Origin of the sequence: Sulfitobacter sp. THAF37 (assembly GCF_009363555.1) — a bacterium.
Taxonomy (GTDB): Bacteria; Pseudomonadota; Alphaproteobacteria; order Rhodobacterales; family Rhodobacteraceae; genus Sulfitobacter.
In genome coordinates, this window is sequence record NZ_CP045372.1 from 2,793,443 (window position 1) to 2,849,897 (window position 56,455).

The 56,455-nt window shown below is 64.6% G+C and carries 51 protein-coding genes and 2 tRNA genes (2 of these 53 cut by a window edge); 33 read left to right on the top strand and 20 right to left on the bottom strand.

What is annotated here, in order from left to right; genetic code table 11:
- Nucleotides 1-694, bottom strand: partial view of a sodium:proton antiporter gene (locus FIU94_RS13670; protein ID WP_152466312.1) — the 5' portion only. The gene continues 560 nt to the left of window position 1, outside the view; only the first 694 of its 1,254 coding nucleotides appear in the window; the start codon lies at nucleotides 692-694; its stop codon lies off the left edge, out of view.
- Nucleotides 691-1,137, bottom strand: coding sequence for a GNAT family N-acetyltransferase (locus FIU94_RS13675; RefSeq protein ID WP_152466313.1), 447 nt, complete (start codon nucleotides 1,135-1,137; stop codon nucleotides 691-693). The genes FIU94_RS13670 and FIU94_RS13675 overlap by 4 nt, the downstream gene beginning before the upstream one ends.
- A gap of 137 nt (nucleotides 1,138-1,274) precedes the next feature.
- On the opposite strand from FIU94_RS13675, the gene FIU94_RS13680 reads away from it, so the two are divergent.
- Nucleotides 1,275-2,894, top strand: coding sequence for a long-chain-fatty-acid--CoA ligase (locus FIU94_RS13680; RefSeq protein WP_152466314.1), 1,620 nt, complete (start codon nucleotides 1,275-1,277; stop codon nucleotides 2,892-2,894).
- A gap of 100 nt (nucleotides 2,895-2,994) precedes the next feature.
- The gene (locus tag FIU94_RS13685) at nucleotides 2,995-3,228 is read left to right on the top strand and encodes a hypothetical protein (protein WP_152466315.1); all 234 of its coding nucleotides are present in this window, start codon (nucleotides 2,995-2,997) and stop codon (nucleotides 3,226-3,228) included.
- Here the strand turns inward: FIU94_RS13685 and FIU94_RS13690 are convergent.
- Nucleotides 3,195-3,268: transfer RNA gene (locus FIU94_RS13690), tRNA-Gly, on the bottom strand. The genes FIU94_RS13685 and FIU94_RS13690 overlap by 34 nt on opposite strands.
- 70 nt (nucleotides 3,269-3,338) lie before the next feature.
- Here FIU94_RS13690 and FIU94_RS13695 point away from each other — a divergent pair.
- Nucleotides 3,339-3,713 carry a glyoxalase/bleomycin resistance/extradiol dioxygenase family protein gene (locus tag FIU94_RS13695; RefSeq protein ID WP_152466316.1) on the top strand — a complete coding sequence of 125 codons (375 nt, stop codon included), beginning with the start codon at nucleotides 3,339-3,341 and terminating at the stop codon, nucleotides 3,711-3,713.
- A 246-nt stretch (nucleotides 3,714-3,959) separates the two neighbouring features.
- Here the strand turns inward: FIU94_RS13695 and FIU94_RS13700 are convergent, their stop codons facing one another.
- Nucleotides 3,960-4,802 (bottom strand): methyltransferase domain-containing protein, encoded by an 843-nt coding sequence (locus FIU94_RS13700; protein WP_152466317.1) that lies wholly within the window; start codon nucleotides 4,800-4,802, stop codon nucleotides 3,960-3,962.
- Nucleotides 4,799-6,844, bottom strand: a complete 2,046-nt coding sequence (locus FIU94_RS13705) for an ASKHA domain-containing protein (RefSeq protein WP_152466318.1) — start codon at nucleotides 6,842-6,844, stop codon at nucleotides 4,799-4,801. The genes FIU94_RS13700 and FIU94_RS13705 overlap by 4 nt, the downstream gene beginning before the upstream one ends.
- Before the next feature lie 263 nt (nucleotides 6,845-7,107).
- On the opposite strand from FIU94_RS13705, the gene guaB reads away from it, so the two are divergent.
- The 3 genes from guaB (at nucleotide 7,108) to FIU94_RS13720 (ending at nucleotide 12,239) form a co-directional block, all read left to right on the top strand.
- Nucleotides 7,108-8,556, top strand: a complete 1,449-nt coding sequence (gene guaB / locus FIU94_RS13710; RefSeq protein ID WP_152466319.1) for an IMP dehydrogenase — start codon at nucleotides 7,108-7,110, stop codon at nucleotides 8,554-8,556.
- A 62-nt stretch (nucleotides 8,557-8,618) separates the two neighbouring features.
- Nucleotides 8,619-9,779, top strand: coding sequence for an RsmB/NOP family class I SAM-dependent RNA methyltransferase (locus FIU94_RS13715; RefSeq protein WP_152466320.1), 1,161 nt, complete (start codon nucleotides 8,619-8,621; stop codon nucleotides 9,777-9,779).
- Between the two features lie 270 nt (nucleotides 9,780-10,049).
- Nucleotides 10,050-12,239, top strand: a complete 2,190-nt coding sequence (locus FIU94_RS13720) for an ATP-binding protein (RefSeq protein ID WP_152467062.1) — start codon at nucleotides 10,050-10,052, stop codon at nucleotides 12,237-12,239.
- A 320-nt stretch (nucleotides 12,240-12,559) separates the two neighbouring features.
- Here the strand turns inward: FIU94_RS13720 and FIU94_RS13725 are convergent, their stop codons facing one another.
- A complete protein-coding gene (locus tag FIU94_RS13725) occupies nucleotides 12,560-13,153 on the bottom strand; it encodes a gamma-glutamyl kinase (RefSeq protein WP_152466321.1) in 594 nt (197 codons plus the stop codon).
- A gap of 200 nt (nucleotides 13,154-13,353) precedes the next feature.
- Between FIU94_RS13725 and recA the strand changes: the two genes are divergently transcribed.
- The 3 genes from recA to FIU94_RS13740 all read left to right on the top strand — a co-directional run bounded on the left by recA (nucleotide 13,354) and on the right by FIU94_RS13740 (nucleotide 17,515).
- A complete protein-coding gene (recA, locus tag FIU94_RS13730; RefSeq protein ID WP_152466322.1) occupies nucleotides 13,354-14,424 on the top strand; it encodes a recombinase RecA in 1,071 nt (356 codons plus the stop codon).
- Between the two features lie 141 nt (nucleotides 14,425-14,565).
- Nucleotides 14,566-17,223 (top strand): alanine--tRNA ligase, encoded by a 2,658-nt coding sequence (gene alaS / locus FIU94_RS13735; RefSeq protein ID WP_152466323.1) that lies wholly within the window; start codon nucleotides 14,566-14,568, stop codon nucleotides 17,221-17,223.
- A 4-nt stretch (nucleotides 17,224-17,227) separates the two neighbouring features.
- Nucleotides 17,228-17,515, top strand: coding sequence for a DUF1330 domain-containing protein (locus tag FIU94_RS13740; RefSeq protein ID WP_152466324.1), 288 nt, complete (start codon nucleotides 17,228-17,230; stop codon nucleotides 17,513-17,515).
- 79 nt (nucleotides 17,516-17,594) lie between these two features.
- Here FIU94_RS13740 and typA read toward each other — a convergent pair whose 3' ends face one another.
- The 3 genes from typA to FIU94_RS13755 all read right to left on the bottom strand — a co-directional run bounded on the left by typA (nucleotide 17,595) and on the right by FIU94_RS13755 (nucleotide 20,315).
- Nucleotides 17,595-19,412, bottom strand: coding sequence for a translational GTPase TypA (gene typA / locus FIU94_RS13745; RefSeq protein WP_152466325.1), 1,818 nt, complete (start codon nucleotides 19,410-19,412; stop codon nucleotides 17,595-17,597).
- A 61-nt stretch (nucleotides 19,413-19,473) separates the two neighbouring features.
- Complete coding sequence (locus tag FIU94_RS13750; RefSeq protein WP_152466326.1) at nucleotides 19,474-19,848, bottom strand: multidrug efflux SMR transporter; 375 nt, start codon at nucleotides 19,846-19,848, stop codon at nucleotides 19,474-19,476.
- An 8-nt stretch (nucleotides 19,849-19,856) separates the two neighbouring features.
- On the bottom strand, nucleotides 19,857-20,315 hold the full coding sequence (locus FIU94_RS13755) for an Lrp/AsnC family transcriptional regulator (RefSeq protein WP_152466327.1): 459 nt from the start codon (nucleotides 20,313-20,315) through the stop codon (nucleotides 19,857-19,859).
- Between the two features lie 113 nt (nucleotides 20,316-20,428).
- Between FIU94_RS13755 and FIU94_RS13760 the strand changes: the two genes are divergently transcribed.
- Both FIU94_RS13760 and FIU94_RS13765 read left to right on the top strand, forming a co-directional pair.
- Entirely contained in the window at nucleotides 20,429-20,635 is a 207-nt protein-coding gene (locus FIU94_RS13760) for a DUF6356 family protein (protein ID WP_152466328.1), read from the top strand.
- A 3-nt stretch (nucleotides 20,636-20,638) separates the two neighbouring features.
- Nucleotides 20,639-21,433 (top strand): class II glutamine amidotransferase, encoded by a 795-nt coding sequence (locus FIU94_RS13765; protein ID WP_152466329.1) that lies wholly within the window; start codon nucleotides 20,639-20,641, stop codon nucleotides 21,431-21,433.
- A gap of 88 nt (nucleotides 21,434-21,521) precedes the next feature.
- Here the strand turns inward: FIU94_RS13765 and FIU94_RS13770 are convergent, their stop codons facing one another.
- The 4 genes from FIU94_RS13770 to FIU94_RS13785 form a co-directional block, all read right to left on the bottom strand.
- Entirely contained in the window at nucleotides 21,522-22,736 is a 1,215-nt protein-coding gene (locus FIU94_RS13770) for an NADP-dependent isocitrate dehydrogenase (RefSeq protein ID WP_152466330.1), read from the bottom strand.
- 142 nt (nucleotides 22,737-22,878) lie between these two features.
- Nucleotides 22,879-23,472: an HD family hydrolase gene (locus FIU94_RS13775; protein ID WP_152466331.1), complete on the bottom strand. Its 594-nt coding sequence runs from the start codon at nucleotides 23,470-23,472 to the stop codon at nucleotides 22,879-22,881.
- The gene (locus FIU94_RS13780; protein WP_152466332.1) at nucleotides 23,469-23,708 is read right to left on the bottom strand and encodes a hypothetical protein; all 240 of its coding nucleotides are present in this window, start codon (nucleotides 23,706-23,708) and stop codon (nucleotides 23,469-23,471) included. The genes FIU94_RS13775 and FIU94_RS13780 overlap by 4 nt, the downstream gene beginning before the upstream one ends.
- A 13-nt stretch (nucleotides 23,709-23,721) precedes the next feature.
- A complete protein-coding gene (locus FIU94_RS13785) occupies nucleotides 23,722-24,375 on the bottom strand; it encodes an alpha/beta hydrolase (protein ID WP_152466333.1) in 654 nt (217 codons plus the stop codon).
- A gap of 186 nt (nucleotides 24,376-24,561) precedes the next feature.
- Here FIU94_RS13785 and FIU94_RS13790 point away from each other — a divergent pair, with 186 nt between their 5' ends.
- The 8 genes from FIU94_RS13790 to FIU94_RS13825 all read left to right on the top strand — a co-directional run bounded on the left by FIU94_RS13790 (nucleotide 24,562) and on the right by FIU94_RS13825 (nucleotide 32,189).
- Complete coding sequence (locus FIU94_RS13790) at nucleotides 24,562-25,020, top strand: Rrf2 family transcriptional regulator (protein WP_152466334.1); 459 nt, start codon at nucleotides 24,562-24,564, stop codon at nucleotides 25,018-25,020.
- 103 nt (nucleotides 25,021-25,123) lie between these two features.
- Nucleotides 25,124-26,221 carry a cysteine desulfurase family protein gene (locus FIU94_RS13795; RefSeq protein WP_152466335.1) on the top strand — a complete coding sequence of 366 codons (1,098 nt, stop codon included), beginning with the start codon at nucleotides 25,124-25,126 and terminating at the stop codon, nucleotides 26,219-26,221.
- A 15-nt stretch (nucleotides 26,222-26,236) separates the two neighbouring features.
- Nucleotides 26,237-27,772 carry a Fe-S cluster assembly protein SufB gene (gene sufB / locus FIU94_RS13800; RefSeq protein WP_152466336.1) on the top strand — a complete coding sequence of 512 codons (1,536 nt, stop codon included), beginning with the start codon at nucleotides 26,237-26,239 and terminating at the stop codon, nucleotides 27,770-27,772.
- A 95-nt stretch (nucleotides 27,773-27,867) separates the two neighbouring features.
- Nucleotides 27,868-28,623, top strand: coding sequence for a Fe-S cluster assembly ATPase SufC (gene sufC, locus FIU94_RS13805; protein ID WP_152466337.1), 756 nt, complete (start codon nucleotides 27,868-27,870; stop codon nucleotides 28,621-28,623).
- Complete coding sequence (gene sufD / locus FIU94_RS13810) at nucleotides 28,623-29,903, top strand: Fe-S cluster assembly protein SufD (RefSeq protein WP_152466338.1); 1,281 nt, start codon at nucleotides 28,623-28,625, stop codon at nucleotides 29,901-29,903. The genes sufC and sufD overlap by 1 nt, the downstream gene beginning before the upstream one ends.
- Nucleotides 29,903-30,394 (top strand): YIP1 family protein, encoded by a 492-nt coding sequence (locus FIU94_RS13815; RefSeq protein ID WP_152466339.1) that lies wholly within the window; start codon nucleotides 29,903-29,905, stop codon nucleotides 30,392-30,394. The genes sufD and FIU94_RS13815 overlap by 1 nt, the downstream gene beginning before the upstream one ends.
- Nucleotides 30,391-30,969 (top strand): YIP1 family protein, encoded by a 579-nt coding sequence (locus FIU94_RS13820; protein ID WP_152466340.1) that lies wholly within the window; start codon nucleotides 30,391-30,393, stop codon nucleotides 30,967-30,969. The genes FIU94_RS13815 and FIU94_RS13820 overlap by 4 nt, the downstream gene beginning before the upstream one ends.
- Nucleotides 30,969-32,189 carry a cysteine desulfurase gene (locus FIU94_RS13825; RefSeq protein WP_152466341.1) on the top strand — a complete coding sequence of 407 codons (1,221 nt, stop codon included), beginning with the start codon at nucleotides 30,969-30,971 and terminating at the stop codon, nucleotides 32,187-32,189. The genes FIU94_RS13820 and FIU94_RS13825 overlap by 1 nt, the downstream gene beginning before the upstream one ends.
- Before the next feature lie 36 nt (nucleotides 32,190-32,225).
- On the opposite strand, the gene FIU94_RS13830 is transcribed toward FIU94_RS13825, so the two are convergent.
- Entirely contained in the window at nucleotides 32,226-33,752 is a 1,527-nt protein-coding gene (locus FIU94_RS13830) for a peroxidase family protein (RefSeq protein ID WP_152466342.1), read from the bottom strand.
- Nucleotides 33,753-33,914: 162 nt separating this feature from the next.
- Between FIU94_RS13830 and FIU94_RS13835 the strand changes: the two genes are divergently transcribed.
- Nucleotides 33,915-33,991, top strand: a tRNA-Arg gene (locus tag FIU94_RS13835).
- Between the two features lie 281 nt (nucleotides 33,992-34,272).
- Here the strand turns inward: FIU94_RS13835 and FIU94_RS13840 are convergent.
- Together FIU94_RS13840 and FIU94_RS13845 are read right to left on the bottom strand one after the other, a co-directional pair.
- Nucleotides 34,273-36,312 carry a DUF6851 domain-containing protein gene (locus FIU94_RS13840; RefSeq protein ID WP_254702542.1) on the bottom strand — a complete coding sequence of 680 codons (2,040 nt, stop codon included), beginning with the start codon at nucleotides 36,310-36,312 and terminating at the stop codon, nucleotides 34,273-34,275.
- A 284-nt stretch (nucleotides 36,313-36,596) separates the two neighbouring features.
- Entirely contained in the window at nucleotides 36,597-37,082 is a 486-nt protein-coding gene (locus FIU94_RS13845) for a flavodoxin family protein (protein ID WP_152466344.1), read from the bottom strand.
- A gap of 229 nt (nucleotides 37,083-37,311) precedes the next feature.
- Here FIU94_RS13845 and FIU94_RS13850 point away from each other — a divergent pair, with 229 nt between their 5' ends.
- The 4 genes from FIU94_RS13850 to FIU94_RS13865 are packed head-to-tail and all read left to right on the top strand — an operon-like array spanning nucleotide 37,312 to nucleotide 41,214.
- Nucleotides 37,312-38,706 (top strand): circularly permuted type 2 ATP-grasp protein, encoded by a 1,395-nt coding sequence (locus tag FIU94_RS13850; protein ID WP_254702543.1) that lies wholly within the window; start codon nucleotides 37,312-37,314, stop codon nucleotides 38,704-38,706.
- A 1-nt stretch (nucleotide 38,707) separates the two neighbouring features.
- Entirely contained in the window at nucleotides 38,708-39,649 is a 942-nt protein-coding gene (locus tag FIU94_RS13855) for an alpha-E domain-containing protein (RefSeq protein WP_152466346.1), read from the top strand.
- The gene (locus tag FIU94_RS13860) at nucleotides 39,650-40,450 is read left to right on the top strand and encodes a transglutaminase family protein (protein WP_152466347.1); all 801 of its coding nucleotides are present in this window, start codon (nucleotides 39,650-39,652) and stop codon (nucleotides 40,448-40,450) included. It abuts the gene before it with no gap.
- A gap of 32 nt (nucleotides 40,451-40,482) precedes the next feature.
- The gene (locus FIU94_RS13865; RefSeq protein ID WP_152466348.1) at nucleotides 40,483-41,214 is read left to right on the top strand and encodes a peptidase; all 732 of its coding nucleotides are present in this window, start codon (nucleotides 40,483-40,485) and stop codon (nucleotides 41,212-41,214) included.
- A 269-nt stretch (nucleotides 41,215-41,483) separates the two neighbouring features.
- Here the strand turns inward: FIU94_RS13865 and FIU94_RS13870 are convergent, their stop codons facing one another.
- From FIU94_RS13870 to FIU94_RS13880, 3 genes are read right to left on the bottom strand one after another with little or no spacing between them, the layout of a single operon-like run.
- Nucleotides 41,484-43,133 (bottom strand): hydantoinase B/oxoprolinase family protein, encoded by a 1,650-nt coding sequence (locus FIU94_RS13870; RefSeq protein WP_152466349.1) that lies wholly within the window; start codon nucleotides 43,131-43,133, stop codon nucleotides 41,484-41,486.
- Nucleotides 43,130-45,187, bottom strand: a complete 2,058-nt coding sequence (locus FIU94_RS13875; protein WP_302848706.1) for a hydantoinase/oxoprolinase family protein — start codon at nucleotides 45,185-45,187, stop codon at nucleotides 43,130-43,132. The genes FIU94_RS13870 and FIU94_RS13875 overlap by 4 nt, the downstream gene beginning before the upstream one ends.
- A 56-nt stretch (nucleotides 45,188-45,243) precedes the next feature.
- Nucleotides 45,244-46,014, bottom strand: a complete 771-nt coding sequence (locus FIU94_RS13880; protein WP_152466350.1) for a copper chaperone PCu(A)C — start codon at nucleotides 46,012-46,014, stop codon at nucleotides 45,244-45,246.
- A gap of 29 nt (nucleotides 46,015-46,043) precedes the next feature.
- Here FIU94_RS13880 and FIU94_RS13885 point away from each other — a divergent pair, with 29 nt between their 5' ends.
- From FIU94_RS13885 to FIU94_RS13915, 7 genes are all read left to right on the top strand, one after another.
- Nucleotides 46,044-47,420 (top strand): hypothetical protein, encoded by a 1,377-nt coding sequence (locus FIU94_RS13885; protein WP_152466351.1) that lies wholly within the window; start codon nucleotides 46,044-46,046, stop codon nucleotides 47,418-47,420.
- A 117-nt stretch (nucleotides 47,421-47,537) separates the two neighbouring features.
- Complete coding sequence (locus FIU94_RS13890) at nucleotides 47,538-48,818, top strand: ABC transporter substrate-binding protein (RefSeq protein WP_152466352.1); 1,281 nt, start codon at nucleotides 47,538-47,540, stop codon at nucleotides 48,816-48,818.
- Nucleotides 48,819-48,865: 47 nt separating this feature from the next.
- A complete protein-coding gene (locus FIU94_RS13895; RefSeq protein ID WP_152466353.1) occupies nucleotides 48,866-49,792 on the top strand; it encodes a branched-chain amino acid ABC transporter permease in 927 nt (308 codons plus the stop codon).
- Complete coding sequence (locus FIU94_RS13900; protein WP_152466354.1) at nucleotides 49,789-50,733, top strand: branched-chain amino acid ABC transporter permease; 945 nt, start codon at nucleotides 49,789-49,791, stop codon at nucleotides 50,731-50,733. Before FIU94_RS13895 ends, FIU94_RS13900 begins: the two co-directional genes overlap by 4 nt.
- Nucleotides 50,730-51,422, top strand: coding sequence for an ABC transporter ATP-binding protein (locus FIU94_RS13905; RefSeq protein ID WP_152466355.1), 693 nt, complete (start codon nucleotides 50,730-50,732; stop codon nucleotides 51,420-51,422). The genes FIU94_RS13900 and FIU94_RS13905 overlap by 4 nt, the downstream gene beginning before the upstream one ends.
- Nucleotides 51,422-52,117 carry an ABC transporter ATP-binding protein gene (locus FIU94_RS13910; protein ID WP_152467064.1) on the top strand — a complete coding sequence of 232 codons (696 nt, stop codon included), beginning with the start codon at nucleotides 51,422-51,424 and terminating at the stop codon, nucleotides 52,115-52,117. Before FIU94_RS13905 ends, FIU94_RS13910 begins: the two co-directional genes overlap by 1 nt.
- A 33-nt stretch (nucleotides 52,118-52,150) precedes the next feature.
- Complete coding sequence (locus FIU94_RS13915) at nucleotides 52,151-52,570, top strand: VOC family protein (protein ID WP_152466356.1); 420 nt, start codon at nucleotides 52,151-52,153, stop codon at nucleotides 52,568-52,570.
- 9 nt (nucleotides 52,571-52,579) lie between these two features.
- Here FIU94_RS13915 and FIU94_RS13920 read toward each other — a convergent pair whose 3' ends face one another.
- Entirely contained in the window at nucleotides 52,580-53,011 is a 432-nt protein-coding gene (locus tag FIU94_RS13920; RefSeq protein WP_152466357.1) for a MarR family winged helix-turn-helix transcriptional regulator, read from the bottom strand.
- A gap of 68 nt (nucleotides 53,012-53,079) precedes the next feature.
- On the opposite strand from FIU94_RS13920, the gene FIU94_RS13925 reads away from it, so the two are divergent.
- Together FIU94_RS13925 and FIU94_RS13930 are read left to right on the top strand one after the other, a co-directional pair.
- A complete protein-coding gene (locus FIU94_RS13925; RefSeq protein WP_152466358.1) occupies nucleotides 53,080-53,931 on the top strand; it encodes a xanthine dehydrogenase family protein subunit M in 852 nt (283 codons plus the stop codon).
- Nucleotides 53,928-56,455, top strand: the 5' portion of a protein-coding gene (locus FIU94_RS13930) for a molybdopterin cofactor-binding domain-containing protein (protein ID WP_152466359.1). It continues 220 nt past the right edge of the window; only the first 2,528 of its 2,748 coding nucleotides appear in the window; its start codon is at nucleotides 53,928-53,930; its stop codon lies off the right edge, out of view. Before FIU94_RS13925 ends, FIU94_RS13930 begins: the two co-directional genes overlap by 4 nt.

Genomic DNA, 56,455 nt, shown 5'->3' on the forward strand with positions numbered 1-56,455 from the left:
CGTCGATCCGGCGCATCACCCGGAACGTCAGCCAGCCCAGGATCAGCCCCAGGACCGCGCCGCCGAATGCCTCCTGCACGAACAGCAGTGCCGCATCGCCAAAGGGGCTGCCGCCCGACCCGTGCTCTGCAGCGGGAAAGGCAAGCCCCAGCAGCACCAGGAACACCACGTATCCGACCCCGTCGTTGAACAGGCTCTCGCCCGCGATCTTGGTCTCCAGTGCCTTGGGCAGGCTGGCCTCCCGCAGCACCCCCAGAACCGCCACCGGATCCGTGGGCGAGATCAGCGCGCCAAAGACCAGTGCCACCATCAGCGGCATGCCGGTCAGCCAGGAAAACCCGACGCCCACCACCAGGGTCGACAGCGCGATGCCCAGCGTCGCCATCAGGAACACGGTCAGCCATTCGCTGCGCAGGTCGCTCAGCTTCACATGCAGCGCCCCGGCAAAGAGCAGCAGACCCAGCATCCCCTCCAGCAGCGCCTCGGAAAAGTCGATGCCGTTGACCAGTTGCCGCACCGTGTCCGCGATGCCCAGGGCGGGCAGGACAAGGTCCAGCCCCAGCAGCCCGAAAGACGCCAGCAACGACACCACCAGAATACCGATGGCCGACGGCAGCTTCAGAAACAGGTAGTTGATCGCGCCGAACACCCCCGCCATGACGATCAGCAAGGAGGTGATCTGCAAAAAGTTCATGTCTTCAGATCGTAGGTGATCCACATGGTCCGGCTGGCCATCCGGTCATAGACACTGCGCCCGCGGTAGTTGTCGTCCGCCGTGATCCAGCGCACCGTCGCCCACCCGCGCGCCCGCGCGTGATCGGCCACCGCATCTATCAGCGCCTGCGCCGCACCCGATCCGCGCGCCGCCGGATCGACGAAGAGATCGTCGAGAAAACAATTGGTCGCGGCCCGCAGGGGGCTGGCGAAGGGCCTGAAGTGGGTGAGGCCGATCAACTGGCCATCCGGCCCCTCGGCGACAAACCCCTTGCATTCATGCGCCTCGTCCATCAGCCAGCCAAAGACCGTATCGCGCATCTGGGCCGTCTGGTCCACGCGGTAGAATTCGGCGTATCCCTGGTAAAGCAGATCCCAGCCGTCGCGGTCCTCGGGTCTGGTCGGGCGAATGGTCACGGTCATCTGGACACCTTCGGTTGAGGACCCGGCAAGGGCCGACAAAACAATAGCTTGTATGACGTTTAGGCAGGTTATCGCAGGCTTGCAAGTGGTCGGCGCCTGCTCCACTCTGGGTTCAAGAACGGATGAGGAGGATCCCGATGCTTGGTCAGATGATGTCGCAACCGCTGTTGATTTCCAGCTTGATAACCCATGCCGAACAATACCACTCCGGGGGGGGTATCTACTCGGTCAACACCGGCGGCGGGGTGGAGGAAACCACCTGGGGCGAGGTTGCGGCCAATGCGCGGCGGCTGGCGTCGGCGCTGACGGGCCTCGGGCTGGACCCGCAGGCGCGCTGCGGCACCATCGCCTGGAACAACCGGCGGCACCTTGAGATTTACTTTGGCGTGTCGGGCGGGGGCTTCGTGTGTCACACGATCAACCCACGGCTGTTCCCCGAGCAGCTGGTCTATATCCTCAACCATGCCGAGGACAAGGTGCTGTTCATCGACGCCACCTTTGTCCCGCTGGTGGCCGCGATCCGCGACAAGCTGGAGCATCTGGAGCATATCGTCCTGATGGAGGCCGAGGTGGGCGATGCTGCCGAGAAACTGCCGGGCATCATCGCCTACGACGACCTGCTGGCCCAGGGCGATGCCGGGTACGACTGGCCGGACATGGATGAAAACACGGCGTCAAGCCTTTGTTATACCTCGGGAACCACCGGGAACCCGAAGGGTGTGCTCTACAGCCACCGCTCGACCGTGCTGCACAGCTTCGGCATCAATCTCGCCGACAGCGTGGCGATTTCCGCAGCCGACGTCGTCCTGCCGGTGGTGCCGATGTTCCACGTCAACGCCTGGGGCGCACCCTATGCCTGTGCCATGGTCGGGGCCCGCATGGTGATGCCGGGGCCGGGGCTGGACGGCCCCTCGCTGGTCAAGCTGATCGACAACTACCGCGTGTCGCTGGCGCTGGGGGTGCCGACGATCTGGCTGGGCCTGCTGGGCGAAGCCAAGAAGGGCGGCAGCAAGCTGGAAAGCCTCAAGCGTACCGTGGTGGGCGGCTCGGCCTGTCCACCGTCGATGATCAAGAGCTTCCGCGAAGAATTCGGCGTCGATACGATCCACGCCTGGGGCATGACCGAGATGTCGCCGGTCGGCACGGTGAACCGCCCGCTGGCCAAACACGCGGACCTGCCCGAACAAGAACAGCATCGCCTGCGCGAGAATCAGGGGCGGCCGGTCTTTGGGGTAGAGCTGGAAATCCTCGACGAGAACGGCAAACCGCTGCCGCATGACGGCAAGGAACAGGGCGATCTGGTGACACGGGGGCATTGGATCCTCGATGCCTATTTCAAGAAGACCACCGATGAGACGCTGACCAACGGCTGGTTCGACACCGGCGATGTCGCCACGATGGACCCTGATGGCTATGTCACAATCAAGGACCGGTCGAAGGACATCATCAAATCGGGCGGCGAGTGGATCAGCTCGGTCGAGTTGGAAAACATCGCCATTTCCCATCCCAAACTTGCCGATGCCGCCGTCATCGGGGCCCGGCACGAGAAATGGGATGAACGCCCGGTGCTGGTCGCGGTCAAGGCCGAGGGAGAGGACCCGTCAGAGGAAGCGATCCTGGAGATCTTCGACGGCAAGATCGCCAAGTGGCAGATCCCCGACAAGGTCGTCTTTACCGACGAGTTGCCCCGCAACGCGACGGGCAAGGTGCTCAAGCGGAACCTGCGGGACGAATTCGGCGACGTGCTGATGGGGTAGGGACCGGTTGGTGCACTCGCCCGGTGTCCTGTACGGCCCGGGCGGCACCGCGGCCCGGCCTCAAGCCCCTTTCCACCGCTCCAGCCGCGGGATGCCGCGGGTGAAAAGCGACGCCATCACCCTGGGCATGCCCGAGCGCATCCAGGCCGGGAAGGTGGAGCACATGCAGCCCGTCCTGCCCCCCAAGATCGCCGAGGTTTCCGACCCCCTTGCCGCAAGCCGACGTTTCCTCGACCTGCCGGAACAGAGGAAACAGACGCTTGCGCGCGCGCCGCAGGATGGATTGAATGAAGTGGAAGATGGAGCGGGTAACGAGAATCGAACTCGTAACTAAAGCTTGGGAAGCTGCCGTGATACCTTTTCACCATACCCGCGCGCCGGTGGAATGGATATGCCCGGGGCGCTTCGCCGTCAAGAGGCGGCGGTGACAAAACGGAGGACGCGATGAGTTTCAAACCTGACGGATACAACAGCGCGTCGCCCTATCTGATGGTCCGCGATGCCACTGCGACCCTGGACTTTCTGCAGGCCGCTTTTGGCGCGACCCGCCTGCGGGTCATCCGGGGCGAGGGCGGCAAGGGGATCATGCATGCAGAGGCGCGGGTGGATGATACGGTGATCATGATGGGCGAGATGCCCGAAGGCCCCGAGGCCCATGTGCATGTCTACGTGGCCGAGGCGGAAGCGACCTTTGCCCGGGCGCTGGCGGCGGGCGGGACGGAGGTGCAACCGCTGACGGACAAGGGCGACGGCGACCTGCGCGGCGGCGTGCGGGATGCCAATGGCGTCACCTGGTGGATTGCCCGGCAGCTGGATTGATGGGACCGGGCTTGGTGGAGACGAAAACGCATCATTTCCCCTTGCCGCCGGATCGCCTGCGATCCGGTTCGCACCCGACCTCGCCCCCCAGGGCGGGTGCGAAACTGCGACCGCGCAAAATGCTGCGAAGTATGGAAAAATGGAAACGCCTCGACAAATGGAGGGCCGCCATCGGGATCGGGTGCGAACCTGCCGTCGACAGCTGTCTCAATGAACCGAACTTTGCCGCCGGGAAGCTGAGCGCGGTCAGCCTGCGGTTCGGGCGGTGAAGATGTTGATCAGCGCGGGAATGCGGATGCCGTCGGGCGTTGCATAGGGGGCCAACCCTTCGGCCAGGGCGTTGCACAGGCGGGCGCGCTCCTGCGGTCCTGCCTCGAAATGGGTGAGGGCGCGATGCGCGGGGCCGATGTCGCACATCAGTTCCGCGACCTTTTGCGCATCGCCCGGCGGCGTGAGCGGGAGCGTGACCTCGCTGGCGGCAATGTCGCGCAGCCCTGCCCCCCCAAGCTGGGCCACAACCTTGCGGGTGTCGCGCATCGCAAAGGGGCCGGGCGCTTCGGGGTCGGTCTTGGGCGGGGCGCCGATCACCTGCTTTGCGATCCCGGCAGGCATGGTGAAATAGGGGTTTTCGGCAATCTCTCCCCAGGTGGCGAAGGTCAGGCGCGCACCGGGGCGCAGGCCGCCCGCGATGTTGGCGAAGGCCGCTGTCGTGTCGGCAAAGAACATCACGCCGAAGCGCGAGATCATCGCGTCGAAGCGGTCCGGCCCGAAATCGTGGGTCTGCGCGTCGCCCAGCACGAAGGACACGTTTTTGTGGTCTGCCGCCAGACCGCGGGCGTGATCCAGCAGGCTGCGCGAGATATCGAGCCCGCAGGCGCCGCCCGCGTCTCCGACCTGCCGCGCCGCCGCGACCGTGCTGGTGCCCGCGCCACAGCCGATGTCCAGCACCCGGTCGCCCGCCTGCAGTTCCGCATCGGCCAGCACCCGGTCCAGGACCGGGGCAAGGGTGCGGTCCATCGTCTGCATCCGGGCGACCCAGGTGGGTCCAGCCTCGTCGGTCCAGAAGTCCTGTTGTTCGGTGTTGCTCATGCGCGGCGTCTCCTGCGGCGGCCACCGCCCTCGGTGCCCTTGTCCGCGCCGGTGTTGAAGGTGACGTCGGGCAGCGACACGATGGAGTTGAGGATCGGGAAGGGCTCAACCGCGTTGGGGATGGCGGAGGCGTTCACGAAGTGCTCCTGAAAGCGCGGCTCGATCGCTGTTTCGACCTTGTGGATCTCGCGCACCGTCTGTTCGATCCCGGCCCGGGCATCGACGTTCAGCAGGGCGATGCGCGCGCCGGTGCCCGCGGCGTTCCCGGCAGACGTCACCTTGTCCAGCGGCGCATCGGGGATCATGCCCAGCACCATCGCATGTTTGGTGCTGATATGCGCGCCGAAGGCACCGGCCAGCACGATGCGGTCCACCTTGTCCACGCCGAACTTGTCCATCAACAGACGCGCGCCGGAATAGAGCGCGGCCTTGGCCATCTGGATCTCGCGGATGTCGCGGTTTGTTACGGTGATGCGGGGGCCGCCATGCGCGGTGCCGTCATAGACGAGGTAGGAATTGGTGCGCCCGTCCGCAAACACCGCCGAAGAGCCGGTCTGCTCCGCCGTGCCGATCAGGCCGGGGGCGTCGACGATACCGTGGATGCGCATCTCGGCCACCATTTCGATGATGCCCGACCCGCAGATACCGGTCACGCCCGTGGTGGCGATCTCGGCCTCGAAACCCGGATCGTCGGACCACAGGTCCGATCCGATCACCTTGAACCGCGCCAGCTTGGTGCCCGGGTCGATTTCCACCCGTTCGATGGCGCCGGGCGCGGCCCGCTGGCCCGAGGAGATCTGCGCACCTTCGAAGGCGGGACCGGTGGGCGAGGAGCAGGCCAGCACCTTTTCGCGGTTGCCCAGCAGGATTTCCGCGTTGGTGCCCACGTCCACCACCAGCATCAGGTCGTCGGATTTCTCCGGCGCCTCGCTCAGCGCGACGGCGGCGGCATCCGCGCCCACGTGCCCCGCGATGCAGGGCAGAATGTAGGCCCGTGCGGCGGGGTGGATGGTCAGCCCCAGGTCCTTGGCCCTGAGCCGCATGGCGTTGGATGTGGTCAGGGCAAAGGGCGCCTGGCCCAGCTCGAACGGGTCGATCCCCAGGAACAGGTGGTGCATCACCGGATTGCAGACAAAGACCGCATCCACGATCAGCCCCGCGTCGATGCCCGCCTCCGCCGCGATCTGGTCGAACAGGGTGGCCATCCCCTCGCGCACCGCGCGGGTCATTTCTTCGGCGCCGGAGGGGTTCATCATCGAATAGCTGACCCGGCTCATCAGGTCCTCGCCAAACCGGATCTGGGGGTTCATCACACCGGAGGACGCGAGGACCTCTCCGGTCTGGAGGTCGCACAGATGCGCCGCGATGGTGGTGGAGCCGAGGTCGACGGCAAGACCGTAGAGCGTCCCGTCGTAATACCCCGGCCAGATGTGCAGGATGCGCGGCATGTGCTTTGCATCGCCCAGATTGATCGCGACAGTAACCTTCCAGTCGCCTTTGCGCAGGATCGGCTGCATCGTCTGCATGATGTGAAGGTCCGCTTCGACATTCTCGATCTTCCATTGCGTGCGCAGCGCATCGCACAGCCGTTCCAGATCGCCCGACGGGTCATGCATGTCCGGTTCCGCGACATCCACGTAGAACAGCCGGGTCGAGGGGTTCAGCACGATGTCCCGCGCCTCCGCCCGTTTGCGCACCACCTGCTTGTGCACCTGGCTTTCGGGGGGCACGTCGATCACCACGTCGCCCTGAACGGTGGCCTGGCAGCCCAGCCGCCGACCGTCCTTGAGGCCGCGCTTTTCCTTGTAACGCTGTTCGACCTTGTTCCAGTCGGACAGGGCGTCCGGCTTTACCTCCACATTGTGCTTGGAGAAGCTGCCGTAGCTGGGCGTGATCTGGCATTTCGAACAGATGCCGCGCCCGCCGCAGACCGAATCCAGGTCCACCCCCAGCTGCCGCGCCGCCGTCAGGATCGGCGTGCCGACCGGGAACCGCCCCCGTTTGCCGGAGGGCGTGAAAATAACCAGCGGATCAACGTTCATCGGGGCACTCCATGAATTCTGCCGCCAACATAGCGGTCCGCGTGCCGGGTGAAAGGCAAGAGGCGGCAAAATGTCGTTGGCCTGCGCCATTATCGGCACAGCCCCGCGGAACGGCCCGGATTTTTCGCGCCGCGTCGCGCCTGGGCGCGTGGTCCGGGCCGCGCATGGCCAGCGGATCCAGCATCGGCCCTTTCCAATCCCGTCCATCCGTGAAATAGCAAACCGCCAAATGAACCCCGATGAACGCAAAGCGGAGAGCGACGATGGAGATTCGTGAGGCACTGACCTTTGATGATGTACTGCTGGTGCCGGGAGCGTCTTCGGTCCTGCCATCCACGGCCGATACCCGGACATTCGTCACCCGGCGCATCGCGATGAACATCCCCCTGCTGAGCTCGGCCATGGACACCGTTACCGAAAGCCGGATGGCCATCACCATGGCGCAGGCCGGAGGTATCGGGGTCATCCACAAGAACCTCAGCGTCGAGGATCAGGCGCGCGAGGTCCGGCGGGTCAAACGGTTTGAAAGCGGGATCGTCTACAACCCCGTGACCCTGCGCCCCGACCAGACACTGGCCGATGCCAAGGCGCTGACCGAACGCTACCGCTTTACCGGCTTTCCGGTGGTCGACGAAAACGGGCACCTGCTGGGGATCGTTACGAACCGCGACATGCGCTTTGCCCAGCATGACGACACGCCGGTCCACGCGATGATGACCGCCGAAAACCTTGCCATTCTGCGTGAACCCGCGGACCGCGACGAGGCGATCAGCCTGATGAAGGCGCGGCGCATCGAGAAGCTGCTCGTCACCAATTCGCAAGGCAAGCTGACCGGGTTGCTCACGCTCAAGGACACCGAGAAGTCCGTGCTGAACCCGACCGCCTGCAAGGACGATCTGGGCCGCCTGCGCGTCGCCGCCGCCACCGGCGTCGGAGAGGCCGGTTTCGAGCGGACCGAGGCGCTGATCGACGCCCAGGTCGATATCGTGGTGATCGACACGGCGCACGGGCATTCCGCGGGCGTGCTTCAGGCGGTGGAGCGGGTGAAACGGCTGTCGAACGACGTTCAGGTGATTGCAGGCAACGTCGCCACGCCCGAAGCGACCCGCGCCCTGATCGACGCCGGTGCCGATGCGGTCAAGGTCGGGATCGGTCCCGGCTCCATCTGCACCACGCGCATGGTGGCAGGCGTGGGGGTGCCGCAGCTGACCGCGATCATGGATTGCGCGGCCGAGGCGGGCGATGTGCCTGTCATCGCGGACGGCGGTATCAAGTTTTCGGGCGATTTCGCCAAGGCGATCGCGGCGGGGGCGTCCTGTGCCATGGTCGGTTCGATGATCGCGGGGACGGATGAATCCCCCGGCGAGGTCATTCTGTACCAGGGTCGCAGCTTCAAATCCTATCGCGGGATGGGCTCTCTCGGGGCGATGGCCAGCGGGTCGGCGGACCGGTATTTCCAGAAGGACGCCGCCAGCGACAAGCTCGTCCCCGAGGGGATCGAGGGGCAGGTCGCCTACAAGGGCAGCGCGGGCGCGGTGGTGCACCAGATGGTCGGCGGTCTGCGCGCCGCCATGGGCTATACCGGCTGCGCGACGGTGGCGGAGATGCGCAAGGACTGCAAATTCGTGCGGATCACCGGCGCGGGGCTGAAGGAAAGCCACGTCCACGATGTTCAGATCACCCGCGAGTCGCCCAATTATCGCGGTGGCTGAAATATGGTTTTGTATATCCTTTTCAATACCATGTCGGATGATCTTCATGCAGGCCTCGGGTCGTGACACCCGGTGCCCGTGTCGCGGCGGCGATCGAGATACTTGAGGACATCCGCGCCGGACAGGCGGCGGAGCAGGCGCTGACCCGCTGGGCGCGGCGCAGCCGCTTTGCCGGGTCAAAGGACCGTGCCGCGATCCGGGACCATGTGTTCGACGTGCTGCGCTGCCGACCGCTGGCGGCCCATTACGGGCGCGGTGAGACGGGCCGTGCGCTGATGCTGGGCCTGCTGCACCTGCAGGACGGGCAGATCGACGCGCTCTTTTCCGGTGAGGGACATGCGCCCGCACCCCCTGAGGGTACCGAACTGGACTTTCCCGCACCGCCCGACGACCGCGCGACCCGCTGGTGCCTGCCGGAGTGGCTGGTGCCGCTGTTCGCCACGGCTTTGGGCGACGGCGCGGGCGACACCGCCCGGGCACTGCAGTCCCGCGCACCGGTTTCGTTGCGGGTCAACCTCGCCCGGATCGACCGGGGGGCGGCGCAGGCTCTGCTGGCGGAACAAGGGGTCGAGACGGCTCTGAACCCAGCGACCGACGCGGCGCTGACCGTCACCAAGGGGGAGCGGCGTATCCGCAATGCGCCCGCCTATGCCGACGGTCTGGTCGAGCTGCAGGATGCCGCGAGCCAGGCGGTGGTCGCGGCCCTGCCGGGCGGCGGTCGCGTGCTGGACTATTGCGCCGGTGGCGGCGGCAAGGCGCTGGCGCTGGCGATGGACCCCGCGCGGGTCGTGCTGGCCCATGACATCGACCCCCGGCGGATGTCCGACCTGCCCGCGCGGGCGGCCCGGGCCGGTGCGTCGATCCGGCAGGTGGGGACGGAGGATCTGGCGCAGGCGGGCCCCTATGACGTGGTGCTGTGCGACGCGCCCTGTTCCGGTTCGGGCGCCTGGCGGCGCGCGGCCGAAGGGAAATGGACGCTGACGCCGGACCGCCTGGCCGATCTGACAGCGATCCAGGACGGCATTCTCGACGCGGCCTGCGGGCTGGTGGCACCGGGTGGCACGCTCGCCTTTGCCACCTGTTCGGTGCTGCGCGAAGAGAACGAGGACCGCAGCGCCGCCTTCCTCGCGCGGCACCCGGAATGGGCCTGCGGATTCGAGCGGCGATTCCCCGTCGATGCGGCGGGTGACGGGTTTTACACTGCGCATTTCAAGCGTGTCTGACCGCCTTCCTTTCCCCTCCAGATAGCATCCTTGCGACGGTTAAGCTTCGGTTAACCCTGAGGCCGCCTAATAGCCGACGATTCGAGCAGAATTGGAGGAGAGGACGTGTCTGATCGCCTGGGGCTGGACGCAACGGATGCAAGCCCGGTTTCGCGGTCGCCAGTATCGTCAGCGGGCACGGCGCGGCCCGCGGTCGGGCGCGGCGCGCCATGGGTCTTGCTGGCGCTGGCGGTGCTTGCGATAGCGGCGGGATATCTCGTGCCGGACCGGATGATGACGCTGGGGCTGCTTTCTGCGGGGGGGACATTGGCCGTGATCGGCTGTGTGATGCTGGCGCGGGCGACGGTTCAATCGGCGCGCCCGATCGCGGCCACCGACAGCGCGGACAGCTTTATCGCCCATGATACCATCGCTTCTTTCATCGCTGAACAGGATGGGCTGATCCATACCGCCAACCGCGCGGCCCATCGCCTGCTGCAGCAGGACAGCTTCACCACTCTGGGCGCGGCGCTGTCCGAGACTTTCGCGAACCCCGCCGGTATTCTCTACCGCCTGCAATCGCGGGCCGATGCCACCGGTTCGGCCCAGGAAGACGTGGCAACGCGCGCGGGCCAACTGCGGTTGTCGGTCTTTGCCATTTCCGCGAACCGCTTTGTCTGGCGGCTGGAACAGCTGGGCGCGCGGGCGGCCCCGGTGCGCGCGGGGCAGGAGGGGGTGCAACTGCCGATGCTCATGCTGGGGCGGAGCGACGTGGTGCTGTTCACCAACGATGCCGCGCGGCGTCTGCTGGGCGGGCGGGTCAAGACGCTCGACCGGGTGTTCACCGATCTGCCGCCGGTGTCCGGTGCGCTGGCAAAGGTGTCCTGCGCCGAAGGCACCCGCGACATGTTGGTGTCGGTGGTCGATGCCGGGGCGGGGCGTCGGGCACTCTACCTGCTGCCTCCGCCCGAGGCGGGCGTGCAGGGGCAGGTTCAGGGCTGGCAGGCCTTTCAGGACCTGCCGGTGCCCATGATCCGGCTTGCGCCCGACGGGGCGGTGCGGTCCTTCAACCGGATGGCCGCCACCCTGGTCGGCGCGAAACTGGCCGAAGGGGTCAACATCGCGCAGCTGATGGAGGGGCTGGGCAGGCCCATCGGGAACTGGCTCAGCGATACGCTGTCCAACCGGGTGGTGCAGAAGTCCGAGTTTCTGCGGCTTACCCGCACCGACAGGGAGCGGTTCGTGCAGGTGGTGCTGAACCGGATCATGGAGGACGGCGAAGCGTCGCTGATCGCGGTCCTGCACGACGCGACAGAGCTGAAATCCCTGGAGGCGCAATTCGTGCAGAGCCAGAAGATGCAGGCCATCGGCCAGCTGGCCGGTGGTGTCGCGCATGATTTCAACAACCTGCTCACGGCCATTTCCGGCCATTGCGACCTGCTGCTGTTGCGCCATGATCAGGGCGATGCCGACTACGGCGATCTGGTCCAGATCAACCAGAACGCCAATCGCGCCGCGGGTCTGGTCCGTCAGCTTCTGGCGTTTTCGCGCAAGCAGACCCTGCGCCCCGAAACGCTGGACCTGCGGGACACGCTGGCGGATCTGACGCATCTGCTGAACCGCCTGGTGGGCGAGAAGGTGACGCTGACCCTCAGCCACGATCCGGTGCTGCGCCCGATCCGCGCGGACAAGCGACAGCTTGAACAGGTGCTGATGAACCTGGTGGTCAACGCCCGCGACGCCATGCCGGCGGGCGGCGAGATCAGGATCGTCACCGAATGTATCACCCTGACCGAACCCTTGATGCGGGACCGTGTGCATGTGCCCGCCGGCGACTATGTCACGGTAGAGGTGATCGACAACGGGCAGGGCATCCCGGCGGACAAGGTGCCCAAGGTGTTCGAACCCTTCTTCACGACCAAACGCACGGGGGAGGGGACAGATCTGGGCCTGTCCACCGCCTATGGCATCGTGAAGCAGACCGGTGGCTTTATCTTTGTCGATTCGCAGCCCGGCACCGGCACCACGTTCATCCTGTATTTCCCGGTGCAGGAGACGAAGGACGAAGCGCCCCCGCGCCCGGACACCTCTGCCGGAACGCATGCCCCGGCGTCATCGGACGGTGTGATACTGCTGGTGGAGGACGAAGCCCCGGTGCGTGCCTTTGCCAGCCGCGCGCTGCGCATGCGCGGATTTACGGTGCTGGAAGCGGAATCGGCGGAAGCCGCGCTGAAAACGCTGGAAGACCGCGACCTGAACGTCGATGTCTTTGTCACCGATGTGGTGATGCCGGGAATGGACGGTCCCAGCTGGGTGCGCGAGGCGCTCAAGGAGCGGCCCGGCGTGCGCGTGGTCTTTGTCTCAGGTTATGCCGAAGACAGCTTTGGAGAGGAGCAAAAACAAATCCCGAATTCGGTGTTTTTGCCGAAACCGTTCTCACTCACGGAACTGACCGAGATGGTGAACAAGCAGATGCACTGACCCACCACCGGTATGCGCCAGGTCCGGTCGGCACGCTTCACATATGCGACAGGCCTGCGCCGGGCACCAGCCGCCCCGGGTCGTCCGGTGGGGGCCGTGACAGGCCCGGCCGCTGTTCCGGAGCGGGCGATGCGGTGATGCGCAGCCGACCGGGGGACATGGCGTCTTGCGCCTGCCGCCACTGGTGTTCGGGCAACGACCATTCGGGCAACGACCATTCGGGAAACGAACGGCCCCCCTTTTTGCCGACCCTTCCATTCGCCCGAGCCGTCCGTTGCCGAAGAATGCCGTGATAAGGCAGCCAAGCCCGGAAACGGCTGTCAGGGAATCGACGCGTAAAGTTCGAACTCATCCGCGCATTTGCGGCGAAACCGCTCCGCCACCCCCGGCGACAGGGTCAATTCCATCGCCGGAGAGACATTTTCCCGCGCAAGTTCGATTTGAATATCGAGCCGGTCTTCGAGAAAGGACTTGAGCCTGGGTTGATCCTCGTACCGGAAATAATGGGTCACGCCCGTCCCGTTGGGCTGGGCCTTCATGAACTGGACCTGACTGCCCACATCGGCAAAGCCGGGTTTGTCGCCCTTCATGTAGGCGAGCACGAATTCGTCGAAACTGATTCCATGGGTCGCATTTGGCTTGCCCTCCATGAAAGGACGCTGCCGGTAGCGGTACCAGCTGCCCAGCCAGGAGACCGGCTCGCGCATGACCGCCATCACCTCCAGCTCGGCGCCGCAGACACGTTCGAACATCGGCCGGATGAACCGGTTGTAGCGATAGACCGGCGCGTGTTTCAGCATCGGCGGATCCGAGATCACCATGTCCGCCCGCGCCGCGAGCGCGCTTTCGTAGGCGGTGGTCCCGGTCTTGGGCACCGACAGAAAGGCGAGGCGTTCTTTATAGAAAACAAGCATGTATGCCCCTCATCAGCCTCTCACCGCTCCCGGTTGTTGTCGTAAACTACTTCTTAACCACCCGGCGCGAAAGATGGGGGTGGAAATAATTTGATTGAAATGTTCCGGTTTTGGTCTCATAAGAACATTAATGGAACAAAAATGCGGCGCGGACGGCGATTGCTGATCCCGCGCCACTGTGACACTAAGGGAACGGGCAAATGGCAACGGCAGATTTATTGACAATGGACAATAAGAAATCAGCGGAAAAGCAAAAGGCGCTGGACAGCGCACTTGCGCAGATCGAACGGCAGTTCGGCAAGGGCTCCATCATGAAGCTCGGTGCCGAAGGGGCGATCCAGGACATCAAGGCGAGTTCCACAGGGTCGCTGGGGCTGGACATCGCCCTGGGCATCGGCGGCCTGCCGATGGGCCGCATCATCGAGATCTACGGCCCCGAATCCTCGGGCAAGACCACGCTGACCCTGCATTGCGTGGCCGAACAGCAAAAGGCCGGCGGCGTCTGCGCCTTCGTCGATGCGGAACACGCACTCGATCCGCAATACGCCCGCAAGCTGGGCGTCGACATCGACGAGCTGCTGATCTCGCAGCCCGACACCGGCGAACAGGCGCTGGAAATCACCGACACGCTCGTGCGCTCGGGGGCGGTCAACATGGTGATCGTCGACTCGGTCGCGGCGCTCACGCCGAAGTCCGAGCTTGAGGGCGATATGGGCGACAGCTCCGTCGGGGTGCAGGCCCGTCTGATGAGTCAGGCGATGCGCAAGCTGACCGGCTCCATCAGTCGCTCCAACTGCATGGTGATCTTCATCAACCAGATCCGGATGAAGATCGGCGTCATGTTCGGCTCTCCCGAGACGACGACCGGCGGTAACGCGCTCAAGTTCTATTCGTCCGTCCGGCTGGACATCCGCCGCATCGGCGCGCTGAAGGACCGCGACGAGGTGGTCGGCAACGCAACCCGCGTGAAGGTGGTCAAGAACAAGGTCGCGCCGCCCTTCAAGCAGGTGGAATTCGACATCATGTACGGCGAAGGCATCTCCAAGATGGGCGAACTGCTGGATCTCGGTGTCAAGGCCGGTGTGGTCGAGAAGTCCGGTTCGTGGTTCTCCTATGGCGACGAACGGATCGGCCAGGGCCGCGAAAACGCCAAGACCTTCCTCAAGGACAATGGCGCGATGGCGATGGAGATCGAAGACAAGATCCGCGCGGCGCATGGGCTGGATTTCAACGGCACCGAAGACAACGACGGCGACATTCTGGAGGCCTGACCGGCCCCCGACCGCCACGAAGTTTCAGACCGAAGGGGCGCGCTGGCATGTCGCGCCCCTTTTCGCATGTGCAGCCTGTGGACAGGCACGGCCCCCGGGGTTATCTGACAACGACCGCATTTGTCCCGGAAGGCCAGATTGATGAAGACCCTGAACGAAATCCGATCCAGCTTTTTGTCCTATTTCGACAAGAACGGTCACCGGGTTGTCCCCTCCAGCCCGCTTGTCCCGCGCAACGATCCGACGCTGATGTTCACCGCAGCGGGCATGGTGCAGTTCAAGAACCTCTTTACCGGGGTCGAGACCCGCGATTACAGCCGCGCCGTGACCGCGCAGAAATGTGTGCGGGCCGGGGGCAAGCACAACGATCTGGACAACGTGGGGTATACCGCGCGCCACCACACGTTCTTCGAGATGCTGGGAAATTTCAGCTTCGGCGATTACTTCAAGTCCGAGGCGATTCCCCTGGCTTGGGATCTGCTGACCAAGGTTTTCGGCATCGACGAAAAACGCCTGCTGGTGACGGTCTATCACACCGATGAAGAGGCGGTGGATATCTGGAAGAAACATGCGGGCCTGTCGGACGACCGGATCATCCGCATCGCCACCGATGACAATTTCTGGTCCGCGGGCCCGACCGGCCCCTGCGGCCCCTGTACCGAGATTTTCTACGATCACGGGGATCACATCTGGGGCGGCCCTCCGGGCAGCCCGGAAGAGGACGGCGACCGGTTTGTCGAAATCTGGAACCTCGTCTTCATGCAATACGAACAGTTCGAAGACGGCACCCGGCGGGATCTGCCGAACCAGTCGATCGACACCGGCATGGGCATCGAAAGGGTCGCGGCCCTGCTGCAGGGCACAAACGACAACTACGCCACCGACCTGATGCGCAGCCTGATCGAAGCCTCCGCGACGGCGTCGAACACGGACCCCGACGGTCCGGGCAGGACCCACCACAGGGTGATCGCGGACCATCTGCGGTCGACCTCCTTTCTGATGGCGGACGGGGTGATGCCGTCCAACGACGGGCGCGGCTATGTGCTGCGCCGGATCATGCGGCGCGCGATGCGCCATGCGCATCTGCTGGGCGTGCAGGACCCCTTGATGCACCGGCTGGTGCCCGCGCTGGTTCAGCAGATGGGCGCGGCCTATCCGGAACTGGGCCAGGCGCAATCGCTGATCACCGAAACCCTGCTGAACGAAGAGACCCGTTTCAAGCAGACGCTGGATCGAGGGCTGCGCCTGCTGGAGGACGAGGTGAACGGTCTGGACGAGGGCGCGAACCTGTCGGGGCAGGCGGCCTTCAAGCTTTACGACACCTATGGGTTTCCGCTGGACCTGACGCAGGACGCCCTGCGCGAACAGGGCCGGGCCGTGGACATCGAAGGTTTCGACGCCGCCATGGCCGAGCAGAAGGCGAAGGCCCGCGCAGCCTGGGCCGGGTCGGGCGAGGCGGCGGATGCCACCGTCTGGTTCGACGTCGCCGAAAGACACGGCCCCACGGAGTTCCTGGGCTACGAAACCGAAAGCGCGGAAGGCCAGATCAAGGCGCTGGTGATGGGCGGCGTTCTGACCGAAATGGCAAAGCAGGGCGACAGCATACAGGTCGCCTTCAACCAGACGCCGTTCTACGCCGAAGCCGGCGGTCAGGTCGGTGACACCGGCACCATCCGCACCGGAACGGGCGAGATCACCATCACCGACACCCGCAAGGCGGCCGGGGTCTTTGCGCATTTCGGCAAGGTGACGCAGGGCGAGGTCAAGGTTGGCCAGGCCGCCGTGCTGGAGGTGGACCACGCCCGACGGGCTGCCATCCGGGCCAATCACTCCGCCACCCACCTGCTGCACGAGGCGCTGCGCGGGGCCCTGGGGGATCACGTGGCACAGCGCGGATCGCTCAACGCACCGGACCGGCTGCGCTTTGACTTCAGCCATGCCAAGGCGCTGTCGGCGGCGGAACTGACCCGGGTCGAAGCCGAGGTGAACGACTACATCCGCCAAAACGCGGCGGTGGACACCCGGATCATGACGCCCGACGACGCCCGTGCCCTGGGGGCGCAGGCCCTGTTCGGAGAGAAATACGGCGACGAGGTACGCGTGGTGTCGATGGGCCGGCAAGAGGGGTCGGGCAAGGGCACCGACAGCAACACCTATTCGCTGGAATTGTGCGGCGGGACCCATGTGCGCCAGACCGGGGACATCGGTGCGTTTGTGCTTCTGGGCGACAGCGCCAGCAGCGCGGGGGTGCGCCGGATCGAAGCCTTGACCGGTGCGGAGGCGCTGTCCTGGCTGCGTGCGCAGCAGACCGCCTTGTCGCGTACCGCGGAGGCGCTCAAATCGACGCCTGCGGATGTGCCCGACCGGGTGCGGGCGCTGATGGAGGAACGCCGCAGCCTCAGCAACGAGGTGGCGCAGCTGCGGCGCGAACTGGCCATGTCCGGCGGCGGTGCCACGCCACCCGACGTGCGCGAGGTGGGCGGCATCCGCTTCGTGGCCCAGGTCCTCACCGGCGTGACCGGCAAGGACCTGCCGTCGCTGGTGGATGACCACAAGGCCCGGCTCGGCTCCGGCGCCGTCCTGCTCATCGCCGACACCGGGGGCAAGGCTGCCGTGGCCGGTGGCGTCACCCAGGACCTGACGGATCGTCTCTCGGCGGTGGACATCGTCCGCGCGGCAGTGGCCGAACTGGGCGGCAAGGGCGGCGGCGGCCGTCCTGACATGGCCCAGGGCGGGGGTGCCGGCACCGACAACGCCGAGGCCGCCATCGCGGCCGCAGAAACCGTACTGAAAGGATAGGCTCATGGCCGCACTCTGGATCGCCCATGTCACCGTCACCGACGAAGAAGCCTACGGCAAATACGCCAAGCTCGCCGGTCCCGCCATCGCCGCACATGGCGGCAGCTTCCTCGCGCGGGGGGGCCGTTTCGTCCAGCTCGAAGGCAAGGAGCGGGCCCGCAACGTGGTGGCGCGCTTCCCCTCGGTCGAGGCGGCGGAAGAATGTTATCACTCGGAAGCTTACCAGGAGGCGCTCAATCACGCGCGCGGCGCATCCGAACGCGAGCTTCTGATCGTCGAGACAACCGAATAACAGCCGCCATATCGCGGCCCCGGGCTTCTTTATGCCCTAAATACCTCCGGGGTCCGGGGCAGCGCCCCGGAATGTCCCGTCAGGCGGACTTGGCCATCCGCTTGCGTTCATGCGGATCCAGGAACCGCTTGCGCAGCCGGATCGCGTTCGGGGTGACTTCGACCAGCTCGTCATCGTCGATATAGGCAATCGCCTCTTCCAGAGAGAGGGTGATCGGTGTCGTCAGGCGCACCGCCTCGTCCGTGCCCGAGGCGCGCACGTTGGTCAGCTTCTTGCCCTTCAGCGGGTTCACTTCCAGATCGTTCTCGCGCGAATGCTCGCCGATGATCATACCGGTATAGACGTCGGCCTGCGCGCCGATCATCATCTTGCCGCGCTCTTCGAGGTTCCACAGGGCATAGGCGACGGATGTACCGTTCTCCATCGAGATCAGGACGCCCGCGCGGCGGCCCGGGATCGGCCCCTTGTGCGGCGCCCAGCCGTGGAACACGCGGTTCAACACGCCGGTGCCGCGCGTGTCGGTCAGGAATTCGCCGTGGTACCCGATCAGCCCGCGCGAGGGCACATGGGCGACGATGCGGGTTTTGCCCGCGCCCGCCGGTTTCATCTCGACCAGTTCACCGCGCCGCGCGCCGGTGATCTTTTCAATCACGGCACCCGAATATTCGTCGTCCACGTCGATGGTGGCTTCCTCGATCGGCTCGTGCCGCTCGCCGTCGATGTCCCGGAACAGCACCTGGGGCCGCGAGATCGACAGTTCGAACCCTTCGCGGCGCATGTTTTCGATCAGAACCCCCATCTGCAATTCACCGCGTCCCGCAACTTCGAAGGCCTCGCCGCCCGGCGTGTCGCTGATCTTGATGGCCACGTTGCTCTCGGCTTCCTTCATCAGGCGCTCGCGGATGACGCGGGACTGCACCTTCTTGCCATCACGCCCGGCAAGGGGCGAATCGTTGATGCCGAAGGTCACGGTGATCGTCGGCGGGTCGATGGGCTGCGCCGGGATCGCCTCGGTCACGGACTGGTCGGCGAGCGTGTCGGCCACGGTGGCCTTGGCCATGCCAGCGATGGAAACGATATCGCCTGCTTCGGCCACGTCGATCGCCGTCTGTTCCAGCCCGCGATAGGCGAGGATCTTGGTACAGCGGAAATTCTCGATCAACTTGCCATCGCGCGACATCGCCTTGATCGTCTGGCCCGCCTTCAGGCTGCCGGTTTCGACCCGGCCCGTCAGCATCCGGCCCAGGAACGGGTCGGCGCCCAGCGTTGTGGCCAGCATGGTAAAGGGTTTGTCGATATCCGCCGTCTGTTTCGGTGCCGGGACATGGTCGAGGATCAGCTCGAACAGCGCATCCAGCCCCTTGCGCGGCCCGTCCAGGCTGTGATCGGCCCAGCCTGCGCGGCCCGACGCATACATGGCGGGGAAATCAAGCTGCTCTTCGCTGGCGTCGAGGTTGGCGAACAGGTCGAACACCTCGTCCAGCGCGCGGTCGGGTTCGCCGTCGGGCTTGTCGACCTTGTTGATCACCACGATGGGCCGCAGGCCCAGTTTCAGCGCCTTGGAGGTCACGAATTTGGTCTGCGGCATCGGGCCTTCCGCGGCATCCACCAGCAGGACCACACCGTCGACCATGGACAGGATGCGCTCCACCTCGCCGCCGAAGTCGGCGTGGCCGGGGGTGTCGACGATGTTGATCCGCGTGCCCTTCCATTCGACCGAGGTCGGCTTGGCAAAGATCGTGATGCCGCGTTCGCGTTCCAGATCGTTGCTGTCCATGGCGCGTTCGGTGGTCGCCTGGTTTTCGCGGTAGGTGCCCGATTGCTTGAGCAGTTCGTCCACCAGCGTTGTCTTGCCGTGGTCGACGTGGGCGATGATTGCGATGTTGCGCAGATCCATGAGGTCAGCCTTTTTGCGGAGTTGCGCGCGCCATACCGTGCAGACGCAGCAAAGGCCAGCCCTAAAGCGTTTCGTGCTGTTTTACCGCCGGGTCCAGAGCCGCGTGTGTCTCGGCTGCGGAAAACAGGTGGATCACCAGAATCCCCGCGATGATCAGCGCCAGCCCCACGATTGCGGGCAGGTCAAGCCTCTGGCCGAACAGGAAAAAACCGATGCCCGCGATCAGCACGATCCCCAGCCCGGACCAGATCGCGTAGACGATGCCAACCGGCATCACCTTGAGCGCCATGGCCATGAAATAGAATGACGCACCGTAAAACAGCACCACACCGACCGACGGCCACAGACGCGTGAACTGTTGGCTGGCTTGCAGCGCGGTGGTTCCCAGAGTTTCGGTCAGGATGGCAATGAACAGCCAGACATAGTGCAGCGGCATGAGGGTCCTCACAGGGGCAGGGCGGTGGTTTCCTTGATCTCTTCCATCACGAAGCTGGCAGATACGTCTGACAGCGGAACTTTGCGGATCAGGCTTTGATACAGCCTGTCGTAGTCCGCCATATCCCTTACCTGTGCCCGGATCAAATAGTCCAGATCGCCGGACATGCGATAGACGCCCATGATCTCGGGCAGGGCGCGGGTCGCGGCAGAGAACCGATCCAGCCAGTCGGGGGCATGGGCATTGGTGCGAACCTGGATAAAGACGGTCAGCGGCAGGCCCAGGCGCGCCGCATTCAAGAGCGCGACGCGGCCCCGGATGATGCCGTCCTGTTCCATCTGGCGGATGCGCCGCCAGCAGGCGTTGCGCGACAGGCCCACGGCGGCACCGAGCGATTCAAGCGATTGCTCTGCATCGCGTTGCAATTCGATCAGAATGCGGCGGTCTATGTGGTCAGTTTCACTCATATGACCTGAATGGAGTGAAATTCTCCCACGGACAAGAGTTCTGGTCGAAAATTTGGGAAAAATTCATCCCGGCTGTCGCATAACCTGGTCGCAACCAGACAAAGGAGAGATCTATGATCACGCGCGTATTCCTGGACCATCCGGCCAAGGTCGATGAAACCTTCTTCGAGCACATGATGTTCGCGCTGCGGTTTTCGGGGTTGCTGTTCGCGGCGGCCGGCGCGGCGTTGGTGCATGCGCTTATCCCTTGCCTGTTCGAGAAGACGGCGAGCGGCATCATCGCCCGGCTATACGCCCGTACCCATAATCGGGGGCAGTAACCCATGTGCCGCTGGGCGGCCTGGATGGGCGCGCCATTGTTCCTGAGCGAGATCATTTCGGCGCCGGATCATTCCTTGATCCGCCAGTCGCGCGATGCCACCGAATGCAAGACCGCGATCAATGCGGATGGTTTCGGTCTGGCCTGGTACGACCGGCGGCCGGCGCCGGGGCTTTACCGCGATGTTTACCCCGCCTGGTCGGACCCGAACCTGCGGTCGCTGGCCGAACAGGTGCAGGCGCGGCTGTTCATGGCCCATGTGCGCGCCTCGACCGGAACGGCGACCAGCCGCAACAACTGTCACCCTTTCGTGCAGGGGCGGTGGAGTTTCATGCACAACGGCCAGGTCGGCGGGTTCGAACGGTTCCGCAAATCCGCCGACATGATGATCGAGGATGCGCTTTATCCGCACCGCAAGGGGGCCACGGACAGCGAGGCGCTGTTTCTGGTGGCCTGTGGACTGGGGATCGACACGGACCCACAGGCGGCCATGGCCCGCAGCGTGGCGCGCTTCGAGGCGCTGTCGCGTGCCGAAGGCACAGGCCCGCACATGCGCATGGCCGCGGCGCTGTCGGACGGGCATACGCTTTATGCCCTGCGCTATGCGTCTGACGATCTGGCGCCGTCGCTGTTCTATCGCTGGTGCGCGGACTGGCAGGGCTGGGCCGTCGTCTCCGAACCTTATGACCTGGATCGGACAGGCTGGACAGAGGTGCCTCAGGGCAGTTTCTGCCGGTTCACGCCTGAGGGGTGCGAGATCACCGGGTTCGCACCTGACGGGATGGCACGCGCCGCCTGAAAACGGCCACCCCGGAAAACCCGGCGCATGTTCGCATGATCCACCGGGCAAAAGGAAAGGGCCGCGCTGTTGCGCGGCCCCTGATCGTTCAGCCTGCCAGGGCCTTGTTCAGGTTTTCGTCGACCTTCTCAAGGAAACCCATGGTGGTCAGCCACTTCTGATCCGGGCCGACCAGCAGCGCGAGGTCCTTGGTCATGAAACCGGATTCGACCGTATCGACGACGACCTTTTCCAAGGTCGTGGCAAAGTTGGTCAGGGCCTCGTTGCCATCCAGCTTGCCGCGGTGCTTCAGGCCACCGGTCCAGGCGTAGATCGACGCGATGGAGTTGGTCGATGTCTCTTCGCCCTTCTGGTGCTGGCGGTAGTGGCGCGTGACGGTGCCATGCGCCGCTTCGGCTTCGACCGTCTGACCATCGGGCGTCATCAGCACCGATGTCATCAGCCCCAGCGAGCCGAAGCCCTGTGCCACGGTGTCGGATTGCACGTCGCCGTCGTAGTTCTTGCAGGCCCAGACGTAGCCGCCGGACCACTTCATCGCCGCTGCGACCATGTCGTCGATCAGGCGGTGTTCGTAGGTGATGCCGGCTTCTTCGAACTTGTCCTTGAATTCCTCGTCAAAGACCTGCTGGAACAGGATCATGAACTGGCCGTCGTAGTTCTTGAGGATGGTGTTCTTGGTCGACAGATACACCGGCCAGCCGCGCTGAAGCCCGTAGTTCATCGAGGCGCGGGCGAAGTCCTTGATCGACTGGTCGAGGTTGTACATGCCCATGTAGACGCCGGAGGAGGGCGCCTTGAACACCTCTTCCTCCACCACGGTGCCGTCTTCGCCGACGAATTTCATCGACAGGGTGCCCGGCCCGGGGAATTTCATGTCGGTGGCGCGGTACTGGTCGCCGTAGGCGTGACGCCCGATGACGATCGGCTTGGTCCAGCCCGGCACAAGGCGCGGCACGTTCTTGCAGATGATCGGCTCGCGGAACACCACGCCGCCCAGGATGTTGCGGATGGTGCCGTTGGGCGACCGCCACATCTTTTTCAGGCCGAATTCCTCGACCCGGCCTTCGTCCGGGGTGATGGTCGCGCATTTGACGCCGACGCCATATTTCTTGATCGCTTCGGCGGCGTCGATGGTGATCTGGTCGTCCGTCTCGTCGCGGGCCTGGATGCCGAGATCGTAGTATTTCAGGTCGATGTCCAGGTAGGGCAGGATCAGCTTTTTCTTGATGAAGTCCCAGATGATCCGGGTCATTTCATCGCCGTCCAGCTCGACGACGGGGTTGTCTACCTTGATCTTTGACATGAAGCCTATCCCTTTCGGTTATGAAGATGCGTTGCGTCGCGCATAGCCCAAAACCGCGGCAGGGGAAAGCGGTATACGATAGTATACCGTGCCTTTGACAGATATTTTCCGCGGCCGCCGCCGTCGCGGGCGGTCCCGGCGGTCAGGACGGGTCGCGCACCGCGAAGAAGTCGGCGATCCGCTTGCGCGCATAGTCCCACAGCGCGGGCGCACCAATGGCGATCTTGCTGCCGACCCGGTCGTGAATCTGCTGTTCGGAGACGTTGAAGTCGGTCCAGCTGCCGCCGCCCGAGGCGAGGTTCTGGATCGGCGGCTGGAACCGGTCGAGCGATTTGGCAAATTGCGCGGACGGGGTTTCGGCGGCTTCGAATTCCTCCCAGATCGCGCGCAGGTCATCGCGCTGGTCGTCGGGAAGCAGGCCAAAGATGCGGTCGGCGGCGGCCTGTTCGTCCGCTTCGATCGCGGCATGGTCCAGCGCGCCGAAGATCGGGTTGTCGCCGGCGTCGATCTCGACCAGATCATGCAGGATCAGCATCCGGATCACGCGGTCAATTTCGACCCCGGGTCCGGCCTGATCCGACAGTACGAGCGCGTAGAGCGTCAGATGCCAGGAATGTTCGGCGGAATTCTCATAGCGCGAGCCATCGCAGAGTTCCGTCGCACGGATGGTGTTCTTGAGCTTGCAGGCTTCGACCAGAAAGTCGATCTGCCGGTCGAGACGGGATTTTTCCGTCATGTTTCGGGATGCTTTTCGCGGTGATCCTTGAGTTTCCTGCGCAGAAAGGCGCGGCCCTGATCATTGGCCATCCGGGTGCGGATGGCGGTCAGGAACGCCTCTTCAAGGGTCTGCGAAGAGGCGCCCAGCACGCTTGCGACTTCCATGAACAGCCGGTCTTCACCCGTCTCGCTCTGCACGGCGAGGCATTCTTCGGCCAGCTTGTTGGCCATGTCGATGACAACCTCGTCGGCCATGCGGATGCTCCTGTCAGCGGCTGGTTTCGGTCAGGCGGCGTTTGACGTAGTCGGTGGTGGAGCCGATCAACTGATCCATGTAGGGTTCTTCAAAGAAGTGGCCTGCGCCCTCGATCTGTTCGTGTGTGATCGTGATACCCTTCTGCTCGTGCAGCTTGCTGACCAGGCTGACGGTATCCGCGGGCGGCGCCACCCGGTCTGCGGTGCCGTTGATCACAAGTCCCGATGAGGGGCAGGGCGCGAGGAAGCTGAAGTCGTACATGTTGGCGGGGGGCGCAACCGAGATGAACCCGGTGATTTCCGGACGCCGCATCAGCAACTGCATGCCGATCCATGCCCCGAATGAGAAGCCCGCGACCCAGCAATGCTTGGAATTGTTGTTCATCGACTGCAGGTAGTCGAGCGCCGAGGCCGCGTCGGACAGCTCGCCGATGCCCTGATCGTATTCGCCCTGGCTGCGGCCGACACCCCGGAAGTTGAAGCGCAGCACGGTAAAGCCCATGTTGTAGAAGGCGTAGTGCAGGTTGTAGACGACCTTGTGGTTCATCGTCCCGCCGAACTGCGGATGCGGGTGCAGCACGATTGCGATGGGCGCGTCGCGTTCCTTTTGCGGATGGTAGCGGCCTTCGAGGCGGCCTTCTGGTCCGGGAAAGATGACCTCTGGCATGGGCGTCCCTGTGTGCGGGTTCTAATGTCTGGGCAGGTTGGCGCGGTCTATAGTTGACGACTTCACTCAGGCACTTTAGAACGGTTCTAATTCTGATCGGCCGGCAGGATGTACCGGGTCGGGAATGCATGTATGCGCATCGCGCGTCCGCGTCAATCAATGCGGGCAGAATGAGGACGACGAAACATGAAGCTGTCGACGAAGGGACGTTACGCAATGGTCGCCCTGGCCGATATCGCGCTTCAGCCCGGCGACAGGCTTGTGTCGCTGGGCGACATCGCCGAACGGCAATCCATCTCGCTGCCCTATCTTGAACAGCTTTTCGTCAAGTTGCGCCGGGCGGAACTGGTGTCTTCGGTCCGCGGCCCGGGCGGCGGCTACCGGCTGGCGCGGCCTGCGGCGGACATTCGAGTGGTGGATATTCTGGCGGCTGTCGACGAGAAAGTCGATGCGATGCACAAGGGCGCGGGCGCGTCGGGCGGGCTTTCGGGCAGCCGCGCGCAATCGCTGACGAACCGGCTGTGGGAGGGGTTGAGCGCGCATGTCTACGTGTTCTTGCACCAGACCCGTCTGTCGGACGTGATTTCCAACGAACTGGCACCCTGTCCGGCGGTGCCGAACCTCTTTGCCGTGGTGGATGAATGATGCGGCGTGATCTGAAAGCCGCGCAAGCGCGACACGATTCACGGTTGGCTGGGGGACGCTGTCCCCCAGACCCCCTGGAGGTATTTGGGGGCATAAAGAAGGGATGAGAACCTATCTGGATCATAATGCCACCACGCCTTTGCGGGCGGAAGCGCGGGCAGCCATGGTTGCGGCGATGGATCTTGTCGGAAACCCGTCGTCGGTGCATGCCGAGGGCCGCGCGGCCAAGGGGCTGGTGGAGCGCGCCCGGGCCCAGGTTGCGGCACTGGTCGGCTGCAAGGTGTCGCAGGTGATCTTTACCGGCAGCGCGACCGAGGCGGCGGCGCTTGCGGTCGCGCAGAAGGCGCGGCACGGCGGGACCTTTGCCGCCCTGCCGACGGAGCATGACTGCCTGCGGGTCTGGAGCGAGCAGGACCTGCCGTCGCCCTATGACAGGGCGGGGCAACTGGCGCCCGACTGGCGCGCGGCGCTGCCCGACGGGCTGGTGGCGGTGTCCGCCGCGAACGGCGAGACGGGTGTGATGATGCCGGGCGGCACGGTCGCGGGCAGTGGGCGGGGACACTCCGTGATCAGCGACATCACGCAGGTCGCGGGCAAGATGCCCGTTGTCTACCAGGACGAGACCCCGTCCTATGCCGTTCTGTCGGGGCACAAGCTGGGCGGTCCCAAGGGCGTGGGCGCGCTGATCAACTTTACCGCGTCGGACCCCGAACCGATGCTGCGCGGCGGCGGGCAGGAGATGAACCGCCGCTCCGGCACCGAGAACATCATCGGGATCGCCGGTTTCGGCGCAGCGGCGGAGGCGGCGGCACGGGATGTGGCGGCGGGAACCTGGGACCGGGTCGCGCGGCTGCGCGATCTTCTGGAAACCACCCTTGCGGGCGCGTCAAGGAAGACTATTTTTGTCGGGAAAGGGGGGCCGCGTCTGCCGAACACCTCCTGCATCCTGACCGAAGGCTGGAAGGGGGAAACCCAGGTCATGCAGATGGACCTTGCCGGGTTCGCCATATCTGCGGGATCGGCCTGTTCCAGCGGCAAGGTCAAGGCCAGCAACGTGCTGCGCGCGATGGGTTACGACGACGCGCAGGCCGCCAGCGCCATTCGCGTCTCGCTGGGACCGGAGACAACCGAAGAGGACGTTTTGCGCTTTGCCGAAGGATGGGCCGCGAAACGCGAACGACACGCTGAACGGGCCGCTTGAACGCCCAGAGAAAGGATGATGACCTTGGACATCGTAAAAGAGCAGGACAACGTCAAGGAAGGCGTCGATCAGGAAACCGTTGATGCGGTGCGTGAGGTCGGCGGCAAGTACAAGCATGGCTGGTCCACCGACATCGAAATGGACTATGCGCCCAAGGGCCTGTCGCCGGACATCGTCAAGCTGATCTCGGAAAAGAACGGCGAGCCGCAATGGATGACGGACTGGCGGCTGGAAGCCTACGACCGCTGGCTGACCAAGAAGGAACCGGACTGGGCGATGGTCGATTACCCCGAAATCGACTTTCAGCAGCAGTACTACTATGCCCGGCCCAAGAGCATGGCCGAAAAGCCCAAGTCGCTGGACGAGGTGGACCCCAAGCTGCTGGAAACCTACAAGAAGCTGGGCATCCCGCTGAAGGAACAGATGGTCCTGGCCGGCGTCGAGGGCGCCGAGGACGCGCCTGCCGAGGGGCGCAAGGTGGCGGTCGATGCGGTGTTCGATTCCGTCTCTGTCGGCACGACCTTTCAGGAGGAGCTGAAAAAGGCCGGGGTCATCTTCTGTTCCATCTCCGAAGCGATCCGCGAGCATCCCGAACTGGTGCGCAAGTACCTCGGGTCGGTCGTGCCGGTCAGCGACAACTTTTACGCGACGCTCAACAGCGCCGTGTTTTCGGACGGGTCGTTCGTCTATGTCCCGCCCGGTGTTCGCTGCCCGATGGAACTGTCCACCTATTTCCGCATCAACGCCGAAAACACCGGCCAGTTCGAGCGGACGCTAATCATCGCCGACAAGGGGTCATACGTGTCCTATCTCGAAGGCTGCACCGCGCCGCAGCGCGATGAATCGCAGCTGCATGCCGCCGTGGTCGAGATCATCATCGAAGAGGACGCGGAAGTGAAATACTCGACCGTCCAGAACTGGTATCCCGGCGACGAGGACGGCAAGGGCGGGATCTACAACTTCGTGACCAAACGTGCCGACTGCCGGGGCGACCGGGCGAAGGTGATGTGGACACAGGTCGAAACCGGGTCGGCGGTGACGTGGAAATACCCGTCCTGCATCCTGCGCGGCGACGACAGCCAGGGCGAATTCTATTCTATCGCCATCGCCAACAACATGCAGCAGGCCGATACCGGCACCAAGATGGTGCATCTGGGCAAGCGCACGAAGTCGCGCATCGTGTCCAAGGGGATCAGCGCGGGCCAGGCGCAGAACACCTATCGCGGGCTGGTGTCGATGCACCCCAAGGCGAAGGAATCGCGCAACTATACCCAGTGCGACAGCCTGCTGATCGGCGACAAATGCGGGGCGCACACCGTGCCCTACATCGAGGTCAGGAACAACTCCTCCCGGGTGGAGCACGAGGCGACCACATCGAAGGTGGACGACGACCAGATGTTCTACTGCCGCTCCCGCGGGATGGACGAGGAAGAGGCCGTGGCACTGGTGGTCAACGGTTTCTGCAAGGACGTGCTGCAGGCCCTGCCGATGGAATTCGCGATGGAAGCGCAGGCGCTGGTGGCGATTTCTCTGGAAGGGTCGGTCGGGTAACGGTCAGCCGCGTTTTACGGACCGGTCCCGATGCGGCGACCGGACGGACATCATATACACATGAACGCCCCGACGTGGGGGATGAAGGACAAGACATGCTAAATATCAAAAACCTGCACGTGAAACTGGAAGAAGAGGACAAGCAGATCCTCAAAGGCGTCGACCTGGAGGTCGAGGCAGGCAAGGTCCACGCGATCATGGGGCCGAACGGGTCCGGCAAGTCTACGCTGTCTTACGTGCTGTCCGGCAAGGATGGCTACGAGGTGACTGAGGGATCGGCCGAATTGCTGGGTACCGACCTTCTGGATCTGGACCCCGAAGAACGCGCGGCGGCGGGGCTGTTCCTGGCGTTTCAATACCCGGTCGAGATTCCCGGCGTTGGCAACATGACCTTTCTGCGGACCGCCGTGAACGCGCAGCGCAAGGCGCGCGGCGAAGAGGAGATCTCCGCCGCCGATTTCCTGAAAGAGGTGCGGGCCAAGGCAAAGGACCTCAAGATCGACGCCGACATGCTCAAGCGGCCCGTCAACATGGGCTTTTCCGGCGGCGAGAAGAAGCGCAACGAAATCCTGCAGATGGCCATGCTGGAGCCCAAGATGTGCATTCTGGACGAGACCGACTCGGGGCTGGACGTGGATGCGATGAAGCTGGTGGCGGACGGTGTGAACGCCCTGCGCAGCGAGGGGCGCGGCTTTCTTGTGATCACGCACTATCAGCGCCTGTTGAACCACATCAAGCCGGACGTGGTGCACATCATGTCGGATGGCCGCATCATCAAGACGGGCGGTCCCGAACTGGCGCTTGAAGTCGAGAACAACGGCTATGCCGATATTCTGTCCGAGGTGGCGTAATGGCGCAGGCAGCGGAAAAACCGAACCCCACCGAAACGCGTCTCGCCGGGATGACCCTGCCGGGCAGGGGCTGGTCGGTCGCGGCGCGCGAGGATGCCTTGCGCCGGGTGCGCGACATGGGGCTGCCCGAGCGCCGGGACGAGTATTGGAAGTATACGCGCCCCGATACGCTTACTCAGCCCGACCCTGAACCGGCGGCTGTTTTTGAAAACGACGAGGCGCCGCTGTTTGATGCGATGGACCGGCTGAAGATCGTCTTTGTCGATGGGGTGTTCGACGCCGAAGCTTCGGACGATCTGAGCCTGGAAGGGATCGAAATCGAGCGTCTGGCGGAGGCCGACAGCGATCTGCACTGGGCGCGCGACCTATACGGCACGCTGGAACAAAACGGTCAGGCTCCGGTGGCACGGCCCCTTGCGGCGCTGAACACGGCTTTTGCCACGGACGGGGTGCTGATTCATGTGACCGGCAAGCCCGGCAAGCCGGTGAGCCTGATCTATCGTCACGAAGCGGAGACGTCGGACGCTGTCCTGCACCATGTGGTGAAACTGGACGCGGGGGCGGAGCTGACGGTTCTGGAAAACGGTCCGGCGGCGGCGCGGTTCAACAAGGTGCTTGAAGTGGACGTGGCCGATGGCGCGTCGTTCCACCACGTGCGCGCGCAGGGCCGCGACCACGAGCGGCGGGCGGCCACCCATATCTTTGCGCGGCTGGGCACGGAATCGACCTTCAAGAGCTTCACGCTGACCGTCAACGGTCTGCTCACGCGCAACGAATGCGTGATCGAGCTGACCGGCGACGACGCATCGGCCCATGTGGCCGGGGCCTGCGTCGGCGATGGGGCGTTTCACCACGACGACACGGTCTTTATCACCCATGACGCGGTGAACTGCGAAAGCCGTCAGGTGTTCAAGAAGGTGCTGCGCAACGGCGCAACGGGTGTTTTCCAGGGCAAGATCCTGGTCAAGGCGGGGGCGCAGAAGACCGATGGCTACCAGATCAGCCAGTCGCTGCTCTTGGACGACGACAGCCAGTTCCTGGCCAAGCCTGAGCTGGAGATCTACGCCGACGATGTGGCCTGTTCGCACGGTTCGACTTCGGGCGCGATCGACGAGGACGCGCTGTTCTACCTGCGCTCGCGCGGGGTCCCGCTGGCCGAGGCGACGGACATGCTGACGCTGTCGTTCCTGGCCGAAGCCGTGGAGGAGATCGAGGCCGAGCCACTGCGCGACGAGATCAACACGCGCATGGCTGCCTGGCTGGCCCGCCGCCGCGGCTGATGGCGGCGACACGCGATATCGTGGCCACCTACCGGGGGCCGGGTCAGGTTGTGCGGCGGTTGCTGGGTCAGGGCGCGCGCGAGGACCGGGCGCTGATCTACCTGATGGTCGGCTGCCTGCTGGTCTTTGTCGCGCAGACCCCGCGACTGGCCCGTGAGGCTCATGTCACCGGCGAGGATCTGGGCATGATGATGGGCGGGACGCTCATGGCCTGGCTCTTTATCGCGCCGCTGATCCTGTATGCGGTGGCGGGGCTGAGCCAGCTTCTGGGCCGCGCGCTGGGACGGGGGCCGGGCGGCTATGGCGCCCGGATTGCGTTGTTCTGGGCGCTGCTGGCGTCCACACCTCTCATGCTGCTGTGGGGTCTTACGGCGGGGTTCGTCGGCGAGGGGATCGAGCTGAACACCGTCGGGGCGATCTGGCTGGCGGTGTTTTTGTGGTTCTGGGCCGCGGGATTTGGCGCCGCCGCCCGCGTGGAGCGTGGGCCATGAACCCGGCAATTGGACAGCTGGTGCAGACCAGCCTGCGCGCGCCCCGTGATGCGGCAGGGCAGATCATGGCGCTTGGCCTGACGCGCGAAGTGCTCTGGACCGCGCTTGCGCTGGTCGCGATCTTCAACGCGGCGCTGCTGTATTTCATTTTTCAGACCTCCGAGACCGCCCTTCCGGTGCCGGGTTATGCGGAGCGGCCGCTCGCGCTGTTCGTGATCATCGCGGGTATGATGGTGGTCTATGTGCACGCCATGTATTGGGCGGGCCGGATGCTGGGCGGGTCCGGCACGTTGAACGACCTTCTGGCGCTGGTGGTCTGGTTCCAGATGCTGCGCGCAGCGGCACAGCTGGTCATCATGGTGGTGTCGCTGGCGCTGCCGGCCGCCGGGCTTCTGCTGTCGCTGGGCGTGGCGATCCTGGGTGTCTGGATCTTCCTGAACTTCGTGACCGCGGGGCTGCGGCTGGCCTCGGTCTGGCAGGCGCTGGCTGTGCTCATCGCCGCCGCGGTGGGTCTGATCCTTGGCCTCGGCCTTCTGTTGACGTTAATCGGGCTCGCAGCCCAGGGAGCCACGTGATGTATGATGTGAACGCGATCCGCCAGGACTTTCCGATCCTCGCCCGCGAGGTCAACGGCAAGCCGCTGGTCTACCTCGACAACGGCGCTTCGGCGCAGAAACCCCAGGCGGTGATCGACGCGGTCACGCAGGCCTATTCGATGGAATACGCCAATGTGCACAGGGGCTTGCATTACCTGTCCAACCTTGCGACCGACAAATACGAGGCCGTGCGCGGGACGGTGGCGCGTTTCCTCAATGCCGGGTCCGAAGACGAGATCGTGCTGAATTCGGGCACCACCGAGGGGATCAATCTGGTCGCCTATGGCTGGGCCATGCCGCGCATGGAGGCAGGTGACGAGATCGTGCTGAGCGTGATGGAGCATCACGCCAATATCGTGCCCTGGCATTTCCTGCGCGAACGGCAGGGTGTGAAACTGAAATGGGTAGATACCGACAGCACCGGCGCGCTGGACCCGCAGGCGGTCATCGACGCGATCGGCCCCCGGACCAAGCTGGTGGCGATCACGCATCTGTCCAACGTCCTGGGCACCAAGGTGGACATCAAGGCGATCACCCAGGCCGCCCATGCCAGGGGGGTCGCCGTGCTGGTCGACGGATCCCAGGCTGCCGTGCATATGCCGGTCGACATGCAGGACCTCGGCTGCGATTTCTACGCGATCACGGGTCACAAGCTTTACGGCCCGTCGGGATCGGGCGCGATCTATATCCGCAAGGAACGGCTGGCGGAAATGCGCCCCTTTATCGGTGGCGGCGACATGATCCGCGAGGTCAGCAAGGATGCCGTGACCTACGCCGATCCCCCGATGAAGTTCGAAGCGGGCACCCCCGGCATCGTGCAGACCATCGGGCTGGGCGTGGCGCTGGACTACATGACGGCGCTGGGGATGGAGAACATCGCCGCCCACGAGGACAATCTGCGCGACTACGCGGTGTCGAAACTGGGCGGTCTGAACTGGTTGCAGGTGCAGGGCACGACACCGGACAAGGCCGCGATCTTCAGCTTTACGCTGGACGGGGCGGCCCATGCCCATGACATCTCGACCATTCTCGACAAGAAGGGCGTGGCGGTCAGGGCGGGGCATCACTGTGCCGGGCCCCTGATGGATCACCTTGGTCTGACCGCGACCTGCAGGGCGTCCTTCGGGCTCTATAACACGACGCAGGAAGTCGATGTGCTGGTCGAGGCGCTTGAGCTGGCACACGACCTGTTTGCCTGATCCCGGGGATTACTCCCCGGGACCTGACGCATCGTATCACGCGCTTGGCGTATTCGCCTTCCAGGCCGCTTCGGTCGGCCCGCAGCGCAGGTGTTTGGCAAAGGGCACATCGCCGTAGTGCTTTTCGACAAAGGCGATGATGCCCGCCAGCACGCTTTCGTTGCCGCCAAACCCGTGCCACGGCGCGAAATGCGGCACATGGTAGACGCTGGCCTTGTCGCGTTTCAACAGGTTGGCAAAGACACCCGCGACCAGGGTGCCGCCGACGCCGGTCAGCTTGCCGCCGCCGAACTCTTCGGCCTCCTGCAGGCAATAGAACCACAGCGGAGTCTTCTTGAACCCCTTGTGCTTCAGCGTGTCGGGCACCTCGGGGCGTTTGTCGATGTCGAAATGCGCCGCCGCCATCTGCCCGCTGGCCAGCTCGTAGGTATAGCGGTCGCGGATCATGTTGCGCAGGGCGAGGTTGCGGGACTGATCCAGCGTCAGGGTGTGGTCGATATCCTTGAGGTGAATCCGGTCATGAACGAAGGGCAGGTTGAGCAGCGGCAGCCCCAGCCCGGTGCCCACGGGACGCGCGTGCTGGTGCGTGCCCCCGCCCGTCATATGGAACATCAGATCGTAATCCATATTGGCGCTCTCGGGCCGGGGGCCGAAGCCGAGCGTGGCAAAAAGACCCAGCGGATCGCCGTCCTTGCGCAGCTTGTACTGAAACTGCGTCGTGGCATGGCCGAACCGGTAGGCCGCCCCGTTGAATTCCACCGGCATCACCGGTGCCATCGGGGGCAGCACATCGTGATGCCAGGCCGCGTCGAGACAGGCCTGATCCACAAAGGCCGGCAGCATCTCGTGCCAGACGATGTACTGGTAATGCAGCCGGATAAAGCGGCGGACCTGCTCGAAATCCTCCAGCGATGGCACCACGTGGTCTTTCCAGACCTCCGCATCCATCCCGGCCATCGCACAGGCCTTGATGTCCTTGGCCTTGTCGCCGTCCTGCTGCCGATAGGTCATCAGGATATTGTGCAGCCGGATGAAAATGCTCTGGATCTGGGCCACGATCACGTTCTCGTCGTTGCGCGGATCGCCGATCAGCGCCTTGCCCGAACAGGTCCGCGCGAGGTCGAGATGGTTTTCCTCCCGCCCGAACATCAGGAATTGCTCTGCCGCGCCGTTGCCGTAGAGATGCGGCGAGGCTTCGGGCCCCGCGCCATAGACGCAGTCGAGGTCGAGGTTCGGTGTCCGCACGTTGGCAATGGTCGCCGGATCAATGCGGGACCCCAGCGCGCTGGTGGCATCCAGCGTGATGTCGTGATCGACGAACTGCCCCAGAAAGGTCATCCCGGCCTCTGCCGGCCCGTCGGTCTGTTCATCCTTGCCCATCGTCACCGACAGGTCCGTGAGCGCGTCGATCACGTCGGCGTGGCTGATGTTGTCGATATGCACCGGGTTGCGCTTGAGCATCCGGTCGAGCACGCGGGGAAAGACCGCATTGGGCCCGCTGCCCTCAAGGCATGTCTTTGCGAGTTGATCGAGCCGTGACAGCCCGTGATATTGCTTGGTCATTTCAATCTCCTGGTTACGTCAAATTTTTGGAACAAAATGGCACTGGCTACGAAATTCCCTTAATGCGGGTATCATGCGCCCAAGCGGACCTGTGCATAAGTCCGGAAAACCATACCCGAGGGCATTGCGGGGGCAGGGGGGCTTATGTATAGGAACTGCAGTGGACCATTAGCTCAGCTGGATAGAGCGCTGCCCTCCGAAGGCAGAGGCCAGAGGTTCGAATCCTCTATGGTCCGCCACTCACCGCCGCCGACAGCTTGTTCTTGCCGGGATGGACAGGTCCGCATCCGCCGTTTCCCGGCAGGCTTTGCCGAAGTCCCACGGAATGTCAGAACGCCGACCCTGGTCGGCTCGGTGCGTGATTCAACCTGCGGCGTCCCGGGTCCAGAGAGCGGCGGTCGAACAAGGGATTGGAGAAGGGGCGGATGCCGCTGTCCTTCGGGCGCGCGGCCGTGTCCGCCCGCAGACGGTATTGTCTGCGTGATTTCGGTGCCGCATCAATGGCGCGCGCGCCTGCAGGTCAGAGGGACAGAAAGTCAGTCCAGGTTGCAATGCTGTCATCAAGCGTTTCTTCCGCGCCGAGAATGACGTTTTCGCCCAGTTCCAGGTCGGTCACATCCGCAAAACGCAGACGCGCGATCAGATCTCCGTCCACTTCCAGACGAACGTGTCTTTCCCTTTGATCGAAGGTGACAACCGCAGTTTCGCCGAAGCCGTAGAGCGCAATGATGTCCTCTGCGGCGTCAAAATCCTTGACCGCGTCATAGCTGCTGCTCTCGGGTCCGAAAATGAAAACATCGGTCCCCTCGCCACCGGACAGACGGTCGCGTTCGTTGCCGCCGACCAGGATATCATCGCCGATGTTGCCGATAAGCTGGTCATTGCCGTCGCCGCCGATCAGCACGTCATTGTCGGCGTTGCCCTTGAGCCTGTCATTGCCCGCTTCGCCCATCAGCATGTCAGCCCCGCGACCACCATATAGCTTGTCGTTGCCGCTGCCACCTTCGATCTGATCTTCGCCGCCGCGCCCGCGCACATGGTCGCGTCCGGCACCGGCGATGACAAGCCCGCCATTCGTATCGCAAACCAGTTCATCGTTTCCACCGCGCGTGAACAAGGCGTCCCACCGGATCTGCCCCGCCTCGGCCACCTTCTCTCCCACTTCCAGACCACGCAGGTTGCCGTCCATGATGTGGATGCCGCCGTACAAGCGACTGATCCCCGCTTCCTGTGCTGCTTCGGTCAGGGTTTCCCATTGCAGGACGACAGGATCTTCGCCGATCCATGTCTCGAACGTCAGATCGGTGGCGACGTATTGTCCCAGAAGGTCAATCCCCCCGGCGTGGTCCAGATCGTAATTTCCATAGCTTTCGCCATCGTAGTAGACGTCCGATCCGACGAAGGCGGCGATGGTCTTCGCAGCCGCCATCGAGAACGTGGAGTGACCCGAGACGAATTCAGGGAACGGCGGCGTGACAAAGGTCACGTTCTGATAGGGTTGCCAGAATTGTCCCAGGATCGTTTCTGTCCCGTGCTCGGGCCCACCCCAGGCCTCGATCTCCTGATCGAAATAGAGATCACGGATCGCCGACTGGGGGCGAATGAAGTTGTAATAGTACTTTGCTTCCCAGGTCGCGATGCCCGCATCGAACACCGCAGTGTTCAAGGCAAAGAACATCTTGGCGTCCTCGTCGATGCCGTGACCTTCACGCAGGGCGATGTCCTGGGCAATCTGGTTCCAGTGACCGGGAGGCGATTCCGTGCGCGGTCCGTCGGCCCAGAATTCCGCGATCACCTTGCCGCGATTGTCCAGGTTGGCGCTGTAGTCGACCACTTCGGTAAACTGGTCGCGGTAGGCCTGGTCACCGGTCGTGACGTTGCCCCGACCGTCGACATATTCACTGAAGTCGCCCAATTTCGGCGGTGCCGGGGGCCGGAAAACAGACATGTCGGAGCCAAGCGCGAAGGAGTCGACGCTGCCCCAATGCGGCGCAAGTGCGACCTGATCCGTGTAGGTGCTGGGGTCGTCGTTGTCGAAGATCGGAATGCCTTCGTCGTTGACGAGCGTTCCGTTTGGCACGCGCAGGGGCTGCCAGCTGTTCGGGTCGAAATCCGCACCACCCGGCGCATTGGCGGCATCCGGATCAGGTGAATTGACCGGGGTATACCCTGTGGTGTCGGCAAATCCGTTCTCGGCGTTGGAGCCGTCGCCGACCCGAGCCGCCAGCACGTTCGCGGCCGCCAGATTGCCGATCGCCGCGCCGCTGCCAGTCCCTGTGGCCGTGTCTTCGGTATCGTAGCCGAGCGTGTTCATGAAGGCGTCGAAAGTCGCGGTATGCTCGGGAAACAACGTCGCGAGCATTCGGTACGAGGCAAAGCTCACGGCCTCGGCCTTGACCGCTTCGGTGATCAGGCCCGGGTCAATGGTGATCTCGGAATAATAGCCGTAAGCGTCGTCATCGAACGCCGCGAAAGCGTCGTAGACGGCGGCGGATTGCAGGTGAAGCTGATAGGTCGTCGACGTCGGTTTCGCCCCGCCGTCGCGGATCGCTTCAAGCATGAGCTCGTTCCATTGCGAAACGAGGGATTGTTGATTTGGCATCGCGCGGGGCTCCTTATGCGGTCAAAGGGTGACACTCATTTACGGAGACACGACATCTCAGCTGAACAGGCCGACCCACTGTTGTCTGATTACATTCAGTCTTCACAAGAAAGTGAAGAGCCCGCTATCCCCATTTGGGTACTGATGTCGAGTGCGCGAATTTCTGAGTGGAATTAAACGATTGCCATGCCCTGACGCGGATGGCTCTGGCGCCGGTGCCACAGGAATTGTGGCGCCCGGGCCTAGAACATCCCCATACTCAGCCCGGCCCCCAGCGCCGCGCCAAGCTCACGGCACCTGGCCAGTTCGTCCTCCGGGATCGTCTTGTCGGCGAGTATCTCTTCGGGGCTTTGGGCATGTGTGCAGACGATCATCGGCTCCTGCACCTCTTTCAACCGCCAGCCCTGCGCGATGCGCGCGGTCTGGCGGACCGCGTTTTCGCCGTCGGACCCGGCGCACACCATCTGGGCATAGGGCCGCCCCTCGATCCGGCCCAGAACCGGGTAATAGCTGCGGTCGAAGAAATCCTTCATCACACCGGCGATGGCCGCCAGGTTTTCCGGTGCGCAGAAGATGTAGCCATCGGCGTCCAGCAGGTCGTCCGGCCCCGCATCCGCCGCGGCCAGCAGCCTGGTCTTGATTTCCTCGCGCGCGGCTTTTGCCGCCGCCTCGGCCATCTGACGGCTGCCGCCGGTTTTAGAGTGATAGACGACAAGCAAGGTCGGCATGGAACACCTTTCGATGCTGGTTCTGGCCAAAGGCTGATCCGTCTCGCGCCGGGGTGCAACCTGAAACCGGGCGCGGCGCGCCGGATCGGTCGCCTGTTTTGTAGGCACTTCTTCAGAAATGATCGGTAATTGGGCGGGGTTGCCGGACTCTGATGCGGTCAACGATTGCTGCAAGGCCGCTTTGACCTATCCTACATGCATGACAACAAAAGTCTTTCCCTTTGATGAAATGCGGTCAGACGCGGGCCCACGCGGCCCTTATGATTATTACGATGCCTGGTTCGCGGCGCAGGACAACCAGCGCCTGGCCCAGAAGGCGGCGGAGGCCGAAGCCTTTTTCCGCCGGACCGGCATCACGTTCAACGTCTACGGCCAGACCGATGCCGAGGAACGGCTGATCCCCTTCGATCTGATCCCCCGTATCCTGTCCAGCCGGGAATGGACCAGGCTGTCGCGCGGGATAGAGCAGCGTGTGGCGGCGCTGAACGCCTTTCTGCATGACATTTACAACCGGCAGGAAATCCTGCGGGCCGGGATCATTCCGACGGAGCTTATCGCGCGCAACGACGCCTTTCTGCCGCAGATGATCGACTTTACCCCACCCGGAGGCGTCTACACCCATATCGTCGGCACCGACGTGGTACGCACCGGAGAGGACGACTTCTTTGTCCTGGAGGACAACGCCCGCACGCCATCGGGTGTCAGCTATATGCTGGAAAACCGCGAGACCATGCTGCAGATGTTTCCCGAACTCTTCAGCACGATCCGCGTGCAGCCGGTCAGCGACTACCCCAAGAACCTGCGCCGCGCGCTTGAAGCGTCGGCACCGGCGTCCTGCACCGGGCGGCCCCGTGTGGCTGTGCTGACGCCGGGCATCTACAATTCAGCCTACTACGAACATAGTTTCCTTGCCGATCAGATGGGTGTGGAACTGGTGGAAGGGCATGACCTGCGGGTCGTGGACGGTCATATCGCCATGCGGACCACCCAGGGCTACAAGGTGATCGACGTCATCTACCGCCGGGTCGATGACGCATTCCTCGATCCGCTGACGTTCAACCCCAACTCCATGCTGGGGGTGCCGGGGATCATGGATGTCTACCGCGCGGGCAATATCACCATTGCCAATGCGCCCGGCACCGGTGTCGCGGATGACAAGGCGATCTACAGCTACATGCCCGACATCGTGGAATTCTATACCGGCGAACGGGCGATCCTGAAGAACGTGGAGACGCACCGCTGTTCGGAGCCCGACAGTCTGAACTACGTGCTGGACAACCTTGCCGACCTGGTGGTGAAGGAGGTACATGGCTCGGGCGGGTACGGGATGCTGGTGGGGCCCGCCGCCAGCAAGAAGGAAATCGCAGCTTTCGCCGAAAAGCTGCGCGCGCGGCCGAACAACTACATTGCCCAGCCGACACTGGCGCTGTCCACGGTGCCGATCTTTACCGAAAGCGGTCTGGCCCCGCGCCATGTGGACCTGCGCCCCTTTGCGTTGGTGTCGCCCAAGGGGATCAACATCACCCCCGGCGGCCTGACCCGGGTGGCGCTGCAAGAGGGGTCGCTGGTGGTGAACTCCAGCCAGGGCGGCGGCACCAAAGACACCTGGGTTCTGGACGACTGATATGCTGGGAAAGACCGCAGGTGGATTGTACTGGATGTTCCGTTACCTTGAGCGGGCAGAGAACATCGCCCGGCTGGTGGAGGCGGGGTTCCGCATCGCGCTGACCCGCTCCAACGACGCGGAGGCCGAATGGAAATCGGTGATCGTCACCTCGGCCAGTCAGGACACTTACGAGGCGCGTCATGACGGGTACGACAGCAGCCAGGTGATCAATTTCCTGCTGCGCGAGGCGCACAACCCCAGTTCGGTCCTGTCGATCATCAAGGCCGCCCGCGACAACGCCCGGCTGACACGCACCGCCCTGACCACCGAGGTCTGGTATGCGGTCAACGACACCTGGATGATGTTCTCGGACCTGTTGAAGGATCCGGTCCCGGAAACCGAGGTGCCCCGCGTGCTTGCCGTGATCCGGCAGCAGGCGGCGCTGGTGCGGGGCGCGCTGCACGGGACGATGCTGCGCAATGACATCTACGACTTTTGCAGCCTGGGGATTGCGGTCGAACGGATGGACAGCACCGCGCGCATCATCGACGTGAAGTATTATTCGCTGCTGCCGTCGCCGTCCTTTGTCGGCAGCCGGCTGGACAATGTGCAATGGGAAACCGTGCTGCGCTCCGTTTCGGCACACAGGTCCTTCCGCTGGGCGGTGGAGGACGACTTTACCGCCCCCGCCATCGCGAATTTCCTGATCCTCGATTCCCGGATGCCACGGTCATTGAATTTCTGTGCCAACCAGATCGCCGCGAACCTCGGTCTGCTGGCAGAGGAATACCAGATGCGCAAACCGTCCAACGATATGGCCGAGCAACTGCTGGCGCGGCTCAAGGGCCGCGACATCGGGTCGATCTTTGAGGAAGGATTGCACGAATTCGTCGAGACGGTGATCGACGACACCGCCCGGCTTGCCCAGCAGATCGAGCAGGATTACAGGTTCAACGGATAGATGCATATCGAGATCAGCCACACGACAGAGTATCTCTACACCGCGCCGGTCAGCTATGCGCTGCAAAAGGTGCGACTGCGTCCGCTGTCCTCGGGTGTGCAGGAGGTCGTTGACTGGTCCGTCACCGTCAGCGGCGGCAAGATCGAAAACCAGTACATCGACCATTACGGCAACCACGTCGATCTGGTCAGCCTCGACCCCGGCGGGCAGGCGCTGTCGATCAGGGCATCCGGATCGGTCGAGACGAAATGCGCCGATGGCGTAACGGGCAAGATCTATACGCGCGCGCCGCTGTGGCACTTCAGGGAACCGACAGCAGCAACGGAACCGGGCGCTGAAATCCGCGATATCGCGGGCGTGCTGACCCGCTACGACACGACGCTGGACGGGCTGCATGGCCTGTCCGCCGCGATCCTGGAAAAGGTCCCTTATACGCTGGGGGCGACCCACAGCCACACCACCGCCGAAGAGGCGCTGACCAGCGGCGGTGGCGGGGTCTGTCAGGACCATGCGCAGATCTTCATCTCCGCCGCGCGGGTCGCGGGCATTCCCGCGCGCTATGTCAGCGGCTATCTGATGATGAACGACCGGGTGGACCAGGACGCCACCCACGCCTGGGCAGAGGCGCATGTGGACGGGCTGGGGTGGGTCGGCTTCGACATCTCCAACGGCTATTCGCCGGACGAACGCTATGTGCGGATCGCCATCGGGCGGGATGCGCGCGACGCGTCGCCGATCGAAGGGCTGCGGTTGGGCGCGGCGGAAGAAGAACTGATTGTATCTTTGCAGGTGCAGCAGTAATTCTGACACGCACGGCATTATCGGAAAATCGGATGACATACTGCATCGGGATGAGGATCGACAAGGGGCTGGTCTTTATGTCCGACACCCGCACCAGCGCGGGCGTGGACAACTTTGCCACCAGCAAGAAGATGTTCACCTGGTCCACGCCGGGCGAACGGGTCATCACCATCATGACCGCAGGCAACCTTGCCACGACCCAGGCGATGATCAGCCTGCTGGAGGAACGGTCCAAGTCGCCCGAGGACCGCGACCCGAGCATCCTGCGTCAGACCACCATGTTTCAGGTCGCGCGCCTGGTGGGGGCGACGCTGAAGGAAGTCATCGCGGAAAGTTCGCCGGGCGGGCAGACCTCCGACGACCAGTTTGCCGCCTCGGTCATCGTGGGCGGCCAGATCGGAGAGGGGCCGCCGACCGTCTTTCTGGTCTACCCCCAGGGCAATTTCATCGAGATCACCGACGATACGCCGTTCTTCCAGATCGGAGAGACGAAATACGGCAAACCGATTCTCGTGCGCGCCTACGACCGCAGGATGAGCTTTGAAGAGGCGATCAAGCTGTTGCTGGTTTCCTTCGATTCGACGGTGAAATCGAACCTGTCGGTGGGGCTGCCCTTTGACCTGATGGTGTACGAAACGGGGTCTTTCGACACATCGCGGCAAAAGCGCGTGGGGCAGGACGATCCGGTGTATCAGTCCATCTCCACCGGCTGGGGCGACGCGCTGCGCGATGCGTTCCAACTGCTGCCCAGCTATTCCGTCTGACGGGCCGGGCAGGGGGCGCAGGGCGCGGTCCAGGGGTGCCCGGAATCAAACTACATTACATTGATACAGACGCACGACAGAGGTTCGCGCCCGGCCCCGAGGGCGGGCATGGTGAGGCTTGGTGCGCGATCCGGTCATAGCGAAAGGTTGCAAAAGATCGAAACGTTCGAATAATTCGCGCCCGCCCTGGGGGGCGGGGTCGGGCGCGAACCGGATCTCAAGCGATCCGGGGGCAAATGGCCAATGTAACATACTTCGGATACAGGGCCTTACGTACGGCCCAGCCGTTCATCCTCGGCACTGAGCGCCGGGTCACGTTCGGAGGCGGGGCCGAAACCACCGCCGCCGGGGGTCTTGACCCGCACGCGGTCGCCCGCTTTCAGCGCGATATCCTGTTCCTTGGACAGATGGTCGGGAATGTAACGGACACCGTCGCGCCAGACCTCGACCTCGTTCACCGCGCCATCGCCACCGCCCAGCGCGCCCTGCGGCCCGAAGCGGCCGTGGTCCATCACGAAACTCGCCCGGGCGTCACCGCGCCTGAGTTCCAGCTCATAATCCAGCCCCAGACCGCCGCGATGCCTCCCGGTGCCGCCCGATCCTTCGCGCAGAGCATAGCGGTGGTAGAGCACCGGAAAATTCTGCTCCATGATCTCGACCGGGGGGGCCTTGGAGATGCCGATGGTGGAACAGCCGTTGGCGATGCCGTCATGGTCCGCATTGCCGCCGTAGCCGCCGCCCGAAAGCTGGTACATCACGAAATCCCGGCCCGTCATCGGGTCATGCCCGCCCAGCGCGAAATTGCCGCTGGTCCCCGCGGGGGCGGCGGTCACGCGGTGCGGCAGCGCCTCGACCAGCGCGGCAAAGACCGCTTCGGCGATGCGCTGGCTGACCTCGGCCGCGCAGCCCGACACCGGACGCGGGTACTGCGCATCAAGGAAGGTCCCGACCGGGCGGATCACCTCCAGCGGTTCGAACGCGCCCGCGCTGATCGGCACCTGCGGAAAGATGTGGCGCATCGCGAGGTAGACGGAGGACAGCGTGGTCGCCAGCACCGAATTCATCGGCCCCATGCAGGGCGGGCTGCTGCCGGCAAAGTCAAAGGTCAGATGGCCGGGCGTCTTGGTGATCTTCAGCCGGATCGCCAGCGGCTCGTTCACCACGCCGTCGCTGTCGATCCAGGCGGCGGAGGTATATTCCCCATCCGGAATTTCGTCGATCAGGTTGCGCATCTGGGCCTCGGCCCGATGGCGCAGCTCCGCAATCGCCGCCCGCACCACGTCGTCGCCGTAGCGGTCCAGCAGCGCATTCAGCCGCTCCTCGCCCACCATCAGCGCGGCGGCCTGCGCCTTGACGTCGCCGATGCGCTGGTCGGCCACGCGGATGTTGGAACAGATGATCGCGTAGATCTCCGGGTCCAGCACGCCCTGTTTGAACAGGCGCACCGGCGGCAGGCGCAGCCCTTCCTGTTCGACAGATGTGGCCGACGCTGAAAAGCCCCCCGGCACGGCGCCGCCCGTGTCGGGCCAATGCCCCGTGTTGCTGAGCCAGCAGAAGATTTCACCGTTGCGGTAGAACGGCCGGGCAAAGCGGACATCCATCAGATGCGTGCCACCCAGGTAGGGGTCGTTCACGATATAGATGTCGTCGGGCTGCGGGGCAGGGGCGGTGCCCGCGGCAATCATCTCGATCAATGTGCGGGTGGAATACTGCATGGTACCGACAAAGACCGGCAAGCCGCCCGCGCCCTGCGCGATCAACGCGCCATCCTCGGCGGCATAGATCCCGTCCGAGCGGTCGTTCGCCTCTGCGATCACGGGGGAAAACGCGGCGCGGGAAAAGCTGAGATCCATCTCGTCGCAGACCTGTTGCAGCCCCGCCTGGATGACCGAAAGGGTGATGGGGTCGATGCTGCTCATTCCGCCGCTCCGATATGGATCATCAGGTTGCCGTCCGCGCCGCCCGTTACCCGGTCGCCGGGGGGGACAAGCGTGGTACAGTCAAGTTGTTCAATGATGACGGGGCCGTCCAGCGTCACATCGGCTGGCAGATGGTCGCGCCAGTAGACCGGCGTGTCATGGGGGCTGCCATCGAAATGAACGGTGCGGCGGCCCGTCGGGGTGGCGCTGGCCTGCCTGCCGCCCGCGTCGATCAGCAGCGACAGGTCCACCGGGGCGCAGACCCCGATGACCGAGCAGTTTACGTTCACGATCCGGGCGCGGATCTCCGGCAGGTCCACCTTGAACCGCTGCCAATAGACCTCGTTGAAGCGGGTCCGCAGGGCCTCTGCCGAGGGGGTTGCATTTTCCAGCGGCACCCGCACCACATGGCTTTGGCCCAGAAACTGCATGTCGGCGCTGAAATGATGTTCGACACGCGTGACGGTGACGTTTTCGCGCGCCAAGGCCGCCTGTCCTTCCGCCAGTTGCGCGGCGAATGCAGCGTGCAGCGCGGGCATGTCCAGATCGTCCAGCGGCTGGTTCAGGGTTTGCACAAAGTCATGGCGCAGGTCGGCCACGGCGCAGCCCAGCGCATTGGTGATCCCGGGGCGCGCTGGCACCAGCACGCGGGGCACGCCCAACTCGCGGGCAAGCGCCGCGGCATGCAGCGGCCCCGCGCCGCCAAAGGCAAAGAGAGCAAAGTCGCGCGGGTCCGCGCCCAGCGACAGCGACACCATGCGGATCGCGCCCGCCATTTTGGCATTGGCCAGACGGATCACCGCCTCGGCGGCACCATGGGCATCGACCCCCAGCGGCGCCCCAAGCTCGCGGGCAAAGATCGCGGCAAGCGCGTCCATCCCGACGCCCCCCGCCACCGCGTTCAGCTTGTCGGTGTTCAGACGGCCCAGCAGCATGTTTGCGTCCGAAATCGTGGGCCGCGTGCCACCCTTGCCATAGCAGATCGGGCCGGGATCGGCCCCGGCGCTTTCCGGTCCGACCTCAAGCAGCCCCGCCGCATTGACCCGCGCGATGGAGCCGCCCCCGGCACCCACGGTGCGCACATCCACCATGGGCACATGGATCGGCATGGCATATTCCACCTCGATCTCGTTCGAGACAGGCGGCGTGCCGTCGCGGATCAGCGCGACGTCCGTGCTGGTGCCGCCCATGTCATAGGTCAGCAGGTTCGGCTCGCCCGCGCGCCTGCCGGTATAGGCGGCGGCCATGACGCCCGAGGCGGGGCCGGACATGACGGTCTTTGCGGCCTCCTGCGCGACCAGTTTGGACGACACCATGCCGCCATTGCCGTTCATCACCAGCACGTCGCCGCGATACCCCTTGGCCGCCAGTTCATCGCGCAGCCGCGCCACATAGCGTTCCAGCAGCGGCTGAACCGAGGCATTGACCGCTGCCGTCACGCCGCGTTCGAACTCGCGGCTTTCCGACAGCAGGCTGTGGCCGGTGGTGATGTAGGCGTTCGGCCAGACCTGGGCGGCGATCTCGGCCGCGCGCAGCTCGTGGGCGGGATTGGCATAGGCATGCAGGAAATGGATCACCAGCGCCTCGCAGCCCGCGTCGATCAGCTGCCTGATCGCGCCGCGCAAAGCGTCCTCGTCCAGCGGGGTCAGCACGTTGCCCTGCGCGTCCATCCGCTCAGCCACTTCCAGCCGCAGATCGCGGGGGATGATCGGCGTGAATTGTCCTTTCATCCCATAGGCCTGCGGACGGGTCCGCCGCCCCAGTTCGAGCACGTCGCGGAAGCCAGCCGTGGTGATCAGCCCGGTGCGCGACAGTTTGCGTTCCAACACCGCGTTGGTGGTGGTAGTGGTGCCATGTACGATCAGCCCGACATCGCCCAGTGCGACCTCGGCCTGCTCCAGCGCCGCCAGCACGCCAAAAGCCTGGTTATCAAGGGTTGTCGGTGTCTTGGCGATGCGCATGGTGCCGCTTGCGCTGTCCACCATCACAAGGTCGGTAAAGGTGCCGCCGACATCCACACCAATGATGCTGCCCTTCGTCTCGGACTGTTTCACGCCGGTGCCTTTCGCCAAACTCACTTGTATACCAATAAAATCGGAAAGCGGAGGGTTTAGTCAACCGTTATGATGGTGCTGGCGGTGACGGGCGTATCGCCCACCACATAGGCGCGATGATCGTTGGTGTTCAGCGTCACGCGAACTTCGTGGGCACCCGGGGGCAGGGGGCCGATGTGGTATTCGGGCGCAAAGAGCCGCCCCAGCTTCATCCCGCCGACGTAGATATGGCCGTGACCAGTGCCGGGCACGTGGTAGAGCCCCATCAGGTCTTCGGAAAAGGTGAAGTCGCGGGCGGTGATCTTTACCTGCCAGCCGTCGCCGTCGGGCAAGGCGTCAATCGCGATCTCCGGGGCCGGTTCGCCGTCCCCCACGACACAGATGTCGCCCCTGCCGAACAGGCCGACTTCGCCGGCGGCCCCGGCCTGTGCGGGGTCCGACATCCGGGCCTTGACGGTCACGTCACCCGCCTTGGCAAAGGTGAGGACAAGCGGAACCAGGGCGCCATGCGCAAACGGGGTTTCGGGCTGGCGGATGTCGATATGCGCCGCATCCAGCGCCAGCGCGGAATGTCCGCTGGGCACTGGCAGGCCATCCGCACTGGCCGGGTTATACAGCGTCGCCGCCGCCACCGGGCTGGACACCGCCAGCAGGCGGTCGGGCGTGCCCTGGTTGTCGATGCTTAGGAAAGCGCCAAGCCGGGTGTCGTCCATCGGCTGGGCCAGCGCATTTTCGATCAGCAACGCCGAGGAGGACCGCCCGAAGCCGGTCAGCCAGATCGCGCAGGACAGCAGCGCCAGCCCGAAAAGAACAAAAGCCGCTTTCAAAATTCCTGTCCCCTCGCCAGAGTGCAGCCATGAGACTGCGTGAGATCGTCATAGGCGTCAAGCTGGCGGGGCTGCTGGCGCTGCCCGCGCAGGCGCATGTGTCCGAGCAGGGCTTTGTGTTGCTCTTGCCGACCGGGGTCTACACGGCAGCGGGCGTGGCGGCGGTGGCGCTGACGGTGCTGGCGCTCTTTGCGGTGCCGGGCGCTGTGGTTCTGGCGCTCTTCGGGCACCGCAGCTGGCCTGCGCGCGACTTTTCCGCCGCGCGGCAGATCACCAGCCTGATCTCCTTGGCTGGCATGGGCTTTGTCCTTTACCTGGGGTTTGCGGGGCCGCGCGACCCGCTGTCGAACCTCATGCCGCTCAGCTTCTGGACCCTGGGCTGGGTGGCGACGGTCAGCCTTGCGATCCTGTTCGGGAACCTCTGGGCCTGGATCAATCCGTGGACGGGGCTGTACAGCCTGCTGGGGAAGCTGCGGCCGGTCGTCACCCTGCCCGAGGGGCTGGGCCGCTGGCCTGCCGTGGCGCTGCTGCTGGGGTTCGCGGCCTTCCTGCTGGCGGACATCGCGCCGGACGATCCGGCGCGGCTGGCGCAGTTCGTGGCGATCTACTGGGTTGCGACCTTTGCCGGCATGGTGGTGTGCGGCCCCGGCTGGCTGCGCCACGCGGAGCTGGGGCACGCCATCTTTGCCGCTTACGCCAGCCTCGCGCCCCTGCGGCTGTCGGCCCCGGCGGGGCTGGGCGGCCCCGGCTGGCGACTTCTGGCGGTGCGTCCGGCGCCAGCGTCAGGCGTCTTTGCCCTGTGTCTGCTGGGCGTGGGCAGTTTTGACGGCCTGAACGAGACGTTCTGGTGGCTGGGCACGATCGGGGTGAACCCGCTGGAGTTTCCGGGCCGCTCCGCCGTGGTGGGCCAGACGGTCGCCGGACTGGTGCTGGCCTGCGCCGCGCTGATCGCGGTATTCGCGCTGTCGGTCTGGCTCGGGCTGCGGCTGGCGCGGACCGATCTGCGCTTTGCCGAGGCCTTTGGCTGGCTGGCGCTGAGCCTGCTGCCCATTGCGATGGTGTATCATGTGGCGCATTACCTCACCTCCTTTCTGGTGCAGATCCAATACAGCATCGCGGCCCTCAGCGACCCGTTCGCGCGGGGGGCGGATTGGCTGGGGATCGAACCCTTCCGCGTCACGACCGGCTTTTTCAACAGCATCGACAGCGTGCGCCTGATCTGGACCACGCAGGCCGGACTGGTGGTGCTGGGGCATGTCTGGTCCGTGCTGCTGTCCCACCGCATCGCGCTGGATCTCTTCGGCAACCACCGCCGCACGGCCCTTGCAACCCTGCCGCTGTCCGTGTTCATGATTGCCTATACAATGCTCGGTTTGTGGCTGCTGGCGGCGCCGAAAGGGGCCTGAACTGCGTGATCACCGGCTTCGTCTGAGAAAATTCTGGACAAATTGCATGTATGCAAACAACATTCAGGGGCAATAACGGGAAACCGCAAATGGTCCCGCCCAACAGGGAGAGTTGGAATGACACGTAAACTGATGACCAATCGCCGTACCGTGCTGAAAGGTGCCGCCGCCGGGGGGCTGCTGGCCGCCGCACCGCTTGCCGCCCGCTTTGCCAGCGCGCAATCAAGCGCCCCGATCAGGATCGGATTTCAGCAGCATTCAACCGGCATCGGCGCCGCCTATGGCCGCTGGTACGGGCGCACCACCGAAGCCGCGGTCAAGATGATCAACGACGCGGGCGGCATCAATGGCCGACCCGTCGAGATCGTGGCCGAGGATGACGGCACCGATCCCAAGCGCGGCGCGGAAGTGCTGGAGAAATTCGCCAACCAGTCGAACTGCGACGTGGCCTTCGGCACCTTGTTCAGCCACGTCGTGATCGGCTCGGCCCCCGCCGCGGGGGAGCTGAAGCTGCCCTATTTCGTGGTCTCCGAAGGGCACCACGTCGCCAGCGGCATGCTGAACCGCTACACCCTGCAACCCGGCATCACCGATGTGAAAAGTCAGGTGCAGGCGATGGCGCCCTATGTGTCGGAGAACCTGGGCAAGAAGGTCACGATGATCTACCCCGACTTCGCCTTCGGTCACGATCACCGCGACTATTTCTCGGCGGCGATCGAGGAACAGGGCGGCGAGGTGCTGGAGATGATCGCGATCCCGCCGACCGAGACCTCCTTTACCAAGTATTTCCCCAAGATCCCGCGCGATACCGAAGTGATCTATCACGTCATGGTCGGCCCCGCCGTTCTGACCTTCGTCAAGGAGCTGGGCGAGTTCTTCGGCCCCTCGCGGCCCGAGATTTTCGGCTTCATCGACTCGCTCGAAGCGGTCGATCTGGCGTCGCCGGGGCTGGAATTCCTGGAAGGCACCTATTTCTGGGAGGGCAACCCGCGCTACGCGCAGGATGACCAGTCCAGCCATGACAAGCTGTTCCGCGAGGCGGTGGGCGTGGATGCCAACGGCGCGTCCGTGTCGGACCCCAAGGATGTGTCGACCTATGCCCATATGTTTGGCTGCTGGGAAACCCTGCACATCATCAAGGCCGGGATGGAGGCCGCGGACTATCAGGGTCCGCAGGATCGGGCCAAGCTGATCGAGGCGGTGGAGGCGATGACCGACATGCCGGAAAGCGACGCGCATCCACAGGGGCCGAAACGGTTCAACGGCAAGACCCACCAGGTCTTTGGCGTGCAGTACATCTCGAAAGTCGAAGAGGGCAAGCTGGTCAAGGTGCACACGACTTCTATTGAGGATACGCTCTATCCCGATGAGGTCGATTACACGACCATGTCCTTTTAAGGGCCAGGCGCCGGGGTTTAACTCCCCGGCGCAACCTGCTGATATTCATGGATTTCGGACCTCACCTTCTTCTTGCCGTACTGGAAGGCGCCGTTGGCGCTGCGGTGCTGGCACTCACGGCGCTTGGCCTCAGCCTGGTGTTTGGCGTGATGCGCGTGGTCAACGTGGCGCACGGCGAATTCTTCATGCTGGGCGCGGTGGTCGCCTGGTTTGTGGCGACCTCCATCGGCGGGCACCCTGCGGTGGGTTTCGTCGCCGCGCTGGCGCTGGCGCCGCTGATCGCGGCGCTGGTGGCGGTGCTGGTGGACCGTCTGATCCTGAAGCCGGTGAAATACGACCCCGAAGCGACCATCGTCGGCACCATCGGGGTGCTCTATATTCTGCAACAGACGGCACTGATGACCTATGGCCCCGAGGCGCGGCCCGTGGAGCCGCCCTTCAGCCACCGCATCGCGCTGCCCTGGTTCGAATGGGGCGAAAACGGCTTCGCCATGTTCTATCCCTGGGGGCTGAGCACCAACAGCTACAAATTGTTCGTGATCGGCGCCGCCATCGTGATCCTGCTGGCCTTCTGGCTGATCATGACGCGCAGCAAGGCGGGGTTGATCATGCGTGCCACGCAATTGGACCGCGAAACCGCGCTGGCCTTCGGCATTCCGGTGTCGCGGGTCTATTCCATCGTCTTTGGCCTCGGCGCGGGGCTGGCCGCGCTTGCCGCCGTGCTTATCGTGCCGATCCAGCAGGCGCATTACCTGATGGGCCATGACCCGCTGCTGCTGAGCTTTATCGTGGTGATCATCGGCGGGCTGGGGTCCATTCGCGGGACCGTTCTGGCGGCGGTGCTGATCGGCATGTCCGACGGCATCATCTCGGTCTTTCTCAGCCCGACATTGGCCAAGATCATCGCAACCCTGCTGGTGGCCCTCGTACTGGTGTTCCGCCCGCAGGGCCTGTTCGGAAAGAAACCGGCATGAGCATCGGCACCCGGTCCACCCTGCTGCATCTTGGATTGATCGCGCTGCTGTTCGTGCTGGCCTTCGTGTTGCCCAGCTATCACCAGGGCAATCTTGCGCGGATCATGGTGCTGGCGACCTATGCCATCGGGTATAACGTGCTGTTCGGCTATACCGGGCTGCTGAGCCTGGGCCATGCGATGTTCTTTGGCGCTGGCATGTACGGGCTGGGTCTGGCGATGCAACATGGCGGGCTGGGTGTCATCCCCGCTTTTGCCGTGGGCCTGATCTGCGCCGCCGTGCTGTCCGCGGTGGTGGCGCTGCTGGCGCTGCGCACGATCGGGGTGGCCTTCATGATCGTGACGCTGATGTTCGCGCAGGCGGGCTATCTGACCGTGCTCTACTTCGGGGCCTGGACGCGCGGCGACGAGGGGTTTGTCATCGCGCAATCCGCCCGCCAGATCGCGGGGCTGGACCTGACGGCGCCGACCACACGCTACCTGGCGGCGTTGCTGCTGTTCTCTGCCGCCTTGCTGATCACCGCGCGGATGATGCAGGTGAGTTTCGGCAGCGTGCTGATCGGCGTGCGCGAGAATGAAGAACGCACCCGAATGCTGGGCTATGACGTGTTCCGGCACAAGCTGGCGGCGGTCATCATCTCCGGCACCATCTCCGGCGCTGCAGGGGCGGGGTACGCGGTGCTCTTCGGTTATGTCGGGGCGACCTTCACCTCGGTGCAATATTCGATCTTTCCGCTGCTCTGGGTGCTGCTGGGCGGGGCGGGCACCACCATCGGGCCGCTGGTCGGGACGCTCTTCATGTTCTACCTGATCGACTATTCCAGCGGGCTGACCAACGCCTATATGCTGATCGCGGGCGTGGTGCTGGTGCTGCTGACGCTGTTCGCCCGGGCCGGTCTGGTGGGCGAGATCCGCAAACGCTGGGTGGCGTGGCTGCCATGACATTGCTTGAGACAAAGGCGCTGACACGGATTTACGGCGGGCTGACGGCGGTCGACGGGGTGGATTTCGCCCTGCCGCAGGGTGAGGTCCACGCGCTGATCGGGCCGAACGGCGCCGGCAAAAGCACCTTTGTCGGCATGATCTCGGGCCGCATTCCCGCCAGTTCCGGCGAAGTCTGGTTCGACGGGCAGAATGTGACCGCGCTGCCCGCCCATGCCCGCATCCGGCGCGGCATGGCCTATACCTTCCAGATCACGGCGGTCTATGCCCGTCTGTCACTGGCGGACAATCTGGCGCTGGCGCTGCGCAGCCGCGACCGGGCGGCGGCGCTGGCCGCACTCGACCGGGTCGGGCTGGCCGACCGCGCCGACCAGATGACCGGAGACCTGGCCTATGGCCACCAGCGCCTGCTGGAGATCGCCATGGGCGTGGCGCAGCGGCCCCGTCTGCTGATCCTGGACGAGCCGACACAGGGCCTGGCAGAAAGCGAGATCGAGGGCTTCAACGCGCTAATCCGCGAGCTTGCCGGGGAAACCACCATCCTGCTGATCGAGCACAATATGAACGTGGTGATGGCGCTGGCCGACCGGATCACGGTGTTGGACATGGGGCGCATCCTGGCCTCCGGCACGCCCGATGAAATCCACGGCAACCGGGCGGTGCAAGACGCCTACCTGGGGACTGGATGATGCTGAAACTCGACAAGATCTCAACCGGTTATGGCCCGATCCAGGTGCTGTTTGATTTCAGCCTAGAGGTCCGCGCGGGCGAGGTCCTGTGCCTGATGGGCCGCAATGGCGCGGGCAAATCCACCGCGATGAAGGCGATCATGGGCCTGTTGCCGCTGAGCGCCGGACAGATCAGCCTGGACGGCAGCCCGATCAGCACGCTGCCCGCCCATGAGGTCCCGCGCCACGGCATCGGCTACATTCCGCAGGGCAGGCGGCTGTTCACCGAGATGACGGTGGCCGAGAACATCCAGATCGGGCTGATGACGCGGGGCCGGGGGGCCGAGACCCGCGCGCGTGTGCTGGACATGTTTCCACGCCTGCGCGAACGGCTGGACCAGCGGGCCGAGACGCTGTCGGGCGGTGAGCAGCAGATGCTGGCCACGGCGCGTGCGCTCTGCCTTGAGCCGAAGGTGCTGCTGCTGGACGAACCGACCGAGGGGCTGCAGCCGTCGATGATCCAGCTTATCCGCGAGACAGTGGAAAAGATGCGGGACGCGGGTGTCGCGATTATCCTGGTCGAGCAGCGGATCGAGGCGGTCCTGCAGATCGCCGACCGCGTCGCCTTTATCGAAAACGGTCATGGCCGCGAGGTGGTGGACACCGATCTGCTGCGCGGCGACCGGCGCCTGTTCGAAACATATGTGGGGGTCTGACGCACCTCGGAACAAGCGGGGAGTTCGGGCCGCATGATCGCCTATGTCACCGTCGGAGCGGACGATATCGCCGCCGCCCGCCGCTTCTACGACGCGGTGCTGCCTGCGCTGGGTTACGGGTTCAGCCAGGGGCCCGAGGGCCTGAGCTATGCGCTGCCGGTCACGCCGGGCAAGCGCCCCGTATTGCCCGATTTCTACGTGAAACCGACGTTCGACGGCAAACCGGCCAGCGCCGGAAACGGGTCCATGACGGCGTTTGAGGCAGCCAGCCAGGCCCAGGTGCGCGCGCTCTACGCCGCCGCGCTAGCGGCGGGCGGCACGGCGGAGGGCGCGCCGGGGTTCCGCGCCTCCTATGGCGCGCATTTCTACGTCTGTTACCTGCGTGACCCGCAAGGAAACAAGATTGCCCTTTTCAGTGACAATCCGGACGAACCCGGCCAGGACGACCCATAGTGACTTTGGCTAGACCAGTTTGGCCAGCAACGCCTCGAACTGTGCCGCTTCCTTTGCGGTCAGGGGCGCCATGGTTTCGGCCCGCGCGGCCAGGGCCTGCGCCTCGACATGTTCGAACAGTGACCTGCCGTCGGCGGTCAGTTCCACCAGCCGCAGCCGCTGATCGTTCAGGTCAGGGCGGGAGGTCACAAGGCCCTTCGCCTTTAACCGCTCTACCACACCCTTGATCGTGGCACTGTCCATGGCCGTTTCCCGGCCCAGCAGGTTCTGCGACAACGTCCCCTGTTCATAGAGCCGCGCCAGTGCCGCGAACTGTGTCGGCGTCAACCCATCGACATGGCGCGCAAAGATCGCGACATGCCGCTGGTTCGCCCGGCGCAGGTTGAACCCGACCTGCGTGGACAGTTGGTAGGCGTCGTTCGTGATCTCTGTTTCACTCATAGCTAAATTATTGACAGTTTGCGCAGGCTCCCGCAACATCTGCTTGTGTACCAACAATCGGGACAGCCATGACCGATACCGCCGAATACCACCGACCGGACACGCTGCAAGGGGCACTGGACCGTCTTCAGGAGGGCGGCTGTCGCATCGCGGCGGGCTGTACCGACCTCTTTGCGGTCAACCAGCACAAGACCCTGTCGGGGCCGATTCTCGATATCACGGGCATTCCCGAGCTGCGCGGCATCCGCCGGGACGCCGACGGCCTGCGGATCGGGGCCGCCGCCACCTGGACCGACGTGATCCGCGCCGACCTGCCTTGTGCCTGCGCCGGGTTGCAGCTGGCCGCACGTGAAGTGGGCGCGCGGCAGATCCAGAACCGTGGCACCGTCGCGGGCAACATCTGCAACGCATCGCCGGCTGCGGATGGGGTGCCGCCCCTGTTGACGCTGGACGCGGTGGTCGAGATCGCCGGTGCCGACGGCACGCGCCGTTTGCCGCTTTGCGATTTCATCACCGGCCCCCGCCGGACCGCTCTGGCACCCGGCGAAATCGTCACAGCTGTCGTGATCCCCGAAGCGGCACTGGCGGGGCAGGGGCATTTTCTGAAACTGGGTGCGCGCCACTGCCTGGTGATCTCCATCGCCATGACCGCCGCGCGGATCGTGTTGCGCGATGGCGTTGTGGCGCAGGCGGCCCTGGCGGTCGGGTCTTGCGGGCCGGTGGCCACACGTCTGCCGCAGGTCGAGGCGGCGCTGATCGGCGCGTCGCTGGATGCGACCCGCGTGACCGATGCGGATGTCGCCGCCGCGCTGCGCCCGATGGACGATATGCGCGCCACGGCGGGCTACCGCAGCATCGGCGCGGCGGAACTGCTGCGCCGCACGCTCGCGGCCCTGCAGGATCTGACGGAGGCCGCATGAACGTCCACCCGAAAAACAACAGCGACATCACCCTGACCATCGGTGGCACCGCACGCCGCGTCCCGACCGCGCCGGGCCGCCGCCTGTCCGAGGTCCTGCGCGAGGAGCTGAACCTGAAGAGCGTCAAGGTCGGCTGCGATGCGGGGGACTGCGGCGCCTGTACGGTGCTGATCGACGGACGCCAGGAATGCGCCTGCCTTGTTCCGGCGATCCAGGCCGATGGCCGCACGGTCGAGACCCTGGAGACGGCCGAGCCTGACCTGCGCGCACGGCTGCAACGGGCCTTTCTGGCCAAGGGGGCCGCACAATGCGGCATCTGCACGCCCGGGCTGATGATGGCGGCGATGGAACTGCTGCGCCAGACGCCCCAGCCGGATGAGGCGCAGGTCGAAGACGCGCTTGCCGGGGTGCTGTGCCGATGCACGGGCTACCGCAAGATCATCGCGGCGGTCCGCACGGCGAATGCCCCCGCCGACGCGCCGCAGGCCGTGGCGGCGGGGCGTTCCGTGGGGCGCGCCATTCCCCGGCTCGACGGACAGCGCAAGGTGGACGGCACCGAGGTCTTCGGGGCGGACTACGCGCCCGAAGGTGCGCTGCTGGTGCGCGCGGTCCGCAGCCCGCACTACCACGCCAGTTTCGAGTTGGGCGACATCGACGCCTGGGCGGCGAAGACCCCCGGCATCGCCTGTGTCATCACCGCCGCCGACATCGAGGGTGAAAACCGCTATGGCGTGATCCCGCCGCTGGCCGACCAGCCCGCGCTGGCCGAAGGGGTCGCGCGCTACCGGGGCGAGGCGGTGGCGCTGGTTGTGGGCGAGGCCGCCGCGGTGGAACCGCTGGACCTGGGCCGGTTTCCCGTGACCTGGACGCCGCTGGCGCATGTCTTGACCGAAACCGAAGGCGTCATGCCCGACGCGCCGCAGCTGCACGGTGACCGGCCCGAGAACACGCTGATCCGGGGGCGTGTCGCCTGCGGCGCACCCGATGCGGCGCTGGCGGCGGCGGCCCATGTCGTCACGGGCCGGTTCGAGACGTCCTATGTCGAACACGCCTACATCGAACCCGAAGCCGGCGCCGCCTGGATGGAAGGCGATACGCTGGTCATTCAGGCCTGCACCCAGGCCCCGGTCATGGACCTTGAAGACACCGCAAGGGTTCTCGGCCTGCCGCAGAACCGGCTGCGGATCATTCCGGCGGCGGCGGGCGGCGGGTTCGGCGCGAAACTGGATGTGACGCTGCAGCCGCTTCTTGGGCTCGCCGTGCTCAAGACCGGCAAACCCTGTCGCATGGTCTTTGGCCGGACCGAATCCATGCAGGCCAGCACCAAGCGGCACCCCGGCACGATGGAGGCGACCATCGGCGCGGATGCCGAAGGTCGGATCACCGCGATGACCTTTCACGGCGAATTCAACACGGGTGCCTATGCCAGCTGGGGGCCGACGGTGGCGACCCGCGTGCCGGTCCATGCCTCGGGGCCGTATCTGACGCCCAATTACCGCGCCACCAGCCGGGCGGTGCACACCCATGGCCCCACCTCGGGCGCGTTTCGCGGATTTGGTGTGCCGCAGGCGGCGATCACGCAGGAACTGCTCTACGACGAACTCGCGCTCGCCTGCGGGCTGGACCGCCTCGCGTTCCGGGTGAAGAATGCCCTGCGGGACGGTGACAGGTCGCCCTGCGGGCAGGTGATGCAGGCCGTGGGGCTGGTGGACTGTCTGGAGGCGCTCGCGCCGCATTGGCAGGACGCGCAAGAGGCGGTCGCGGCGTTCAACGCCAGCTCTACCACGCTCAAGCGCGGTCTCGGGATCGCCTCCTGCTGGTACGGCTGCGGCAACACCGCGCTGCCGAATCCGTCGACCATCCGCATCGGCATCACCGCCGAAGGGCGGCTGAAGCTGCACCAGGGCGCCACGGACATCGGGCAGGGGGCGAACACGGTGATCACCCAGATCGCCGCCGACGCCATCGGCATCGCCATCGACGCGATCGACCTGATCGGCCCCGATACCGCCCTGACCCCCGACTGCGGCAAAACGTCGGCCTCGCGGCAGACCTTCATCACCGGCCGCGCGGCAGAGGCTGCGGGCAGATCCCTGCGCGGCGCGATCCTGCGCCAGACCAACCTGTCCGACGCGGACGCGATCACCCTGCACGACGGCAGGCTGACCGTGACACAGGGCAATCAGACAGGCGAAATCGACCTGACCGGCCTCAAGGCGGATGACAACGGCTATGTCATCGCGGCCGAGGAAACCTACGATCCGCCGACCACGACGCTCGACGCCGACGGCCAGGGCACGCCCTATGCCGTATACGGCTACGGCGCGCAGATGGCCGAGGTCGAGGTGGACCTGGCGCTTGGCACCACGCGGGTCCGCCGCATCGTCGCCGCGCATGACGTGGGCCGTGCGATCAACCCGCTGCTGGCCGAGGGCCAGATCGAAGGCGGCATCGCCCAGGGGCTCGGCCTGGCGCTGATGGAGGAATATCTGCCCGGCCTGACCGAAAATCTGCACAACTATCT

Bases quoted from the DNA above. Each gene is read 5' to 3' on its own strand.
- FIU94_RS13675 (WP_152466313.1), bottom strand. From the start codon at position 1,137: ATGACCGTGACCATTCGCCCGACCAGACCCGAGGACCGCGACGGCTGG.
- FIU94_RS13725 (WP_152466321.1), bottom strand. From the start codon at position 13,153: ATGCTTGTTTTCTATAAAGAACGCCTCGCCTTTCTGTCGGTGCCCAAG.
- sufC (WP_152466337.1), top strand. From the start codon at position 27,868: ATGCTAAATATCAAAAACCTGCACGTGAAACTGGAAGAAGAGGACAAG.
- FIU94_RS13765 (WP_152466329.1), top strand. From the start codon at position 20,639: ATGTGCCGCTGGGCGGCCTGGATGGGCGCGCCATTGTTCCTGAGCGAG.
- FIU94_RS13820 (WP_152466340.1), top strand. From the start codon at position 30,391: ATGAACCCGGCAATTGGACAGCTGGTGCAGACCAGCCTGCGCGCGCCC.
- FIU94_RS13895 (WP_152466353.1), top strand. From the start codon at position 48,866: ATGGATTTCGGACCTCACCTTCTTCTTGCCGTACTGGAAGGCGCCGTT.
- FIU94_RS13855 (WP_152466346.1), top strand. From the start codon at position 38,708: ATGCTGGGAAAGACCGCAGGTGGATTGTACTGGATGTTCCGTTACCTT.
- FIU94_RS13830 (WP_152466342.1), bottom strand. From the start codon at position 33,752: ATGACCAAGCAATATCACGGGCTGTCACGGCTCGATCAACTCGCAAAG.
- FIU94_RS13700 (WP_152466317.1), bottom strand. From the start codon at position 4,802: ATGAGCAACACCGAACAACAGGACTTCTGGACCGACGAGGCTGGACCC.
- guaB (WP_152466319.1), top strand. From the start codon at position 7,108: ATGGAGATTCGTGAGGCACTGACCTTTGATGATGTACTGCTGGTGCCG.
- FIU94_RS13780 (WP_152466332.1), bottom strand. From the start codon at position 23,708: ATGGCCGACGAGGTTGTCATCGACATGGCCAACAAGCTGGCCGAAGAA.
- FIU94_RS13680 (WP_152466314.1), top strand. From the start codon at position 1,275: ATGCTTGGTCAGATGATGTCGCAACCGCTGTTGATTTCCAGCTTGATA.
- FIU94_RS13825 (WP_152466341.1), top strand. From the start codon at position 30,969: ATGTATGATGTGAACGCGATCCGCCAGGACTTTCCGATCCTCGCCCGC.
- FIU94_RS13785 (WP_152466333.1), bottom strand. From the start codon at position 24,375: ATGCCAGAGGTCATCTTTCCCGGACCAGAAGGCCGCCTCGAAGGCCGC.
- FIU94_RS13815 (WP_152466339.1), top strand. From the start codon at position 29,903: ATGGCGGCGACACGCGATATCGTGGCCACCTACCGGGGGCCGGGTCAG.
- FIU94_RS13790 (WP_152466334.1), top strand. From the start codon at position 24,562: ATGAAGCTGTCGACGAAGGGACGTTACGCAATGGTCGCCCTGGCCGAT.
- FIU94_RS13870 (WP_152466349.1), bottom strand. From the start codon at position 43,133: ATGAGCAGCATCGACCCCATCACCCTTTCGGTCATCCAGGCGGGGCTG.
- FIU94_RS13840 (WP_254702542.1), bottom strand. From the start codon at position 36,312: ATGCTTGAAGCGATCCGCGACGGCGGGGCGAAACCGACGTCGACGACC.
- FIU94_RS13910 (WP_152467064.1), top strand. From the start codon at position 51,422: ATGCTGAAACTCGACAAGATCTCAACCGGTTATGGCCCGATCCAGGTG.
- recA (WP_152466322.1), top strand. From the start codon at position 13,354: ATGGCAACGGCAGATTTATTGACAATGGACAATAAGAAATCAGCGGAA.
- FIU94_RS13755 (WP_152466327.1), bottom strand. From the start codon at position 20,315: ATGAGTGAAACTGACCACATAGACCGCCGCATTCTGATCGAATTGCAA.
- FIU94_RS13850 (WP_254702543.1), top strand. From the start codon at position 37,312: ATGCGGTCAGACGCGGGCCCACGCGGCCCTTATGATTATTACGATGCC.
- FIU94_RS13845 (WP_152466344.1), bottom strand. From the start codon at position 37,082: ATGCCGACCTTGCTTGTCGTCTATCACTCTAAAACCGGCGGCAGCCGT.
- FIU94_RS13740 (WP_152466324.1), top strand. From the start codon at position 17,228: ATGGCCGCACTCTGGATCGCCCATGTCACCGTCACCGACGAAGAAGCC.
- FIU94_RS13760 (WP_152466328.1), top strand. From the start codon at position 20,429: ATGATCACGCGCGTATTCCTGGACCATCCGGCCAAGGTCGATGAAACC.
- typA (WP_152466325.1), bottom strand. From the start codon at position 19,412: ATGGATCTGCGCAACATCGCAATCATCGCCCACGTCGACCACGGCAAG.
- FIU94_RS13775 (WP_152466331.1), bottom strand. From the start codon at position 23,472: ATGACGGAAAAATCCCGTCTCGACCGGCAGATCGACTTTCTGGTCGAA.
- FIU94_RS13920 (WP_152466357.1), bottom strand. From the start codon at position 53,011: ATGAGTGAAACAGAGATCACGAACGACGCCTACCAACTGTCCACGCAG.
- FIU94_RS13900 (WP_152466354.1), top strand. From the start codon at position 49,789: ATGAGCATCGGCACCCGGTCCACCCTGCTGCATCTTGGATTGATCGCG.
- FIU94_RS13705 (WP_152466318.1), bottom strand. From the start codon at position 6,844: ATGAACGTTGATCCGCTGGTTATTTTCACGCCCTCCGGCAAACGGGGG.
- FIU94_RS13695 (WP_152466316.1), top strand. From the start codon at position 3,339: ATGAGTTTCAAACCTGACGGATACAACAGCGCGTCGCCCTATCTGATG.
- FIU94_RS13720 (WP_152467062.1), top strand. From the start codon at position 10,050: ATGATGACGCTGGGGCTGCTTTCTGCGGGGGGGACATTGGCCGTGATC.
- FIU94_RS13890 (WP_152466352.1), top strand. From the start codon at position 47,538: ATGACACGTAAACTGATGACCAATCGCCGTACCGTGCTGAAAGGTGCC.
- FIU94_RS13885 (WP_152466351.1), top strand. From the start codon at position 46,044: ATGAGACTGCGTGAGATCGTCATAGGCGTCAAGCTGGCGGGGCTGCTG.
- FIU94_RS13770 (WP_152466330.1), bottom strand. From the start codon at position 22,736: ATGTCAAAGATCAAGGTAGACAACCCCGTCGTCGAGCTGGACGGCGAT.
- sufB (WP_152466336.1), top strand. From the start codon at position 26,237: ATGATGACCTTGGACATCGTAAAAGAGCAGGACAACGTCAAGGAAGGC.
- FIU94_RS13860 (WP_152466347.1), top strand. From the start codon at position 39,650: ATGCATATCGAGATCAGCCACACGACAGAGTATCTCTACACCGCGCCG.
- FIU94_RS13795 (WP_152466335.1), top strand. From the start codon at position 25,124: ATGAGAACCTATCTGGATCATAATGCCACCACGCCTTTGCGGGCGGAA.
- FIU94_RS13905 (WP_152466355.1), top strand. From the start codon at position 50,730: ATGACATTGCTTGAGACAAAGGCGCTGACACGGATTTACGGCGGGCTG.
- FIU94_RS13925 (WP_152466358.1), top strand. From the start codon at position 53,080: ATGACCGATACCGCCGAATACCACCGACCGGACACGCTGCAAGGGGCA.
- FIU94_RS13750 (WP_152466326.1), bottom strand. From the start codon at position 19,848: ATGCCGCTGCACTATGTCTGGCTGTTCATTGCCATCCTGACCGAAACT.
- FIU94_RS13865 (WP_152466348.1), top strand. From the start codon at position 40,483: ATGACATACTGCATCGGGATGAGGATCGACAAGGGGCTGGTCTTTATG.
- sufD (WP_152466338.1), top strand. From the start codon at position 28,623: ATGGCGCAGGCAGCGGAAAAACCGAACCCCACCGAAACGCGTCTCGCC.
- FIU94_RS13915 (WP_152466356.1), top strand. From the start codon at position 52,151: ATGATCGCCTATGTCACCGTCGGAGCGGACGATATCGCCGCCGCCCGC.
- alaS (WP_152466323.1), top strand. From the start codon at position 14,566: ATGAAGACCCTGAACGAAATCCGATCCAGCTTTTTGTCCTATTTCGAC.